The sequence below is a fragment of the Cellulosimicrobium sp. KWT-B genome, from assembly GCF_002127155.1.
GTDB lineage: Bacteria > Actinomycetota > Actinomycetes > Actinomycetales > Cellulomonadaceae > Cellulosimicrobium > Cellulosimicrobium funkei.
In genome coordinates, this window is the sequence record NZ_NEDO01000001.1 from 686103 (window position 1) to 743773 (window position 57671).

The 57671-nt window shown below is 74.3% G+C and carries 52 protein-coding genes and 1 tRNA gene (2 of these 53 cut by a window edge); 23 read left to right on the forward strand and 30 right to left on the reverse strand.

What is annotated here, in order from left to right:
* From B9L22_RS02930 to B9L22_RS02945, 4 genes are all read right to left on the reverse strand, one after another.
* Positions 1–374 carry the 5' end (the start) of a methyltransferase gene (locus B9L22_RS02930; protein ID WP_086149142.1) on the reverse strand. It extends 1315 nt beyond the left edge of the window, so only the first 374 of its 1689 coding nucleotides appear in the window; the start codon lies at positions 372–374; its stop codon lies off the left edge, out of view.
* A gap of 110 nt (positions 375–484) precedes the next feature.
* On the reverse strand, positions 485–1015 hold the full coding sequence (locus B9L22_RS02935) for a hypothetical protein (protein ID WP_137279693.1): 531 nt from the start codon (positions 1013–1015) through the stop codon (positions 485–487).
* A gap of 108 nt (positions 1016–1123) precedes the next feature.
* Positions 1124–1744 carry a hypothetical protein gene (locus B9L22_RS19895; protein WP_158097132.1) on the reverse strand — a complete coding sequence of 207 codons (621 nt, stop codon included), beginning with the start codon at positions 1742–1744 and terminating at the stop codon, positions 1124–1126.
* An 83-nt stretch (positions 1745–1827) separates the two neighbouring features.
* Entirely contained in the window at positions 1828–2538 is a 711-nt protein-coding gene (locus B9L22_RS02945; protein WP_021482095.1) for a DUF981 family protein, read from the reverse strand.
* A gap of 95 nt (positions 2539–2633) precedes the next feature.
* Between B9L22_RS02945 and B9L22_RS02950 the strand changes: the two genes are divergently transcribed.
* Entirely contained in the window at positions 2634–3269 is a 636-nt protein-coding gene (locus B9L22_RS02950; RefSeq protein WP_086149145.1) for a TetR/AcrR family transcriptional regulator, read from the forward strand.
* A 121-nt stretch (positions 3270–3390) separates the two neighbouring features.
* Positions 3391–5688 carry a glycoside hydrolase family 3 N-terminal domain-containing protein gene (locus B9L22_RS02955; protein ID WP_233139646.1) on the forward strand — a complete coding sequence of 766 codons (2298 nt, stop codon included), beginning with the start codon at positions 3391–3393 and terminating at the stop codon, positions 5686–5688.
* A gap of 66 nt (positions 5689–5754) precedes the next feature.
* On the opposite strand, the gene B9L22_RS02960 is transcribed toward B9L22_RS02955, so the two are convergent.
* Positions 5755–8070: a sodium-translocating pyrophosphatase gene (locus tag B9L22_RS02960; RefSeq protein WP_086149146.1), complete on the reverse strand. Its 2316-nt coding sequence runs from the start codon at positions 8068–8070 to the stop codon at positions 5755–5757.
* Positions 8071–8212: 142 nt separating this feature from the next.
* Positions 8213–8992 carry an alpha/beta fold hydrolase gene (locus tag B9L22_RS02965; RefSeq protein WP_086149147.1) on the reverse strand — a complete coding sequence of 260 codons (780 nt, stop codon included), beginning with the start codon at positions 8990–8992 and terminating at the stop codon, positions 8213–8215.
* 67 nt (positions 8993–9059) lie between these two features.
* Between B9L22_RS02965 and B9L22_RS02970 the strand changes: the two genes are divergently transcribed.
* A complete protein-coding gene (locus B9L22_RS02970) occupies positions 9060–10451 on the forward strand; it encodes a M18 family aminopeptidase (protein ID WP_369824784.1) in 1392 nt (463 codons plus the stop codon).
* 86 nt (positions 10452–10537) lie between these two features.
* Here B9L22_RS02970 and B9L22_RS02975 read toward each other — a convergent pair whose 3' ends face one another.
* Positions 10538–11185, reverse strand: coding sequence for a hypothetical protein (locus B9L22_RS02975; protein WP_086149149.1), 648 nt, complete (start codon positions 11183–11185; stop codon positions 10538–10540).
* Between the two features lie 100 nt (positions 11186–11285).
* Here B9L22_RS02975 and B9L22_RS02980 point away from each other — a divergent pair, with 100 nt between their 5' ends.
* Entirely contained in the window at positions 11286–13853 is a 2568-nt protein-coding gene (locus tag B9L22_RS02980) for a DEAD/DEAH box helicase (protein ID WP_233139654.1), read from the forward strand.
* A 134-nt stretch (positions 13854–13987) separates the two neighbouring features.
* Here B9L22_RS02980 and B9L22_RS02985 read toward each other — a convergent pair whose 3' ends face one another.
* From B9L22_RS02985 to ssd, 8 genes are all read right to left on the reverse strand, one after another.
* Complete coding sequence (locus tag B9L22_RS02985) at positions 13988–14401, reverse strand: Rv3654c family TadE-like protein (RefSeq protein ID WP_086149638.1); 414 nt, start codon at positions 14399–14401, stop codon at positions 13988–13990.
* Positions 14402–14541: 140 nt separating this feature from the next.
* Positions 14542–14931 carry a TadE family type IV pilus minor pilin gene (locus B9L22_RS02990; RefSeq protein ID WP_086149151.1) on the reverse strand — a complete coding sequence of 130 codons (390 nt, stop codon included), beginning with the start codon at positions 14929–14931 and terminating at the stop codon, positions 14542–14544.
* 4 nt (positions 14932–14935) lie between these two features.
* Positions 14936–15142 (reverse strand): DUF4244 domain-containing protein, encoded by a 207-nt coding sequence (locus B9L22_RS02995; RefSeq protein WP_043655695.1) that lies wholly within the window; start codon positions 15140–15142, stop codon positions 14936–14938.
* 384 nt (positions 15143–15526) lie between these two features.
* Positions 15527–16330 (reverse strand): aminoglycoside 3'-phosphotransferase, encoded by an 804-nt coding sequence (locus B9L22_RS03000; protein WP_086149152.1) that lies wholly within the window; start codon positions 16328–16330, stop codon positions 15527–15529.
* 131 nt (positions 16331–16461) lie between these two features.
* Positions 16462–17061, reverse strand: a complete 600-nt coding sequence (locus B9L22_RS03005; protein ID WP_086149153.1) for a type II secretion system F family protein — start codon at positions 17059–17061, stop codon at positions 16462–16464.
* Positions 17062–17104: 43 nt separating this feature from the next.
* Positions 17105–17755, reverse strand: coding sequence for a hypothetical protein (locus B9L22_RS03010; RefSeq protein ID WP_086149154.1), 651 nt, complete (start codon positions 17753–17755; stop codon positions 17105–17107).
* Positions 17756–17822: 67 nt separating this feature from the next.
* On the reverse strand, positions 17823–19118 hold the full coding sequence (locus B9L22_RS03015; RefSeq protein WP_369824785.1) for a TadA family conjugal transfer-associated ATPase: 1296 nt from the start codon (positions 19116–19118) through the stop codon (positions 17823–17825).
* Between the two features lie 59 nt (positions 19119–19177).
* A complete protein-coding gene (gene ssd / locus B9L22_RS03020; RefSeq protein ID WP_086149155.1) occupies positions 19178–19894 on the reverse strand; it encodes a septum site-determining protein Ssd in 717 nt (238 codons plus the stop codon).
* Positions 19895–20035: 141 nt separating this feature from the next.
* Here ssd and B9L22_RS03025 point away from each other — a divergent pair, with 141 nt between their 5' ends.
* From B9L22_RS03025 to B9L22_RS03035, 3 genes are all read left to right on the forward strand, one after another.
* Entirely contained in the window at positions 20036–20857 is an 822-nt protein-coding gene (locus B9L22_RS03025; protein WP_061266569.1) for an HAD family phosphatase, read from the forward strand.
* A 414-nt stretch (positions 20858–21271) separates the two neighbouring features.
* Positions 21272–22744: an NAD-dependent malic enzyme gene (locus B9L22_RS03030; RefSeq protein ID WP_086149640.1), complete on the forward strand. Its 1473-nt coding sequence runs from the start codon at positions 21272–21274 to the stop codon at positions 22742–22744.
* 2 nt (positions 22745–22746) lie between these two features.
* Positions 22747–23568 carry an RNA methyltransferase gene (locus B9L22_RS03035; RefSeq protein ID WP_369824786.1) on the forward strand — a complete coding sequence of 274 codons (822 nt, stop codon included), beginning with the start codon at positions 22747–22749 and terminating at the stop codon, positions 23566–23568.
* Positions 23569–23650: 82 nt separating this feature from the next.
* Here the strand turns inward: B9L22_RS03035 and B9L22_RS03040 are convergent, their stop codons facing one another.
* From B9L22_RS03040 to B9L22_RS03050, 3 genes are all read right to left on the reverse strand, one after another.
* A complete protein-coding gene (locus B9L22_RS03040; protein ID WP_086149156.1) occupies positions 23651–24367 on the reverse strand; it encodes a hypothetical protein in 717 nt (238 codons plus the stop codon).
* Between the two features lie 67 nt (positions 24368–24434).
* Positions 24435–24908, reverse strand: coding sequence for a hypothetical protein (locus B9L22_RS03045; RefSeq protein ID WP_086149157.1), 474 nt, complete (start codon positions 24906–24908; stop codon positions 24435–24437).
* Positions 24909–25033: 125 nt separating this feature from the next.
* Entirely contained in the window at positions 25034–25708 is a 675-nt protein-coding gene (locus B9L22_RS03050) for a response regulator transcription factor (RefSeq protein ID WP_086149158.1), read from the reverse strand.
* A 343-nt stretch (positions 25709–26051) separates the two neighbouring features.
* Here B9L22_RS03050 and acs point away from each other — a divergent pair, with 343 nt between their 5' ends.
* Positions 26052–28082 (forward strand): acetate--CoA ligase, encoded by a 2031-nt coding sequence (acs, locus tag B9L22_RS03055; RefSeq protein WP_086149159.1) that lies wholly within the window; start codon positions 26052–26054, stop codon positions 28080–28082.
* A gap of 142 nt (positions 28083–28224) precedes the next feature.
* Complete coding sequence (locus tag B9L22_RS03060) at positions 28225–29196, forward strand: pentapeptide repeat-containing protein (RefSeq protein ID WP_086149160.1); 972 nt, start codon at positions 28225–28227, stop codon at positions 29194–29196.
* 42 nt (positions 29197–29238) lie between these two features.
* Here B9L22_RS03060 and B9L22_RS03065 read toward each other — a convergent pair whose 3' ends face one another.
* The 3 genes from B9L22_RS03065 to B9L22_RS03075 all read right to left on the reverse strand — a co-directional run bounded on the left by B9L22_RS03065 (position 29239) and on the right by B9L22_RS03075 (position 33383).
* The gene (locus tag B9L22_RS03065) at positions 29239–30678 is read right to left on the reverse strand and encodes an MFS transporter (RefSeq protein WP_198947186.1); all 1440 of its coding nucleotides are present in this window, start codon (positions 30676–30678) and stop codon (positions 29239–29241) included.
* A 40-nt stretch (positions 30679–30718) separates the two neighbouring features.
* Positions 30719–31870 carry an FAD-dependent oxidoreductase gene (locus tag B9L22_RS03070; RefSeq protein ID WP_233139799.1) on the reverse strand — a complete coding sequence of 384 codons (1152 nt, stop codon included), beginning with the start codon at positions 31868–31870 and terminating at the stop codon, positions 30719–30721.
* Positions 31871–32087: 217 nt separating this feature from the next.
* Positions 32088–33383, reverse strand: coding sequence for an MFS transporter (locus B9L22_RS03075; RefSeq protein WP_086149162.1), 1296 nt, complete (start codon positions 33381–33383; stop codon positions 32088–32090).
* 220 nt (positions 33384–33603) lie between these two features.
* Between B9L22_RS03075 and mshD the strand changes: the two genes are divergently transcribed.
* The 3 genes from mshD (at position 33604) to B9L22_RS03090 (ending at position 38025) form a co-directional block, all read left to right on the forward strand.
* Positions 33604–34653, forward strand: coding sequence for a mycothiol synthase (gene mshD / locus B9L22_RS03080; protein ID WP_233139660.1), 1050 nt, complete (start codon positions 33604–33606; stop codon positions 34651–34653).
* A gap of 66 nt (positions 34654–34719) precedes the next feature.
* Positions 34720–36984: an RNA degradosome polyphosphate kinase gene (locus B9L22_RS03085; RefSeq protein WP_086149164.1), complete on the forward strand. Its 2265-nt coding sequence runs from the start codon at positions 34720–34722 to the stop codon at positions 36982–36984.
* Between the two features lie 3 nt (positions 36985–36987).
* The gene (locus B9L22_RS03090; protein ID WP_081600034.1) at positions 36988–38025 is read left to right on the forward strand and encodes an NUDIX domain-containing protein; all 1038 of its coding nucleotides are present in this window, start codon (positions 36988–36990) and stop codon (positions 38023–38025) included.
* Between the two features lie 124 nt (positions 38026–38149).
* Here B9L22_RS03090 and B9L22_RS03095 read toward each other — a convergent pair whose 3' ends face one another.
* The 3 genes from B9L22_RS03095 to B9L22_RS03105 form a co-directional block, all read right to left on the reverse strand.
* Positions 38150–39151: an inorganic phosphate transporter gene (locus tag B9L22_RS03095; protein ID WP_021482998.1), complete on the reverse strand. Its 1002-nt coding sequence runs from the start codon at positions 39149–39151 to the stop codon at positions 38150–38152.
* Between the two features lie 5 nt (positions 39152–39156).
* Positions 39157–39777, reverse strand: a complete 621-nt coding sequence (locus B9L22_RS03100) for a DUF47 domain-containing protein (protein ID WP_021482999.1) — start codon at positions 39775–39777, stop codon at positions 39157–39159.
* 631 nt (positions 39778–40408) lie between these two features.
* Positions 40409–41008 (reverse strand): hypothetical protein, encoded by a 600-nt coding sequence (locus B9L22_RS03105; RefSeq protein ID WP_043655142.1) that lies wholly within the window; start codon positions 41006–41008, stop codon positions 40409–40411.
* A gap of 239 nt (positions 41009–41247) precedes the next feature.
* Between B9L22_RS03105 and B9L22_RS03110 the strand changes: the two genes are divergently transcribed.
* From B9L22_RS03110 to B9L22_RS03130, 5 genes are all read left to right on the forward strand, one after another.
* The gene (locus B9L22_RS03110; RefSeq protein ID WP_021482816.1) at positions 41248–42702 is read left to right on the forward strand and encodes a sugar porter family MFS transporter; all 1455 of its coding nucleotides are present in this window, start codon (positions 41248–41250) and stop codon (positions 42700–42702) included.
* Positions 42703–42886: 184 nt separating this feature from the next.
* A complete protein-coding gene (locus B9L22_RS03115) occupies positions 42887–43387 on the forward strand; it encodes a MarR family winged helix-turn-helix transcriptional regulator (protein WP_233139662.1) in 501 nt (166 codons plus the stop codon).
* Positions 43388–43528: 141 nt separating this feature from the next.
* Complete coding sequence (locus B9L22_RS03120; protein WP_086149165.1) at positions 43529–45244, forward strand: MDR family MFS transporter; 1716 nt, start codon at positions 43529–43531, stop codon at positions 45242–45244.
* A gap of 170 nt (positions 45245–45414) precedes the next feature.
* Positions 45415–45912: a MarR family winged helix-turn-helix transcriptional regulator gene (locus B9L22_RS03125; RefSeq protein ID WP_034652516.1), complete on the forward strand. Its 498-nt coding sequence runs from the start codon at positions 45415–45417 to the stop codon at positions 45910–45912.
* Between the two features lie 19 nt (positions 45913–45931).
* On the forward strand, positions 45932–46393 hold the full coding sequence (locus B9L22_RS03130) for a DUF2809 domain-containing protein (RefSeq protein WP_086149166.1): 462 nt from the start codon (positions 45932–45934) through the stop codon (positions 46391–46393).
* Here B9L22_RS03130 and msrB read toward each other — a convergent pair.
* The gene (gene msrB / locus B9L22_RS03135; RefSeq protein ID WP_034652513.1) at positions 46362–46790 is read right to left on the reverse strand and encodes a peptide-methionine (R)-S-oxide reductase MsrB; all 429 of its coding nucleotides are present in this window, start codon (positions 46788–46790) and stop codon (positions 46362–46364) included. The genes B9L22_RS03130 and msrB overlap by 32 nt on opposite strands.
* A 75-nt stretch (positions 46791–46865) precedes the next feature.
* Positions 46866–48389: a DEAD/DEAH box helicase gene (locus tag B9L22_RS03140; protein ID WP_086149167.1), complete on the reverse strand. Its 1524-nt coding sequence runs from the start codon at positions 48387–48389 to the stop codon at positions 46866–46868.
* A 295-nt stretch (positions 48390–48684) separates the two neighbouring features.
* Between B9L22_RS03140 and B9L22_RS03145 the strand changes: the two genes are divergently transcribed.
* Positions 48685–49401 (forward strand): M50 family metallopeptidase, encoded by a 717-nt coding sequence (locus B9L22_RS03145; protein ID WP_233139805.1) that lies wholly within the window; start codon positions 48685–48687, stop codon positions 49399–49401.
* Positions 49402–49567: 166 nt separating this feature from the next.
* Here the strand turns inward: B9L22_RS03145 and B9L22_RS03150 are convergent, their stop codons facing one another.
* Positions 49568–49849: an iron-sulfur cluster assembly accessory protein gene (locus B9L22_RS03150; protein ID WP_021479822.1), complete on the reverse strand. Its 282-nt coding sequence runs from the start codon at positions 49847–49849 to the stop codon at positions 49568–49570.
* Positions 49850–50291: 442 nt separating this feature from the next.
* Between B9L22_RS03150 and B9L22_RS03155 the strand changes: the two genes are divergently transcribed.
* A tRNA-Lys gene (locus B9L22_RS03155) sits at positions 50292–50364 on the forward strand.
* Positions 50365–50857: 493 nt separating this feature from the next.
* Here B9L22_RS03155 and xerC read toward each other — a convergent pair.
* Positions 50858–52051, reverse strand: a complete 1194-nt coding sequence (gene xerC / locus B9L22_RS03160; RefSeq protein WP_158097133.1) for a tyrosine recombinase XerC — start codon at positions 52049–52051, stop codon at positions 50858–50860.
* A gap of 144 nt (positions 52052–52195) precedes the next feature.
* Here xerC and B9L22_RS19540 point away from each other — a divergent pair, with 144 nt between their 5' ends.
* Both B9L22_RS19540 and B9L22_RS03165 read left to right on the forward strand, forming a co-directional pair.
* The gene (locus B9L22_RS19540; RefSeq protein ID WP_158097134.1) at positions 52196–53782 is read left to right on the forward strand and encodes an LA2681 family HEPN domain-containing protein; all 1587 of its coding nucleotides are present in this window, start codon (positions 52196–52198) and stop codon (positions 53780–53782) included.
* A gap of 74 nt (positions 53783–53856) precedes the next feature.
* Complete coding sequence (locus B9L22_RS03165) at positions 53857–54207, forward strand: DUF732 domain-containing protein (protein WP_086149170.1); 351 nt, start codon at positions 53857–53859, stop codon at positions 54205–54207.
* Positions 54208–54614: 407 nt separating this feature from the next.
* Here B9L22_RS03165 and B9L22_RS03170 read toward each other — a convergent pair whose 3' ends face one another.
* Together B9L22_RS03170 and B9L22_RS20725 are read right to left on the reverse strand one after the other, a co-directional pair.
* Positions 54615–55223: a hypothetical protein gene (locus B9L22_RS03170; RefSeq protein WP_143317034.1), complete on the reverse strand. Its 609-nt coding sequence runs from the start codon at positions 55221–55223 to the stop codon at positions 54615–54617.
* Between the two features lie 53 nt (positions 55224–55276).
* Positions 55277–55606 carry a DUF6221 family protein gene (locus B9L22_RS20725; protein WP_086149172.1) on the reverse strand — a complete coding sequence of 110 codons (330 nt, stop codon included), beginning with the start codon at positions 55604–55606 and terminating at the stop codon, positions 55277–55279.
* A gap of 469 nt (positions 55607–56075) precedes the next feature.
* On the opposite strand from B9L22_RS20725, the gene B9L22_RS03180 reads away from it, so the two are divergent.
* Positions 56076–56336 carry a hypothetical protein gene (locus B9L22_RS03180; RefSeq protein ID WP_086149173.1) on the forward strand — a complete coding sequence of 87 codons (261 nt, stop codon included), beginning with the start codon at positions 56076–56078 and terminating at the stop codon, positions 56334–56336.
* 142 nt (positions 56337–56478) lie between these two features.
* Positions 56479–57671 carry the beginning of a hypothetical protein gene (locus B9L22_RS03185; protein ID WP_086149174.1) on the forward strand. 3643 nt of this gene lie beyond the right edge of the window, so only the first 1193 of its 4836 coding nucleotides appear in the window; it begins with the start codon at positions 56479–56481; its stop codon lies off the right edge, out of view.

Consider the following 57671-nt stretch of genomic DNA (forward strand, 5'->3'; position numbering starts at 1 on the left):
ACGAGGCCCAGCCGCCGTGCGCCGTCGACCCCCGTGCGCCCGAGCGCCGCGTCGAGGGCGCGCCGGGGCACGTCGTCGCCGAGGAGGAAGAGGGCGGCGAGAGCGGCCGTGGGGTCGGCCCCCTCCCGACCGCGGTCGCGCAGCGCGCGCCGCGCCGGGACGGCCTGCTCGCGGTGCAGCGCGGCGGACGCGACGGGACCGAGCACGCGCTCGACGCCGTCGACCGTGAAGCCCGCCGCCGCGAGGTCCTCGCGCAGCGTCGCCGCGGCGGCGGCGAGGTCGGCGGGGGCGAGGCCGGCGCCGGGCGGGACGGGGCCGGGCCCGTCCGCGGCGGTGCGCGACGGCGGGCTCGGGGTGCTGGAGGCGGGAGGCATGGCTCCATCCTCACCGATCCGCGCGCGGCGGCCGAGGGCCCGCGCCGCCCCGGACGCGACGGACCCCCGGCGCGCCGAGGCGTGCCGGGGGTCCGTGGGGGACGACGTCGTCAGCAGTTCTGCGTGCCGTAGACCGCGACGTTCTGCGCCGAGGTCTGGAAGGTCTCGTCCGTCATGAGCGACGTGATCGAGGAGATGTCGGCGTTGGCCGGGTCGTCGACCGCGGTCTCGAGCGTGTCGGTGAGCTGGCGGAAGACGCCCGTGACGTTGTCCCAGTCGGTGCTGATCTCGGCCGGGGCCTCGGCGGCCTCGAGCGACGCCGTGAACGTCTCGAACTGCGTCACGGCGGCGGCCGGGTCGCTCGTGTCGATCGAGCTCAGGGTCGTCTGGGCGTCGAGCAGGGCGTCGTAGGCGGTGCAGAAGTCGCCCGACGCCTCGGTGTCGCCGGACTCCTCCTCGGCGGGCTCCTCGGACGGGGTGGTCTCCTCCTCGGCCGACGTGCTGGTCTCCTCCGCCGGCGTGGTCTCGGAGTCGGTGCTCGCGTCGTCGCCGGAGCCACCGCAGGCGGCCAGGCCGAGCACGAGGAGGGCGCTCGTCGCGAGGGCGGTCGTGGTCTTGGTGATCGTCAGTCGGGTGCGCATGACGACCATGGTTTCCCACGGACGCGCGTCGCGCGCCCTCAAAGCCTCGAAGTGGGGACCGCTCCCCATGTGGCCATCGCCACGGGGTGAAGTTCCGGCGGGTGCCGGTCAGCGCGCGCAGCCGGCCCGGAAGTACTCGGTGACGGCCCGGGACGACGACGTGAGCGCCGCCGTGTCGATCCGGCGCCCCACGCGGTCGATCGCCCGCGACAGCTCGCCCGTGTCCCGCGTGCCGGTGGCCTCGACCTCGTCCGCGATCATCGTGAGGTAGGTCGTGACGACGGCCCAGTCGCGCGCGACCGCCGCGGGCGGGGTGGCCCCGGCGAGCGTGTCGCGGGCGGTGGTGAACCCCTCGACGAGGGCCTCGGGGTGGTCGACCGTGAGGTTGACCTGCGCCTTGGCCGCCGCGCCCCACGCGACCTCCGCCTCCCGGCACGCCGGGTCGACGGCGCCCGCCCCCGGGTCCGTGCCGTCGTCGGGCGCGGTGGTCGCGGCGAGGTCCGTCTCGGCAGGGTCCGTGCCGCCGGCGGGTGCCGCGCCGTCGTCCGCGTCGTCCCCGGCACCCGGGGACGACGCCGCGGGTGCGGCGGGCGGGGGCGGTGCGGCGGCGGGTGCTGCGCCCGGGAGTGACACGACGTCGAACGCCCCGCTCGCGACGACGGCGAGGCACAGCCCGGCGACGACGGCGAGGACCGCGGCGTGGGCCACGGCGCGCACCGGTGATTGCATGGCCCCTATGATGACGCCTCCCGCGAGCGCGAAGAACCCCGCGGGCCTGGTCGGCCGGCGGGGTCCTCGGGGTCGCCGCGGCGTCAGCCCATCGTGTTGACGATGAGGCCGATGTGGGTGAAGAAGTTCATCGCGCCGAACAGCAGGAACGCGACGCCGGACAGGCCCCAGGCCCACCCGATGACGACCCGCACGACGCGGCGCCCGGAGCGGACCGCGAACGGGAAGAGGATCGCGCCGACGCCCACGAGCGCGATGAGCCCGGACATGAAGATCGCCTCGACGAGCGGGTAGGCGGCGAACGCGCCCGAGATCGGCTCCTCCGGCGGCGCGGCGAAGAGCTGGTACGTCACGCCGGCGATCGCGATGGCGACGAGGCCGAGGCCCATGCCGAGCACGAACACCGACACGGGGCGCGCGACGGCCTGCAGGTGCTCGGTGGCGTCGGCCCGCTCGAGCGCGGCGCGGCCGCGCGTCCAGAGGTAGAACGCGGCGGCGAGGAGCAGCACGCCGAACGCGAGGCTCGTCTCGCCGAAGATGATGTTGTCGAACGGGAAGCCGCCCGCGGCGAGCGGCCACGTGAGCGTCATGTGCAGCCCGGTCGCCGTGAGGATCGTGCCCAGCACGCCGAACGCGAGCGACCAGCCCTCCACGACGATCTTCCCGGGCGCCCGCAGCAGCTCGCGGCCGAGCATGACCAGCAGGATCAGCCCGGCGCCGACGGCGACGGACATCACGGTGTTGTAGGTGGGCATCTGCGCCCAGTCGATGACGAGCCCCTCGGCGGCGACCATCCTTCTCCACTCCTCGTTCGTTCCACGGGCCGCGCTCGCGGTCCGAGGGCGATAACCATACGCGCGTATAGGTTATTCCTCACTACGATGGCCGCGTGGACGACGCTGCGGGTGCCCGGGACCGGTCGGCGGCGAGCGGCGCGCGGGGCGCACGCACCACGGTCCAGGGGCGCAGCGCGGAGCGGCAGCGCGCGATGGTCGACGCCGCCGCGCACCTGCTCATCGACCAGGGCTTCGCCGCCGTGACCCACCGGCAGGTCGCGCGCGCCGCGGGCGTGCCGCAGGGGTCGGCCTCGTACTACTTCCCGACGAGCGCCTCGCTCGTCGCCGCCGCCGTCGAGGCGGCGGAGGACGTGCGCGCGACGGCCGCGCAGGAGCACGCCGACGCCCTCGCCCGCCGGCGCCGCTCGAGCACCGCGACGGCGCGCGAGCTCATCGAGACGCTGTACGCCCCGCACGTGGACGACTCGGTGGTCGACGTGCGCCTCGACCCCATGCTCACGGCCATGCGGGACCCGGCGCTGCGGCCGATCATGCGCGCGTCGCGCCCGCGCCTGCTGGCCGCCGCGCGGACGGTGCTCGACGCGTCGGGCCACGGGCACGTGACGGACACCGACCTCGTCGCGCACGTCGTGGACGCGGCGCTGCTCTCGGGTGCCGCCGCGGAGGACGGTCACGTGCTCGACCACGCGACGCGGACCGTCGCCCGCTTCCTCGACCACTGGCGCTGAGTCCAAACTTACTGACCAGTTACTTGGTTTCCGGTAGAGTGACGGCGCCCGGTCCGCCGACGCCGTGCCCGCACCCGCGGCACCGCCGGGCGCCGTCGCCGCCGCCGTGGAAGGACCGTCCGTGAGCACCCTGCCCTACCTCGACCCCGCCGTGCCCGTGGCCGACCGCGTCGAGGACCTCCTCGCCCGCATGACGCTGCCCGAGAAGGTCGGCCAGATGCTCCAGCTCGACGCGCGCGACGGCGTCGGCCCCGCGGTGCTCGAGAAGCACGCGGGCTCGCTGCTGCACACCTCGCCGGAGAACGTCCTCGCCGCGCACGAGCTCACCGGGCGGACGCGGCTGCGCATCCCCCTGCTGCTCGCCGAGGACTGCATCCACGGCCACTCGTTCTGGGTCGGCGCGACGATCTTCCCCACGCAGCTCGGCATGGCCGCGACGTGGGACCCCGCGCTCGTGGAGCAGGTCGCGCGCGCGACCGCGGTCGAGGTCGCCGCGACCGGCGTCCACTGGACCTTCTCCCCCGTGCTCTGCATCGCGCGCGACCTGCGCTGGGGCCGCGTCGACGAGACGTTCGGCGAGGACCCGTTCCTCATCGGCGAGCTCGCGTCCGCGATGGTCCGCGGCTACCAGGGCGACGGGCTGTCCGACCCGACGGGCGTCCTCGCCACGGCGAAGCACTTCGCGGGCTACTCCGAGACGCAGGGCGGGCGCGACGCGAGCGAGGCCGACATCTCGCAGCGCAAGCTCCGGTCCTGGTTCCTGCCCCCGTTCGAGCGGGTCGCGCGCGAGGGCTGCGCCACGTTCATGCTCGGCTACCAGTCCATGGACGGCGTGCCCGTCACCGTGAACGGCTGGCTGCTCGACGACGTCCTGCGCGGCGAGTGGGGGTACACCGGCACGCTCGTCACCGACTGGGACAACGTGGGCCGCATGGTCTGGGAGCAGCACATCCAGCCCGACTACGTGCACGCGTCCGCCGCGGCCGTGCGCGCCGGCAACGACATGGTCATGACGACGCCGCGCTTCTTCGAGGGCGCGCTCGAGGCGGTGGACCGCGGCCTCGTCGACGAGGCGGCGATCGACGCCGCCGTCCGGCGCATCCTCACGCTCAAGTTCCGCCTCGGCCTGTTCGAGGACCCGCGGCGGCCGGACGTCGCGCGCCAGCAGGCGGTCATCGCGTCGGCCGAGCACTCCGCGGTGAACCTCGAGGTCGCGCGCCGCTCCCTCGTGCTCCTCACCAACGACGGCACCCTCCCGTTCGCGGGCGGGCTCGCCCGCGCCGCCGGCACGCCCGACGGCCGGGCCCTCGCCCCGGCCGGGGCGCCCGCCCGGACGATCGCCGTCGTCGGCCCGAACGCGGACGACGACCACACGCAGCTCGGCGACTGGGCGGGCGCGTCGGGGCAGGCCGACTGGCTGCCCGACGGCCACCCGCGCGAGATGACGACGACCGTGCTCGACGGCTTCCGCGCGCTCGCCCCGGAGGGCTGGGCCGTGACCCACGCGCGCGGCGCCGACATCCTCACGCTCGCGCCCGACCCGGAGGGCGAGCTGTTCCCCGACGGTCAGCCGCGGCCCCAGGTCGTCGTCCCGGCCGCGCCCGACGACGCGCTGATCGCCGAGGCCGTCGCCGCCGCGCGCGACGCCGACCTCGCCGTCGCCGTGGTGGGCGACCGCATCGAGCTCGTGGGCGAGGGCCGCTCGACCGCGACGCTCGAGCTCGTCGGCGGCCAGGTCGCGCTGCTCGACGCCCTCGTCGCTACCGGCACCCCCGTGGTCGTGGTCGTCGTCGCGTCGAAGCCGCTCGTCCTGCCGCCGTCGGCGCACGCGGCAGCGGCGGTCGTCTGGGCGGCCAACCCCGGGATGCGCGGCGGCCAGGCCGTCGCCGAGCTCGTGCTCGGGCTGATCGAGCCCGAGGGCCGGCTCCCGATCTCGTTCGCGCGCCACGCGGGCCAGCAGCCGACGTACTACAACGTGGTCCGCGGCCAGCACGGCGTCCGCTACGCCGACCTCACGCAGAGCCCCGCGTTCGCGTTCGGCGAGGGCCTGAGCTACACGACCGTCGAGTACGCCGACCTGCGGGTGCTCGGCACGGAGCACGGGCCCGACGACGTCGTGCGCGCCGAGGTCACGCTGACGAACACCGGGTCGCGCCCGGTGCGCGAGACCGTCCAGGTCTACGTGAGCGACACCGTCACGTCGGTGACGTGGGCCGAGAAGGAGCTCAAGGCCTACCGCAAGGTGGACCTCGCGCCGGGCGAGTCGGCGACCGTCGGCCTCGAGGTACCCGTGGCGGACTGCACGCTCGTCGACGCGCGCGGGCGCCGCGTCGTCGAGCCGGGCGAGTTCGAGCTGCGGGTCGGGCCGTCGTCGCGCGAGGACGCGCTCCTGCGCGCGTCGTTCACCGTCGCGGGCTAGTCCCGCGCACGACGGAGGGCGCCCGGGTCGACCCGGGCGCCCTCCGTCGTCTGCGGTGGCCCGGCGTCAGGCGCCCGTCGCGACGCGCTCCCGCTCGACGGCGGACTCCTCGCGGTCGACGCGCGCCGCACGCAGCCGCGACACGATCACCGCGCCGAACGCGATGGCCGCCGCGACGACCGCGATCGCGATGCGCAGGGCGTGGTTCGCGTCCTCGGGCACGCTCATGAGCACGACCGCGGGAGCGATGAGCACCGACACGAGGTTCATCACCTTGATGAGCGGGTTGATCGCCGGGCCGGCGGTGTCCTTGAACGGGTCGCCGACCGTGTCGCCGATGACGGTCGCGGCGTGCGCCTCCGAGCCCTTGCCCCCGTACGCGCCGTCCTCGACGATCTTCTTCGCGTTGTCCCACGCGCCGCCCGAGTTGGCGAGGAACACGGCCATGAGCACGCCCGCGCCGATCGCGCCCGCGAGGAAGCCGGCCAGCGGCCCGACGCCCAGGCCGAAGCCGACGGCGATGGGCGCGAACGCGGCGAGGAGGCCGGGGGTCGCGAGCTCGCGCAGCGAGTCGCGCGTGCAGATGTCGACGACCCGGCCGTACTCGGGGCGCTCCTGGAACGTCATGATCCCGGGGTGCTCGCGGAACTGGCGACGCACCTCGAACACGATCGCCCCCGCCGCGCGCGTCACCGCGTCGATCGCGAGGCCCGAGAAGAGGAACACGGTCGCGGCGCCGAGGATCACGCCCACGAGCGTGATCGGCGAGATGATCTGGTAGTCGAGCATCGCCGTGACGAGACCGCTGCCGACGCCCTGCACGTCCGCGAGCGCGTGGCTCACGGCGTCGGCGTACGACCCGAACAGGGCGGTCGCCGCGAGGACGGCCGTCGTGATCGCGATGCCCTTGGTGATCGCCTTCGTCGTGTTGCCCACCGCGTCGAGGTCCGTGAGGATCTGCGCGGCCTCCGCGTCGCCGTCGCCGGACTCGCCGACCGACATCTCGTAGATGCCCTGGGCGTTGTCCGAGACGGGACCGAACGTGTCCATCGCGACGATGACGCCGACCGTCGTCAGCAGGCCGCACCCGGCGAGGGCGACGAGGAACAGCGCGAGCCACACCGACCCGCCCGCGAGGAGGAACAGCCCGCAGATCGCCGCGGCGATCACGCCCGCCGTGTACACGGCCGACTCGAACCCGACGCCGATGCCGGACAGCACGACCGTCGCCGCGCCCGTGCGCGAGGTGGCCGCGACGTGCAGGGTGGGCTTCGACGTCGTGCCGGTGAAGTAGCCCGTGATCCACAGGATGATGCCCGCGAGGACGATCCCGATGACGACGGCGAGGCTCGCGACGACGCGCGGGTCGGCCGCGATCCCGGACAGGTCGCCGAGGTCGGCCGTGCCGTCGAGCGCGGCGAAAGACGACGGCAGGTAGACGAACGCGGCGACGGCGGCGAGCACCGCGCCGATGAGCGCCGAGAGGTAGAACCCGCGGTAGATGGCCTTGAGACCGTTCTCCTGGCCGCGCACGCGCGTGATGAACACGCCGAGCACCGCGACGAGCGCGCCCAGGGCCGTCACGACGAGCGGGAACACGAGGCCCTCCTCGCCCATCGCCGCCTTGCCGAGGATGAGCGCCGCGACGAGCGTCACCGCGTACGACTCGAACAGGTCGGCCGCCATGCCCGCGCAGTCGCCGACGTTGTCGCCCACGTTGTCCGCGATGGTCGCGGCGTTGCGCGGGTCGTCCTCGGGGATGCCCTGCTCGACCTTGCCGACGAGGTCCGCGCCGACGTCCGCCGCCTTGGTGAAGATGCCGCCGCCGACGCGCATGAACATCGCGAGCAGCGCCGCGCCGAACCCGAAGCCCTCGAGCACCGCCGGGGCGTCGCCCTTGTAGACGAGCACGACGCCCGCGGCGCCGAGCAGGCCGAGGCCGACGACCGACATGCCGACGACGCCGCCCGTCCGGAACGCGATGCGCGCGCCCTCCGAGCGCCCGCCCGGCCGGGTCGCGGCCGACGCGACGCGCACGTTCGCGCGCACCGCGAGCCACATCCCGAGGTAGCCGATCGCCGCCGAGAACCCGGCGCCCACGAGGAACGCGACCGAGCGCCCCACGCGGATGCCGCCGTCGCCCGGCAGCAGGAACAGGAGGCCGAAGACGATCGCCGCGAACAGCGCGAGCGTGCGGAACTGGCGGCTCAGGTACGCGCCGGCGCCCTCCTGCACGGCCTGGGCGATGTCCTGCATCTTCGCCGTGCCCTCGTCCGCGGCGAGGACCTGTCTGCGCAGCACGACCGCGAAGGCGAGGGCCACGAGGGCGATCGCCGCGATGACCGCGACGATGGTGAGACTTTCCGTACCGAGCGTGAGCATCCGTCCTCCTTGACGAACCGCGCGACCGTCGCGCCGGTCCCCTGCCGGAGCGATGGGGGTGAGTCTACGCACGTGTGTCGTACGTCACGACCACTCGTGCACGACGTCACGAGCGCGCCCGGTGACGGCGCCCCGGGGCCCGTCAGCCCGGCGGTCGCGCGGCCCCTCCGCCGGTGTCCGGGGCGGGACCCGTGGCGAGGCGCGCGACGGCGTCGGGCCGGGTGAGCGGGTAGAGGTGGCCCTCGCCCGCGAGCCCGACGCACGGGACCCCGAGCCGGTCCGACAGCTCGCGCTGCGCGCGCAGGAACCGGGCGCTCGCCCGCAGGCCGGTGACGAGCAGCGGCTCGGCGCCCGCGGGCAGACGGCGGCCGTCGTCGAGCAGGTCGCGCACCCGCGGCGCCTGCTCCCAGCTCGCGAACCACTGGTGGGCGAGCAGCGTCCACGCCTCGCGCGAGCCGTAGCGGGCGCGCGCGACGTCGTGCGGGAGGCGGTCCGGGGCGCGCGTGACGACCCGGACGCCCACGCGGCGCAGGGTCGCTCCCGTCACGGCGAGGCCGCTCGCGAGCACGCCCGCCGCCGCGGTGCCGGCCCGGGCCGTGACCCGCCCCGTGTGCAGGGCCGGGAGATGGGCCTCCCACGGGCTCGTCGGGTCGAGGAGCACGAGCCGGCGGACCTCCTCCGGGTGCCGCAGCGCCCACTCGATCGCGGTGAGCCCGCCGACGGAGTGCCCGACGAGGTCCACGGGCCGCGACCCGTCGACGCCGAGACCCTTCCGCACCACGTCGACCGGTCCCGTCACGGGCACGCGCCACGCGTCGAGGACGCGGACGTCGTCGGTGCCGGTCGCGGTGCCGAGGGCGCGTGCGAGCGGGGCGAAGTCCTCGGGCGTGAGCGCCAGGCCCGGCAGGACGACCCAGGTCATGCGGACTCCCTCTCTCGCGGTGCGACCACCCTACGGAGCGCTCCTGGGCGTGCGTAGGGTGGAGCCTGTGTCGACGCCCAGCACCCCCGTGACCGACCCGACCCTCCACGACCGCGCCCTCGCCCACGCGCACGACCTCGCGACGTTCGTCGAGGCGTCCCCGTCGTCGTACCACGCGGCGCAAGAGGTCGCGCGCCGGCTCGAGGCCGTCGGCTTCGAGCGCCTGGAAGAGACCGCGGCGTGGCCGTCGGTGACCGAGGGCGACGGGCCCGCGGGCGGGCGGTACGTCGTCGTGCGCGACGGCGCGGTGATCGCCTGGGCCGTGCCCGCGGGCGCGACGGCGACCACGCCGTTCGCGATCCTCGGCGCCCACACCGACTCGCCCGGCTTCAAGCTCAAGCCGCGCCCGAGCGTCGGCCGCGAGGGCTGGTGGCAGGCGGGCGTGGAGATCTACGGCGGCCCGCTGCTCAACTCGTGGCTCGACCGCGAGCTCGAGCTCGCCGGTCGCCTCGTCACGGCCGACGGCGAGGAGCATCTCGTGCGCACGGGCCCCCTGCTGCGCATCCCGCAGCTCGCGATCCACCTCGACCGCGCCGCGAACGACGGGCTCACGCTCGACAAGCAGCAGCACACGCAGCCCGTGTGGGGGCTCGCGTCGGCGTCCGGTCCGGCCGGGTCCGACGTCGCGGGCGCGCCGCACGGGACGAGCGGCGGGGACGTGCTCGCCGAGCTCGCGCACCACGCGGGCGTGCGGGCGAGCGAGGTCGCCGGGTACGACGTCGTGGTCGCCGACACCCAGTCGCCCCGCGTGTTCGGCGCGCACGGCGCGTTCCTCGCGTCCGGGCGGCTCGACAACCTGCTGTCGGTGCACGCCGGCCTCGTCGCGCTGCTCGAGGTCGCGGGCACGCCCGACCGGCCCGTCGAGGGCGCCACGATCCCCGTGCTCGCCGCGTTCGACCACGAGGAGATCGGGTCGGAGTCGCGCTCCGGCGCGTCGGGCCCGTTCCTCGCGGACGTGCTCGACCGGGTCGCGGCCGGCCTCGGCGCGACGGACGAGGAGCGGCACCGCCAGCTCGCGGGGTCGCTGTGCGTGTCGAGCGACGTCGGCCACTCGGTGCACCCGAACTACCCGGAGCGGCACGACCCCGCGAACCGGCCCCTCGCGGGCGGCGGTCCGATCCTCAAGATCAACGCGAACCAGCGCTACACGACCGACGCGCACGGCGCCGCGGCGTGGGCGCGCGCCTGCGCCCGGGCCGGGGTGCCGAGCCAGGAGTTCGTCTCGAAGAACACCGTGCCGTGCGGCTCGACCATCGGACCGCTCACCGCGACCCGCCTCGGCATCCGCACGGTCGACGTCGGGGTCCCCATCCTCTCGATGCACTCCGCGCGCGAGCTCACCGCCGTCGTGGACCCGTGGTACCTCTCGCGTGCCGCGGTCGAGATCTTCCGCGGCTGAGTCTCCCCCTCTCCCCCCGCGGCCGAGCATGTGGTTGCGGACCGTGCCGAGCGCCGGACGGGCGACGACCGCATGTTCGGGACCTGTCAGTGGCGCTCGGCGCGGGCGCGGACGCCCCGCAGCATCTTCTGCGTCATGAGGAAGCTCACCGGCTGCACCGCCTCGACGACCGCGCGGCCCGCGGCGCCCAGCGGCACGTACCGCTCGCGGACGAGCAGGCGCGACCGCGGGGTGCCGTCCGACCCCGGCGGCAGCGGACGCACGACGAACGCCCACGAGAACCGGAACGGCATCGTGTCCGGCTGCCCGGGGCCCGGCGCGCCGAGCAGCACGAGGTGCGAGCCCGGCTCGAGCGCGGCCACCCGCAGGACGGCCTCGTCGGCCAGGTGGACGTCGTCGCCCACCGCGAGGCCCTGCCAGCGCTCCTCGATCGCGTCCGCGCTACGGATGCCCAGGCCGACGAGGTTCTCGAGCGCGTCGTAGGAGTAGAAGCCGCCGCGGCCCTGGCCGAGCTGGACGAGCCACGGCCAGACGTCGGCCGGCGGCGCGTCGACCGTCACGGCCCGCGTCGCGACGACGGCGCGCGCGTCGGGGACGAGGTCGTCGCCGGGAAGCACGCACTCGTGCTCGCCCTCCCACGTGCCCCACGTCTGGGTCATGCGCCGGGTGAGCAGGAGCGCCCCGGCGGCGAGCGCCGTCGTCGTCAGGACCCGGACCCCACGCCACGCTGCCATGCGTCGATCGTCGGCCGTGCGGCCCTCCCCGCGCGAGGGCCGGAGGTCCCGAGCACGGCCCTCGGCCGAACCGTGGGCCCGAGGTGGGACACTCGGAGACGTGCTGCACGCCCCCACCACCTCCCCGCGACCGACGAGCGCGACGCTGCTCGACGTGCTGCGCGCGGGCGGTCGGCGCGACGAGCGGCTGCGGCACGTGCGCGAGCTGCCCGCGCGCCCCGGCACCCAGGGCGAGTGGCCCGCGTGGGCCGACGCGTCGCTCGTCGCCGGGTACCGCGCGCTCGGCGTGGAGCGCCCCTGGGAGCACCAGGTCGAGGCCGCCGACGCCGCGTGGTCGGGCCGGCACGTCGCGCTCGCGACCTCCACCGGCTCCGGCAAGTCGCTCGCGTTCTGGCTCCCGGCGCTCACGGCCGTGCGCGCCGACGCCGCGGCGCGCGTGCTCGACCCCGGCCGCATCGAGTCGGTCGCACGGCGCGGCGCCGTGCTCTACCTCTCGCCCACGAAGGCGCTCGCGGCCGACCAGCTCTCCGGTCTCCAGCGCCTCCTCGACGCTGCCGGGACGCGCGACGTGCGGGTCGCGACGTGCGACGGCGACACCGGGCAGGACGAGCGCCGGTGGGTGCGCGAGCACGCCGACGTCGTGCTCACCAACCCGGACTTCCTGCACTTCGCGCTCCTGCCGCACCACCGCGGCTGGACGCGTCTGCTGCGGGACCTGCGGTACGTCGTCGTGGACGAGGGGCACGCCTACCGGGGGGTGTTCGGCGCGCACGTCTCCCTCGTCCTGCGGCGCCTGCGCCGGCTCGCGGCGCACTACGCGCGCGAGGGCGACCCGCCTCCGACGTTCGTCGTCGCGTCGGCGACGACCGCCGACCCGGCGACGAGCGCGGCGCGGCTCGTCGGGGTCGAGCCCGACGACGTCGTGACCGTCGCGCGCGACACCTCCCCCGCGGGGCGCAAGACGTTCGCCCTGTGGGAGCCGCCCGTCGTGGTGGGCTTCGAGGCGTCCGCGGATGACGGGCCCGCGGAGGGCCACGACGACGACCCGGCGGTCGCGACGCCCGCCGAGGGGCCGGAGCACCCCCGCCGCAGCGCCACCGCCGAGACGGCCGACCTGCTCGCCGACCTCGTCATCGCGGGCGCCCGCACGCTCGCGTTCACGCGCTCGCGCCGCGGCGCGGAGTCGGTCGCGGTCCAGACGCAGGACAGCGTGCGCGTCGTCGACCCCCGGCTCGTGCGCCGCGTCGCCGCCTACCGCGGCGGCTACCTGCCCGAGGAGCGGCGCGAGCTCGAGGACGCGGTGCGCACCGGCGACGTGCTCGGCCTCGCGACGACCAACGCGCTCGAGCTGGGCGTCGACATCTCGGGGCTCGACGCCGTCCTCATCGCGGGCTGGCCCGGTACCCGCATGTCGGTGTGGCAGCAGGCGGGCCGCGCCGGGAGGGCGGGCGCCGACGGCCTCGTCGCGTTCGTCGCCCGGGAGGACCCGCTCGACACGTTCCTCGTGCACCACCCCGAGGCGGTGTTCGACGCACCGCTCGAGGCGACCGTGTTCGACCCCGCGAACCCCTACGTCCTCGCGCCGCACCTGTGCGCCGCGGCGGCGGAGGTGCCGCTGCGGTCCGAGGACCTCGCCGCGTTCGGCACGCCCGACGTCGTGCGCGGCCTGCTCGACGTGCTCGTCGCGCGCGGCGCCCTGCGGCGCCGGGCCTCCGGCTGGTACTGGACGCACGCGCAGCCCGCGTCGGGCATGACCGACCTGCGCGGCTCCGGCGGCGCGCCCGTCCGGGTCGCCGAGGCGCGCACCGGCCGGCTGCTCGGGACCGTCGACGCCGCCTCCGCGGACGGCTCCGTGCACGACGGCGCGGTGTACGTCCACCAGGGCCGCACCTACGTGGTCGAGCACCTCGACCTCGCGGACCACGTCGCGCTCGTGCGTCGGCAGGACGTCGACCACGGCACGTGGTCCCGGTCGACCACGTCCATCACGATCGTCGACGAGCCCACCGATGGGGACGTCGCGACGGGCCGCGAGGTCGTCGAGCGCAGCTGGGGTCCGGTCGGCTGGGGCTACGGCCCGGTCGACGTGTGCTCCCAGGTGGTGAGCTTCCAGCGCCGCCGTCTCCTCGACATGCAGGTCCTCGGCACGGAGACCCTCGATCTTCCCGAGCGCACGCTGCCGACGATGGCCGTCTGGTGGACCGCCCCCGCCTCCGTGATCGAGGAGGCGGGCGTCGACGCCGACGAGCTGCCCGGTGCGCTGCACGCCGCCGAGCACGCGTCGATCGGTCTGCTCCCCCTCCTCGCGACGTGCGACCGCTGGGACCTCGGCGGGGTGTCGACCGCGCTGCACGCCGACACCGGCGAGGCCACCGTGTTCGTCCACGACGCCTACCCCGGCGGGGCCGGCTTCGCCGAGCGCGGGTTCGAGCTCGGCGCGACCTGGCTGCGCGCGACGCGCGACGCCATCGCCCGCTGCCCGTGCCACGACGGCTGCCCGGCGTGCGTGCAGTCGCCCAAGTGCGGGTCGTACAACGCCCCGCTCGAGAAGGCCGCCGCCGTCCGGCTGCTCGACGCCGTGCTGGCGCACGCCCCGGCCGCCGCGACCGAGACCGACGCCGAAGCCGAAGCCGATGCCGCGGGGCGGACCGCAGGTCTCCCGCGATAGGGCACGGCACGTCCGCAGGGTCGAGGACGAGTACCGTCCGGTCGCTGACCGCACCCGTCCCACGAAGGACCGCGCCCGCCGGTCACAACGCTCGCGCCGTCCGACGGACCTCTGCCCCTGCCGGTGGCGGCCGCTCATCGCGCGCTCGCCGGGCCGGCGCGGGCGGCGGCGGTCGCGCGGCCGAGCGTGACGCCGAGGAACGTCACGCCGGCGCTCGACTCGACGTCCACCCGGACGACCCCGGCGCCCTGCTCCGTGCACGCGACGACCACGGCCCGGTTGCGCGCCGCGGCCTCGCGCGCCCGGCCGCAAGGTTCCCACCCGTCGCGGACCGCCGTCGCCGCCGCGAGCGCCGCGAGGTCGGCTCCGGTCTGCGCGGTGCCACGCGCCGCCTGCGCCTGCGCGAGCCCGGCGAGCGCGAGCGCCAGCACGAGGACCGCCGCGACGACCCCGAGCACCAGCACCGTGCCTGCTCCGTGCTCGGGGTCTGGGCGGACGGCCCCCGTGAGCCTCGCACCCGCTCGTCCGTCGGTGCCAGCCCCGGCCATGGTCTCGGTCCCGCGTCCAGCCTGCGTCTCGGTACGGGTCCTGGTGCTGGACCCGGTCTCGGTCTCGGTCTCGGTCTCGGTCTCGGCCTCGGCCTCGGTCTCGGTCTCGGTGCACCGCCCCCGCGGAGGCCGCCCCGCGGTCACGGCTCGGCCCACGCGACTGCCGCGCCGCTCGCTCGCAACGGCGACCCGGCGAGCCACCCGCCCACGACGGGCGTCGTGACGCGCACCTCGACCCACGGGTCGCCGCGCAGCACGCCGACCGTCGCGCCGGCTCCGGCGACCCGGAGCGCGGTCGCGCGCACCGTCGCGTCGTCCTCACCGATGGCCACCGCCCGGGCGGCGGCCCTCGCCGCGTCGGCGGAGCGCATCTGGGCGCCCGCCGCCGCGGCGAGGGTGAGGACCACGACGAGCACCAGGACGACCGCCGGCAGGGCGACCGCGAGCTCGGCCGTGACCGCACCGCGCTCGCTGCCCTCACGGACCCGACCCCTCGGCCGGCGGCTCTCCGCCCCGGCGTCCCGTCGCACGGGTTCAGCCCAGCGAGAGCGCGCTGCGCACGATGCCGAGCAGCATCTCGCGCACCTCGCCGCTCTTCAGCACGACGATGAGCAGCCCGGCGAAGCCCGCCGCCGCGACCGTCGCGATGGCGTACTCCGCCGTCGCGAGACCCGCCTCGCCGTCCTGCCCCGTGCTCGTCCCCGTCAGGCGCGCGAACGCGCGTCGCGGCTGTCGTGTCATCTCCGGCTCCCCTCGTGTGGCCCGCGTCGTGCGGGCGGTCGGGGAGACCCTGCCGGGACCTGCACCCCTGCCGCACCCCACCGCGGGGCGTCGGTGGACGGGCCCTCAAGACGACGACCTGTGCACGGCAGCGCGCGCTCCGCCCGCGTCGACGGGTCGAACCACCAGCACTCCGTCGCACGATCAGCACCCCGTCGACAAGGACGCGCAACCAACAGCCTCCAGGGCCCACCGCGTCGCGCGATCAGCACCCCGTCGACAGGACGCGCAACCAACAGCCTCCAGGGCCCACCCCGTCGCGCGGTCAGCACCCCGTCGGCGCGTTGCGTCACCAGCACCCCGTCGACGGGTCGGGCGAGCAGCCCCGGTCACCAGGGCACGCGGTCAGCCCCAGGTGAGCGGGTCGAGCTCGAGGTGGAAGCGGAGCCTGCCCGGGTCGACCGGGGACCCGTAGCGCGGCGCGAGCGACTCCTCCAGGGCACGCGCGTGCTCCGGCCAGGTGTCCTGGGCGTTCGCCAGGAGGAGGGAGAGGTCGGCGTGCCGGTCGGCGACCCCGAGCCGCCCGACGTCGATGAACCCGCGGAGCTCCAGCGTCTCGGGGTCGAGCAGGACGTTGGGCAGGCACAGGTCGCCGTGGCAGACCACGAGGTCCGTCGCCTGCTGCTCCCGCCGCCACGGCAGCTCGGCGATGAGCTCCGCGAGGAGGTCCGCGGGGTCACGGGACTCCTGCTCCGGCCGCAGGAACTCCGGGTGCACGCGGCCGGCGTCGACCACGTCGCGGGCGAGGGCGACCATGGCGTCGAGGCTCCGGTCGAACGGGCAGTCGGCCACGGAGAGGTCGTGGAGGGTCCGCGCCGCCGCGAGGACGCTCGTCCAGGCGTGGTCGACCTGGTCGGGGCGGACCGTGTCGGCGGGCACGCCCGGCACCGTGCGCGTCACGAGGACGGCCTGCTCCCCCGTGTCCTCCCACGCCAGCACCTCGGGGACGACGATCCCGCGCTCAGCCGCCCAGAGCGCGCGGTCCCGCTCCTCCGCCAGGTCGGCCGCCTGGTCCGGGCCCACGACCTTGGCGTGCCGTGCGCCGTCCGCGCTGACGAGCACGCGGGCCGAGGACTCGCCGCTCCCGACGCCCCGCCAGGCGTCGTCCCGGAGCGCAGCAGGCACATCGGAGACAGGGGACCGGTCCATGCGGCCACCGTAGCGACCCGACCCGACCCGACCCGGCCCCGGCCCCAGCCCCGGCCCCGGCCCCGGCCCCGGCCCCGGCCCCGGCCCGATATTCACACCGACGCCCGCCTCTGCCTCCGGACCTCCGACGCCTATCCGGAGAGCAGACCCGCCCCGAGGGAGACGAGGACCGGCAGCAGCCCGACGAGCACGAACGCGGGCAGGAAGCACGCGCCGAGCGGGAGCACGAGGTGCACGGCGAGCCGTGCCGCGGCAGCCTTGGCCGCTCCGGTCCGGTCCTGGCGCGACGCCCCGGCCGCTGCCCGCAGCGACGACGCCGGAGCAGCGCCGTGCAGCCACGCGGGCCGCAACGCGCGCTGGACGACCCCGAGCCGCGGCGGCGCACCCGCCCAGGCCCCGTCCCACGACGCCCCGAGGAGGAGCGCCGCGCCGGCGGATCGCAGCCCCGCACCGTCGCGGCCCCCGACGCACGACCCGACGACGTCGAGCGCTCGCGGGATCGCCGCCCCCGACCCGACGGCGGCCGCGAGGAGCTCGAGGAGCACCCCGGTCTCGATGCCGGGTTCGCGGCCGTCGCCCCGGCGCCGTCGGCCGCCCGGGCCGTCGGCGGGATCGTCGGGCCCGGGCGCTGCCCGCCCGACGGCGACGGCGCGCCGTCCGGCCTCGGTGCGTGCGGACCACCACGGCGCCGCGCCCACCAGGACGCAGAGCGCCACGAGGACGAGGGTCACCGGTGCTCTCCTTCCCGGGCGGGCCGCTCCGCGCGCCGCGTGGTCACCGGTCGTCCCCCGCGGTGCGCGCCCGCTCGACGAGCCGCGCGGACCACGTGCGGCCCGCGACGAGCAGCAGGACCCCGAGGAGCACGCCCGCCGTCCCGAGGCCGCCGTCGGTCGCCGTGCCGAGCGGGTCGGCGCCCAGCACGTAGCCGAGCAGGACCCCGACGACCGGGAGCCAGAGCAGCACGCGGGCGGTCGCGCGCGGTCCGGCGAGCGCCGCCTCCCGCTCGGCCCGCGCCTCGGCGTCCGCGGCCACGGACACGGCGACCTCGTCGAGCACGGTCGCCAGCGGCGCACCGAGCTCCGCGGCCAGCCGGCACGCCGCGACGAGGGCACGCGCCGTCGCCGGGCCGCCGACGTGCGGCGCGAGGTCCGCGACCCGCGGGACACCCCCGCCGTCGACCCGGACCCCGACCGCACGACCCCACGCGACACCCGGTGCGGCTCCGGACCGCAGGAGCGCCCCCACCTGCGTCACGACGACGCGCACGAGCTCGGGCACCGCCTGGGGTCGGGCCGGACGGCGCAGGACCGACCACCGCACGGCCCGCGACGCCGACCGACCGACGACCTGGCGCGCCGACCGACCGCCCCGGGCCGTGGCGCACCAGACCGCGCCACCGACGAGGAGACCCACGAGGACCGTCATGCGCGTACTCCCCCGCCGCGCACCGTCCGGGCCGCACCGGCGCCGAGGCCCCGGGCGCGTCGTCGCGTCATGCGGACCACCGCCCCACGAGCTCGTCCCACGCCGGTCCCGCGACCGGCCCCGCCACGCCCGTCGACCCGCCGCCTGGCGACCCGCTTACCGTCGACCCGCCGCAGGGCGACCCACCGCCCGGCGGCACGACGGTCCCGTCCCACGACCCCGCGACGTCCACGCGCAGGGCGCCGCGCTCGTCCTGCCGCACGACGCCGAGCTGCGCGAGGACGCGCCGGGTCGTGCCCGCGCTGCGGACGCGGCGCAGGTGCAGCACGACGTCGAGCCCGCCCGCGGCCTGCGCGGCGACGGCGGCCCGGTCCATCCCCGCGAGCGCCGCGAGCGCCTCCAGCCGGGCGGGGACCACCTCGACGTCGTTGGCGTGGATCGTCGCGAGGCCGCCGTCGTGGCCCGTGTTGAGCGCCATGAGCACCTCGCGGACCTCCGGCCCGCGGCACTCGCCCAGCACGATGCGGTCGGGCCGCATGCGCAGCGCGGCGCGCACGAGGTCGGCGAGGTCCACGCCGCCCGCGCCCTCGACGTTGGGCCGCCTCGCGGTGAGCGGGACGACGTGGGGGTGGTCCGGGTCGAGCTCGCGCGCCTCCTCGACGCAGACGACCCGCTCGTCGGGCGGGACGAGCGCGAGGAGGGCAGCGAGGAGCGTCGTCTTGCCGGTGCCGGTGCCGCCGGAGACGAGGACGTTCGCGCGCCGCGCGACGAGGCCGCGCAGCACCGGCTCCCACGCGTGCGGGACGGTGCCGCCCGCGACGAGGTCGTCGAGCCGGAACGTCCGGGTCCGCAGGACGCGCAGCGAGACGACGGCCCCCGTCGCGCACACGGGCGCGACGACGGCGTGCAGGCGCGTCCCGTCCGGGAGGCGGGCGTCGACGACGGGTGACGCGTCGTCGAGCCGCTGCCCGCCCGCCGCGGCGAGGCGCACCGCGAGCGCCCGCACCGCCTCGGGGCCGCCGAGCGCGACCTCGACCCGTTCGAGCCCGGCCCCGCGGTCGACCCACACGTCGTCGGGCCCGTTGACGAGCACGTCCGTCACGCCGGGCTCATCGAGGTACCGCTGGAGCGGCCCGGCCCCGAAGATCTCCGCGTGGGCCGTCCGGGTCAGCTCGCGCAGCGCGGTCGTGCCGAGCACCCGGCCCGACGCCCGCAGCGCGTCCGCGACGGCCGCGTCGCCGAGCGCCTCGGTGGCGCCGCCCGGCTCGTCGCCCGACCGCACGAGGCGGTCCCGGACCCCGTCGAGCAGGGCGACCCGGCCGCGCTCGGCACGCGGCGGCGCCTCCCCGCGGCGCTGCGCCACGTCCGCGACACCCCCGTCACGACCACGCCCACCGCGCGGCGCACGCGCCTCCCGCCCGCTCACCGGGCGGGCCCGAGGTAGCGCGCGGCGAGCTCGCGACCGGCCCGGACGACCGGCCCGCGCCCGACGCACGGCCCGTGCCCCCGCTCGACCGCGCCGGCGAGCGCGCGGTCCCACCCGGCGGTGGCGGCGACGTCCAGCCCGACGGCGGCGGCCACCTCGGGCGGCGAGAGCCGACCGGGCGCGGGGCCGCGCACGACGAGGGCGGCCCGGCCCGGCAGACGGTCGCGCACCGCGGCGGCGCCCGCGACCCCGGCGACGTCGAGCGGGGTCACGAGGAGCACCTCGTCGCAGGCCTCGAGCAGCGACGCCCCGGCCGCGCCCGCCCCGAGGGCCGCGCGGTCGGCGTCGAGCACGAGCACCCCGGACCTCGCCGCCGTGGCCTCGGCGAGCGCGGCGACGACGTCGGCGAGCGCCGCCTGCTCCGGGCCCCCGCCGCGCTCGGTGCTGACGACCGGCACGGTGCCCCAGCGGGGCAGGCGCGCGAGGAGGTCGTCGCCGTCGATCCGGCCCCGCGCGTCGGCGAGGTCCGGCCAGCGCACGCCCGGGTCCTGCTCGACGCCGAGCAGGACGTCGAGGCCCCCGCCCAGGAGGGAGAGGTCGACCAGGCACGTCGGCGCGCGCCGCCGCGCGACCGCCCGTGCCAACGACGCGGCGACGACGCTCGCCCCCGCCCCGCCGCGCGCACCGACCACCGCCACGACCGCTCCGTCCATCGCGCTCCCCCGCCCTCCGTCGACCGGGGACCACCGTGCCCCCTGGGCGCGGGCCGCCGTCGGCCCGTCACTCGCCCTGGGGACGGGCCGGTCGGCGAGCGCTCCTGGGGACGGCCACGTTCCGCCGCTAGGCTCGCGACCGTGACCCCGCTCCCGGACCCGACGGACCCGCCGCGCGCCGGCCGGGTCGCCGCGTTCTTCGACCTGGACAAGACGATCATCGCGACGTCGTCGGCCGCGGCGTTCTCGCGGCCGTTCTTCGCGGGCGGGCTCATCAACCGCGGGGACGTGCTGCGCAGCGCGTACGCGCACTTCCTGTTCATGGTGGGCGGGGCCGACGCGGACCAGACGGAGCGCATGCGCGCGCACCTGTCGAACCTCGTGACCGGCTGGGACGTCGCGACCGTCTCCCGCATCGTCGAGGAGACGCTCCACGAGCACATCGACCCGGTCGTGTACGCGGAGGCGGTCGAGCTCATCGAGTCGCACCACGAGCACGGGCACGACGTCGTCATCGTCTCCGCCTCGGGCAGCGAGGTGGTCGAGCCCATCGCCGCGGTGCTCGGCGCCGACCACGCCATCTCGTCCCGGATGGCCGTCGAGGGCGGGCGCTACACCGGCGCGATCGACTTCTACGCGTACGGCGAGAACAAGGCCGTCGCCCTGCGCGAGCTCGCGGAGCGCGAGGGCTACGACCTCGCGGCGAGCTACGCGTACTCGGACTCGGTGACCGACGCGCCGATGCTGAGCGCCGTCGGCCACGCGTTCGTCGTCAACCCCGACCGGACGCTGCGTCGTCTCGCCGCCGAGCACGGGTGGGGCGCGCTGACGTTCTCGCGGCCCGTCGCCCTGCGCTCGCAGCTCGCCGCGCCGACGCCGGTGCTCGCTGCCGCGGGCCTCGTCGGGCTCGGCGTCGTCGGGTGGCTCGTGTGGCGGGCCTGGCGCCGCCGCTCGCGCGGCTGACCCTCTTCAGCGTCGCCGCCCGCGCGGCTGACCCGCGCGTCCGGCGTCCGCGGACGACCGCCGAAGGGCCCGATCCGGACCTCCCGGACCAACCGCACCGGCGTGTTCGAACCCCGGTAGAACACGGTGTGGAAGAACCCTCGGAGCGCTTGCGCCCGCCGCCCCGGCGGGCTGTGATGGAGGGACAACAGCACCGCGGCGGTACCCACGCGCAGGGCAGTCCACCGAAGGACGCGCTGACCGGGGCGGACCAGGCCACGACGGCCCCCGACCCGTTGCAGCGACTTGGAGCGAGCGCGCCTGTTCACCGCCGCCGCTGGCGACCACGGCGTCCGCGAGGGCGCCGTCGTCGTGTCCGGGCTCACGCCCCCCGTTCCCGCGTCGCGGCCCGCCGGCCGGGCGATACTGGGGCCCATGACGTCAGCGCCGAGTGTCTCCTCCTCCATCACCGCCCGCCTCCAGGTCGAGGCCCGCCCCACCGCCGTGAGCGAGCTGACGACGGCGATCGAGCACACCGGGGGCATCGTCACCGCCCTGGACGTGACGGCGTCGGGCCACGAACGCATCACGGTCGACGTCACGGTCGCGACGCGCGGCGAGGAGCACGCCGGGCAGATCGTCGAGGCGCTGCGCGCGCTCCCGGGCGTCGTCGTGGACCGCGTCTCCGACCGCACGTTCCTGCTGCACCTGGGCGGCAAGCTGAAGATCGAGTCCAAGGTGCCGATCCGCAACCGCGACGACCTGTCGATGATCTACACGCCCGGCGTCGCGCGCGTGTGCGAGGCCATCGCCGCCAAGCCCGACGACGCCCGTCGCCTGACGATCAAGCGCAACACCATCGCGGTAGTCACCGACGGGTCGGCCGTGCTCGGGCTGGGCGACATCGGCCCCCTCGCGTCGCTGCCCGTCATGGAGGGCAAGGCCGCCCTGTTCAAGCGGTTCGCGGACATCGACGCGTTCCCCATCGCGCTCGACACGACCGACGTCGACGAGATCGTGCGGACGGTCAAGGCGATCGCGCCCGTGTTCGCGGGCATCAACCTCGAGGACATCTCGGCCCCCCGGTGCTTCGAGATCGAGGCGCGGCTGCGGGCCGAGCTCGACATCCCCGTGTTCCACGACGACCAGCACGGCACGGCCATCGTGGCCCTCGCCGCGCTGACCAACGCGCTCAAGGTCGTCGGCAAGGAGCTGCCCGACGTGCGCATCGTCCTCTCGGGCGCGGGCGCGGCCGGGACCGCGGTGCTCAAGCTGCTCCTCGCGGCGGGCGCGCACGACGTCGTCGTCGCGGACATCGAGGGCGTCGTGCACCCGGGCCGCCCGGGCCTGTCCCCGTCCCTCGCGTGGACCGCGGTCAACACGAACCCGCGGCGCGTCACCGGCACGCTGCGCGAGGCCGTCGTCGACGCGGACGTGTTCATCGGCGTCTCCGCGCCGGACGTCCTCACCGGCGACGACGTCGCGCGCATGGCCCCCGACGCCATCGTGTTCGCGATGGCGAACCCGCGGCCCGAGGTCGACCCGGTCGAGGCGGCGGAGCACGCGGCCATCGTCGGCACCGGGCGCTCCGACTTCGCGAACCAGATCAACAACGTGCTCGCGTTCCCGGGCGTGTTCCGCGGCCTGCTCGACGCGCGGTCGCACCGGATCACCGACGCGATGCTGCTCGCCGCCGCCCGCGCGCTCGCGTCCGCGATCCACGAGGACCAGCTCAACCCGACCTACATCATCCCGAGCGTGTTCAACCCCGAGGTGACGACGCTCGTCGCCGCGGCGGTCGAGCGCGCCGCGCGGGAGGACGGCGTCGCCGAGCCTCCCGCGCTGACCGGTGGCCTCCCGCGCGTCGCGACCACGACGTCCGCCCCGACCACCGCCCCGGAGGCCTGAGCGTGCAGCGCGTCACGACCCGCAACGCGGCGTTCCAGCAGTGGGAGGCCCTGCTCACCAACCGCACGAAGCGGCACCGGGCGGGCGAGATGGTCGTCCAGGGGGTCCGGCCCATCACGCTCGCCGTCGAGTCCGGGTGGACCGTGCGGACGTGGCTCGTCGACGCCGACCGGTCGCTGTCGTCGTGGGCCCGCACGATGCTCGACCGGGTCCGCGCGCAGCGGTTCGCCGTGTCGTCCGCGCTCCTGCGCGAGCTCGGCGGCAAGGAGGACGAGACGCCCGAGCTCCTCGCCGTCGTCGCGACGCCGCCCGACGACCTCGACCGGATCGGCGGCGGCACCGTGGGCGCCGACTTCCTCGGCGTCGTGCTGGACCGGCCCACGAGCCCGGGCAACGTGGGGACGGTCGCGCGGTCGCTCGACGCGTTCGGCGGGAGCGGGCTCGTCGTCGCCGGGCACGCGGCCGACCCGTACGACCCGCGCGCCGTGCGCGCGAGCACCGGCTCGATCTTCTCCGTCCCGACGGTCCGCGTCCCCGCGGGGCGCGACGTCCTCGACTGGGTCGCCGCGCAGCGCTCCTCCGGGGTCCCGCTGACCCTGCTCGGGACCGACGAGCACGGCGACGTCGAGCTCGCCGACCACGACCTCACAGGCCCGACGCTCGTCGTCACGGGCAACGAGACCACCGGCCTCAGCGCGGGCTGGCGCGAGGCGTGCGACGTCATGGTGAGCATCCCCATGCTCGGCTCGGCGAGCTCGCTCAACGCCGCGAGCGCGACGACGGTCGTGCTGTACGAGGCCGTGCGCCAGCGCCGGGCGCGCTGACGGCACCCACGGAGGCGGTCGGCACACGTCCGACGGCGGGTGCGGCGTCCCAGGGGGCGCCGCACCCGCCGTCGTCCCCGCGTCAGGACGAGCGCGGCGCCGTGCTGCCCGGAGCCCGGGTGATGTGGTGCACCGCCTGCGTGCGCAGGCCGGCCCCGTTGAACTCCTGGTAGATCTCCTTCGCCTCCTGCAGCGCCTGCTTGACCTGGTTCTTGTCGAGGTGAGCCGCGGTCAGCTGGTTCTGGTAGAGGTACAGGAACGTGTTGAAGTCGATCTTCGTCAGGTCCACCGTGGACTTGACCGCGACGAACGCGCTGATGCGCTCCATCTTCTCGTAGATGCCGCGGGCCGAGACGTTGAGGTACCACGCCTTGAGGTCCACCCGGACGATGGACAGGCCCTCGGTCACGACGTAGTACTCCTCCATCGTGCCCGTCGACGCCGACGCGCCGCCGAGGAACACGGTGAGAGCCTCGGAGATGAGGCCGCCCACCCCGTCGATGATGCTGTCCGCCGTCCCCGAGACGAACGACCTGAGCGACGACTTCACGGTGTCGGCGAGGTGCTCCGCCGACGTGGACGTGAAGGCGTGCACCTCCTTCTTGGACGCGAGGATGGACGTGATGGGCACGGTCGAGTTCGTGCCTCCCGCCCCGCGGAGCGACTCCTGGATCTTCGCCTCGAACAGCTCGGCCTTGGTCTCCCCGAGCCGGGCGAGCGACTCCACGACCTCGCGCTGCGTCTGCGCGAGCTCGTCGCTGTTGTCGAACTGCTTGACGATGTCTCTCACGAGCGACATGACTTCCTCCGATGACGTGTGGTGCGGTGTCGGAGCGCGGCGACCGCCCCGCCCCCGTGGCGCGAGGTCAGAAGACGACCTGCGTGCCCTGCAGGTCGACCTGCCTGCTCAGCGCGTCCGGCCGCGGGTAGCGGGCGTCCGCCGGGACGGGCCGGTTGTAGCCGTAGACCCAGACGCCCTCGAGCGCCCGCTCCTCCTCGAGCGCGAGGGCGAGCCCCGCCGAGAAGTTGGAGACGTTCTCGGCGCACGCGTGCACGAGCACCGGGCCGACCGGCCCGGGCACCCGGGCGAGGAGCCGTGCGACCTGCCGCCGGTTCCACCCCCAGTCGTCGGCGCCGTTCCCCTCGTCGCCGATCTCCTCGTCGTTGCCGTGCGCGGACAGGCAGACCGGGCCCCGCGCCGTCGCGAGCGTCGCGACGAGCGCCCGTTCCGCCGCGGCCCGTGAGCCCTTCGGAAGCAGGACGACCTCGCCCCACGCGTCCGCCCCGGAACCGTGCCTCTCGACGGCCTCGCGGATGTCGTCGTCCTGTGTGCAGACCACCAGCATGTCGTGCCCCCTCTCGTGCGTCGGCGGGGCTGCGTCGCCCCGCCGTCGGCCCGGTGCCTTCGTCCGGGTCCGTCGCCAGGATCCGCCGGGCGCCGACCGCCCCACATCGTCAGTTCTGACTATCTGCGGACGGGACGGCCGCCCCGCGCCCGCGCCAGGGCGGCGGAGGCCGCGAGCTGCGACGAGACGCCGAGCTTGCCGAGGATCGAGCGGACGTGGGCGCGCACGGTCGCGACCGACAGCACGAGCGCAGCAGCGATCTCGGCCACCGACCGACCGCCCGCGAGGTGCTCCAGCACCTCGGTCTCCCGGCCCGTGAGCGACGCCACCGCCCGGCGGTCGCGCACGACCCCGACGAGCTGGTCCACCAGCAGCGCGTCGCCCGCGCGCACGTCCCCCGCGAGCATGCGGGCGACCGTCCGCACCTGGTCGCCGAACGGCCGCTCCGCGGCGACGACCAGGGCGCCTGCCCGCGCGGCGACGAGCAGCCGGTCCGCCGCCACCGCGCCGCCCACGACCACGACCGGGCCCGGGCGCCGCAGGACCGCGAGCAGCGGCGGGCCGGGGAGGGAGCCCGCGTCGTCGGCCACGAGCACGAGCCCGCGGCGGCCGCCGGACCCCGGCCGGAGGGCGTCCTCGGGGACCGTCCGCGCCCCGCAGCGGCCGACGGCGCGCAGCCCGGCGGCCACGGCGACGGCGAGCACGCGGTCCCGGGACGCGACGTCGACGCCGCCGTCCCGGCGTGCGGGCGCGGCAGGGCGCGACCGCGCGCCCCGCACCGCCGCGTACGCCAACCCGCCCCCTGTGCCTCGCCGTGAGGCCGTACGCTCCGCGAGGAACGTGAGCCCATGGTGGGGCACCACCCTCCGCGCGGCAACAGCGCGCCGGGGCGCCCGGCGGGCCGTCCGACGGCGTGATCCCCCGCCGTCCCGGGCGCTCACCCGCTCCTTTGCGAGCACTCTCGCCGAATCCCGGACGGATGTGACCGCGCTCACCGCGGGAGGTCTACACTCGCCAGGTCGGGGCCCCGGTCGTGCGGCCGTCCGCCCCGTCGTACCGTCGTACCGTCACGCCGCCCCCGGGCGGCCGCCGCGGTCGGCGGGACCGCACCAGAGTCGATGCGCACCGGAGGTCAGCGTGCCAGAGAACGAGCCCGAGGCCGCAGCAGCGGCCACCACGTCCAGCCTGGAGAACCTCCTCCACGAGACCCGGAGCTTCCCCCCGAGCCCCGAGTTCGCCGCGCAGGCGAACGCGCAGCCCGAGCTGTACGAGGAGGCGCGGGCCGACCGGCTCGCGTTCTGGGCGCGGCAGGCGAACGACCTCGTCACGTGGCAGACCCCGTTCACCGAGACCCTCGACTGGTCGCAGGCGCCCGTCGCGCGCTGGTTCGCCGACGGCACGCTCAACGCCGCGTACAACGCGGTGGACCGCCACGTCGAGGCGGGTCTGGGCGACCGGGTCGCGATCCACTTCGAGGGCGAGCCGGGCGACACCCGGACGGTCACGTACGCCGAGCTGCAGCGCGACGTCTCGCGCGCGGCCAACGCGCTCGCGGCCCTCGGCGTTGAGACGGGCGACCGCGTCGTCATCTACCTGCCGATGGTCGTCGAGGCCGTCGTGGCGATGCTCGCGTGCGCGCGCATCGGCGCCCCGCACTCGGTCGTGTTCGGCGGGTTCTCCGCCGACGCGCTGCGCAGCCGCATCGCCGACGCCGAGGCGAAGCTCGTCATCACGGCCGACGGCGGCTACCGCCGCGGCGCGGCCTCCGCGCTCAAGCCGGCGGTCGACGAGGCGCTCGCGCCGAAGGACGGCGCGGAGCCGACGACGGTCGAGCACGTCCTCGTCGTGCGCCGCACCGGCCAGGACACCGCGTGGACCGAGGGCCGCGACGTGTGGTGGCACGACGCGCTCGAGGCCGCCGACACGATGCACACCCCGGTGTGGGTCGAGGCGGAGCACCCGCTGTTCATCCTCTACACGTCGGGCACCACGGGGAAGCCCAAGGGCATCCTCCACACCACGGGCGGCTACCTCACGCAGGCGGCGTACACGCACCGCAACGTGTTCGACCTCAAGGCCGACACCGACGTCTACTGGTGCACCGCCGACATCGGCTGGGTCACGGGCCACTCGTACGTCGTCTACGGCCCGCTCCTCAACGGCGCGACGCAGGTGATCTACGAGGGCACCCCGGACTCCCCGCACCAGGGCCGCTGGTGGGAGATCGTCGAGAAGTACCGGGTCTCGATCCTCTACACCGCGCCGACGGCGATCCGCGCGTGCATGAAGTGGGGCGAGGAGATCCCCGCCAAGTTCGACCTGTCGTCGCTGCGCGTGCTCGGGTCGGTGGGCGAGCCCATCAACCCCGAGGCCTGGATGTGGTACCGCCGCGTCATCGGCGGCGACCGCACGCCCATCGTCGACACGTGGTGGCAGACGGAGACGGGCGCGATCATGATCTCGCCGCTGCCGGGCGTCACGGCGGCCAAGCCGGGCTCCGCCCAGGTGCCGCTGCCGGGCATCGTGGCGGACGTCGTCGACGACGAGGCGCGCTCCGTGCCGAACGGCGGCGGCGGGTACCTCGTGCTGTCCGAGCCGTGGCCGTCGATGCTGCGCGGCATCTGGGGCGACCTCGAGCGCTTCAAGGACACGTACTGGTCGCGCTTCCCGGGCATCTACTTCGCGGGCGACGGCGCCAAGAAGGACGAGGACGGCGACATCTGGCTGCTCGGCCGGGTCGACGACGTCATGAACGTCTCGGGGCACCGCCTGTCCACCACGGAGATCGAGTCGGCGCTGGTCTCCCACGAGATCGTCGCGGAGGCCGCGGTCGTCGGCGCGAGCGACGACCTCACGGGCCAGGCCGTCGTCGCGTTCGTCATCCTGCGCGGCGAGCACGCCGGCCGGGCGTCCGACGCCGACGGCGCGGCCGCCGTGCAGACGGAGCTGCGCAACCACGTCGCGAAGGAGATCGGCCCGATCGCCAAGCCGAAGCGCATCCTCGTCGTGCCCGAGCTCCCGAAGACGCGGTCCGGCAAGATCATGCGCCGCCTCCTGCGCGACGTCGCGGAGAACCGGACGGTGGGCGACGCCACGACCCTCGCGGACTCGTCGGTGATGGAGCTCATCTCGGCAGGTCTGCAGAAGCCGTCGTCCTCGGACGACTGACGCGCCGCTCGTCGACCACGGGGTCGGTGCCGTCGTCCGCGCGACGACGGCACCGGCCCCGTTCTCGTGCGCCGACCGCCCGGCCGGTGCGCACGGCGATATGCCCGTGCCCGGCGTCCCCGCGACGGCGTAGCGTCGAGGCGTGCCCCGCGTCCCCGCGGCCGACGGCCGCGCCCTCCTCGTCGAGCAGCTCGACCTGCGCAGCGACTGCTCCCGCTGCACGGGCCTGTGCTGCGTGGGCCTGCACCTCGTGCGGTCCGCCGACTTCGCGATCGACAAGCCCGCGGGCACGCCCTGCCCGAACCTGCGCACCGACTTCGGCTGCGGCATCCACGCCCGGCTGCCCGAGTCCGGCTTCCCCGGCTGCGTCGCCTACGACTGCCTGGGCGCGGGCCAGCGCGTGACGGCCGCCGTCCGGGCGGCGCACGACGGCGCGACCTGGCGCGACGACCCCGCCGCCGCGCGCGAGGCGTTCGCCGCCCTGCCCGTGGTCACGCAGCTCCAGGAGCTGCTCTGGTATCTCACGGAGGTACTCGTGCTCCCCGCGGCCGCCGCCGTGCACGACGACGCCCGGCAGGCGCTCGACCGCACCGCACCGCTCGCCGACCTCGCCGCGGCGGACCTGCTCGCGCTCGACGTCGGCGCCGTCCGTCGCGCCGTCGGCCCGCTGGTCGACCGGGCGAGCGCGCTCGTGCGCGACGCGGCGCGCGGCGCGACGCGCGACAGCTCGCAGGCGCGCGACCGCCGGCACCGGGACGGCCGCCGCGGCGCCGCGTCGCCGCACGGCACCGCCCGCGCAGCGGCCCCGCCCGACGCCCCGCCGACGCTCCGGGCTCCCGGCGCGGGGGTGCGACGTCGGCTGCGGCCGGGGGCGGACCTCGTCGGCGCGGACCTCCGCGGGCTGGACCTCACGGCGTCGGACCTGCGGGGCGCGCTGCTCCTCGGTGCCGACCTGCGCGGGGCGCGGCTCGACGCCGTGGACCTGCTCGGCGCCGACCTGCGAGGCGCCGACGCCCGCGGCACCGACCTCTCCCGGGCGCTGTTCCTCACCCCGGCGCAGGTCGGCGCCGTCCGCCGAGACGAGCGCACGGCGCTCCCGGCCGTGCTCGCCTGACCCTGGCTGCAGCCGCCCACCCCGCGAGATCGGCGGCCGTCGTCAGCGGAGCGCGGCCCGCCGCGCGAGCGGAGCCGCCACGACCGCCGACACGACGACGAGCACCGCTGCACCCCAGGCGAGCGCGCCGTACGACGAGAACCCGATGATCGCGCCCGCGAGGATGCCGCCGACGGCGCCGCCCGTGTTCATCGCGAGGTCCGACAGGCCCTGCACCGCGGTGCGCGACGGGCCGGGCGTCGCGTCGACGAGCAGCGCCGACCCGGCGACGAGCCCGCACGACCACCCGAGCCCCAGCAGCACGAGGCCGACCGTGAGGCGCGCGGAGTCCTCGCCCGGCGCGCCCGCCACGACGACCGCCGCGGCGAGGAGCAGCACTCCCCCGGCGTACAGCACGCGCGCGTGCCCGAGCCGGTCCGCGAGCCACCCGACGACGGGGCTCAGCGCGTACATGCCCGCGATGTGGGCGCTGATCACGAGCCCTACGACCTGGAGCGTCGCGCCGCCGTGGTTCATGTGGACCGGGGTCATGGACATGAGGCCGACCATGACGAGGTGGCTCAGCACGATCGCGCCGAGCGCGAGGCGCGCCGTCGGGCTGGCCGCGACGACGGCCCAGCCGGCGCGCAGGCCGTCGCGCCACGACGCCGGGCCCGGCGCGCCGCCCGCGCCCGGCGCACCCCCGTCGCCACCCGACGCGCCGGAGGCCAACGCACCCGAAACCGTCGCGCCGGAACCCTCCGCGACGGACCCCGCCGCACCCGCCACCGACGGCGCGCGCGACGCGAGCAGCGGGTCCGGGCGCAGCCACACCGCGACGACGGTCGCCGCGAGGGCGAACGCGAGCGTCGCGAGCACGAACGGGGCCGCGCTCGGCGCGGTGCTCCCGTGCTGGGCGTGCGCGTCCCCGAGGCGCAGGGCGGGCCCGGCGACCCGGTCGGCGACGCCCGCGAGCGTCGGCCCGACGACGGACCCGACGGTCGTCGCCCAGACCACCACGGACAGGTCGCGGGCCCGGCGCTGCGGCGTCGCGAGGTCCGTCGCGGCGAAGCGGGAGGCGAGACCGGCGGCCGTGCCGGAGCCGAAGAGCAGCATCGCCACGACGAGCAGCGGCCACGAGCCCAGCAGGACGGCGACCGTCGCGAGCACCGCGCCGCCCGTCGCGAGGCCGAAGCCGAGCAGGAGCGACGGCCGCCGGCCGCGTCGGCCCGCGACCTGGGCGAGCGGCAGCGCGACGAGCGCCGCGCCGACGACGCCCGAGGTCGAGGTGAGCCCCGCGATGGCGTCGGACCCGGACAGCGCCGACGCCACGAGCGGTGCGACGGCGATGCCGCTCGCGACCCCGACGCCGGACAGCACCTGGGTCGCGGCGAGGGTCGTCAGGGTGCGGCGCTGCGTGGGGAGGGCGGGCGCGTCGACCACGGTCGGGGCGGGCTCGCGCGCGGGGTGCGGGTCGGGGGCCTGGGAGGACTCGGTGCTCACGGGTGCACGCTAGGGCTCCGCGGCGGGCGCTGACGAGCCCTCACACCGCCACCGGCCGCCGAGATCCTGCCGCAGGGCTGCTGCCGGGCTGTCGGCCGAGCGCCCGCAGCACGCCGCGCGCCGCCTCGCGTCCCGCCCGGTTGGCCCCGATCGTCGAGGCGCTCGGCCCGTAGCCGACGAGCTGGACGCGCGGGTCGCTCGCCGCGGTCGTGCCGTCGAGCACGATCCCGCCGCCGGGCGCGCGCAGGCCGAGGGGCGCGAGGTGGTCGAGCGCGGCCCGGAACCCGGTGGCCCAGAGGATCACGTCGGCGGGCTGGTGCAGGAGCCCGTCGTCGTTCGCGCCGGGGGCCCACTCGACGCCGGTCGCCGTGACGCGCGCGAACATCGGCCGACGCCGCAGCACCCCGCTCGCGATCCCCGCGCGGTAGCGGGGCGTGAGCGGCAGGCCCGTGACCGAGACGACGCTCCCGGGCGGCAGCCCCGCGGCCGTCCTCTCCGCGACGCGCGCGACGGCGGCCCGGCCGAGCTCGGGCGAGAACTCCTCCTCGACCCACACGGGCTCTCGGCGCGTCACCCACGTCGTGCCCGACGCGTGCGGCGCGATCTGGAGCAGGAGCTGCGTCGCCGACGCCCCGCCGCCGACGACCACCACGTGCTGCCCCGCGAAGTCCTCGGCGGAGCGGAAGTCGTGCGTGTGGAGCTGCCGCCCGCGGAACGTCTCCATCCCGGGGTAGCGCGGCCAGAACGGGCGGGTCCACGTGCCGGTCGCGTTGACGAGCGTGCGCGTGCGGACGACGACGTCGCGCGCGTCCGGCCCGGCGCCGACCGTGGCGCGGACCAGCAGGAGCGCGGGGTCGTCGTGGTCGTCGCGCACGTCGTGCACCGTGACGGGTCGCACCACGCGCAGGTCGTTCTCGCGCTCGTACGCGGCGTAGTAGCGCGGGACGGCGACGTTGGCGCGCTCGCCGGGGTCGCCTGCCGGGAGCGGGACGCCCGGGAGGTCGTGCACCGCGTGCGTCTCGGCCATGGTCAGCGAGTCCCAGCGGTCCTGCCACGCGCCGCCCGGGCCGCGACCGCCGTCGAGCACGAGCGGGTCGAGCCCGGCGCGCCGCAGGTGGTACGCCGACGACAGCCCGGCCTGGCCCGCACCGACGACCACGACGTCGTGCACGGCCCCGCCCGGGCCGAGCAGGTCCGCGCCCGCCGTGCCCGGTGCCGCTGTCTCTCGCCCCTGGGTCCGCTCGCTCACGCCGACCACAACGACCCGCCCCGACAGAACCTTCCCCACCCCGAGGTGAGGCGCCGAGCACGGGGTTGCCGTCGTCATCGCGCTCTGAACGACCGCAACCCCATGGTCGACGGCGAACAACCCCGTGCTCGGCGACGCGCCGCCGCGCGTGCGGCCGCGCTCAGGGGAGGTCCGGGACCCGCCCGAGCGTGCGGATCGGCCGGACGGCGAGGAGCGCCACGACCGTGAGCGTCCCCACGACCGCGCCCACCAGGAGCACCCGGTCCGTCCCGAACGCGGCGACGGCGGGACCGGCGAGCGCGGCCCCGATCGGGTACATCCCGACCGACCCCGCGACCTCGTAGGCGTGGACCCGGTTGAGCACGTCGCCGGGCACCTGCGTCTGGACGCTCGTCGCCCACATGACGCCCCACACCCCGACCCCGACGCCCACGAGCACCTGCGCGACGGCGAGCGCCCAGACCGGCCAGCCCAGCACGAGGCCGAGCGGGTAGAGCGGGTAGGCCACGAGCGCCACGGCGCCCGCGGCGAGCGGCCGCCGCGGCCGGTAGCGGATCGCGAGCAGCCCGCCGACCACGGTCCCGACCCCGAGCGCGCTGTTAAGCACGCCGAACGCGGTCGCCCCGTGCGTCGGCACGACGACGCTCGCCGCCAGGGGGAGCTGCGGCCCCCAGGCGAGCACCGCGTAGACCATCCAGATGACGACGACGCCCCACAGCCACGTGCGGGAGCGGAACTCGTGCCACCCGACGGCCAGGCTGCGCCACAGGCCCGCGCCCGCCGGGGGCGCCGGCACGACGCCGAGCCGGAGCGCGAGCAGGCACAGCGCGCTCGTCGCGTAGGCGACGGCGGAGAGGATCATCACCCCGCCGGTCGACCCGAACCCGACGAGGACGCCCGCGAGCGCCGGGCCGCCGAGCCCGGTGATCGCCTCGGAGGTCCGCAGGACGCCGTTGGCCCCCTGGACGTCGCGCGCGACGAGCGGCACGGTCGACGCGGCGCCGGGCTGGAACAGCGCGTTGGCCGTGCCGGCGACGGCGAGGAGGGCGTAGAGGTGCCAGAGGTGGTCGATCCCCCGCACGAACAGGACCGCGAGGAGCACGTGCGCGGCGAGGTTCGCGAGGTCGGCGACGATCATCATCCGGCGCGCGGTGAACCGGTCGGCGAGCACGCCGCCGAAGAGCACGAGCCCCGCGAACGGGGCGACGAGGAACGCCATCGCGTACCCCGCGACCGCGAGCCCGTAGCCCGAGGCGAGCAGCCCGGCCGAGACCGCGACCGGGAGCATCGCCCAGCTGAGCAGCCCCGCGCTGCGCGCGGTGAAGTAGAACCGGAAGTCCCGCGACCAGACGGCCGGTCCCGTCGGTTCCCCGACCGGTCGGGCCGGAACCGTCACCGGGACCGGGACCCGCCCTGCTGCGACCTCCGCCGCCTCCTCGACCGCGCACGCGCCCATGCCGCCCTGCCTCTCAGCCCCTCGCCGTCGTCCGACCGGTCGGACGACGGCGGGGCGGGCAGGCCGACGCGGCCCCCCGGGTCCCGCGCCTCACGGCCGCTCGCTCACGGACGTGACAACCGTCACCCCGGCCCGAACCTTCCCGCCGCGAGGACGGCGTCCCGCGGGCGCGGGCGGCGCGCGTTCGGTCGTGCGCGGGCGCCGGGGGCAAGATGGACCGGTGGAGACCGCGATCCTCTGGCACACCGGGCCGCTCATCGACGACGTCGAGATCGCGCAGGTCCACGACCTCGCCGCGGCGGCGGAGCGGGAGGACGGCGTGGCTCCCCTCTCCGAGCAGCCGCTGCTCAACCTGCGCGAGGCGACCGACGACGTCGTGCACCTCCTCACGTGGCGCGGGGGCGAGCTCGCGGGCTACGCCCAGGTGGACAAGCGCGGGGACGCACCGAGCGCGGAGCTCGTCGTGCGCCCGGCGCACCGCGGCCACGGCCTCGGGTTCCACCTCCTCGGGAGCGCCGCGGACCGCGCCGTCGAGCCGCGCCCGTCCGAGCGCACCACGGACGAGCGCGCCACGGACGAGCGCGCTGCGGACGAGCGCGCCACGGACGGGGCCGCGACGGACGGCGCGCCCTCCCCCGGCAGGGACGTCCCGCCGCTGCGCGTGTGGGCCCACGGCGACCTGCCCGCGGCGCAGGCCCTCGCCGCGCGGGCGGGGTACGGCGTCGTGCGGGAGCTGCTCGTGCTCGAGCGCCCGCTGGGCGGCCCGGCGGAGCACCCGCGCCCCGCCGTCCCGGCGGGTCTGCGGCTGCGCGCGTTCGTGCCCGGGGACGACGACGCGGCCTGGGTCCGGGCCAACGCGCTCGCGTTCGCGCACCACCCGGAGCAGGGGCGGCTCACGGTCGACGACCTGCGTGCGCGGATGCGCGAGGACTGGTTCGACGCCGCCGGTCTCCTGCTCCTCGAGCGCGACCCGGCACCCGGCGACGGCGCGCCCGAGCTCGTCGGGTTCGTGTGGACGAAGATCCCGACGGGCCAGCCGGACGGCGCACGCGAGGGCGAGATCTACGTCGTCGGGGTGGTCCCGTCCGCCCAGGGCGAGGGGCTCGGGCGGCTGCTGACCGCCGTCGGGCTCGCGCACCTCGCGGAGCGTGGGGCACGCACGGCGGTGCTGTACGTGGACGGCGACAACGTCCCGGCGGTGCGGACCTACGAGCGGGCGGGGTTCGTGCGGCGCGCCGTGCACGTGCAGTACGCGCGGCCCGCCCGCTGACCCCCGCGCCGACCGCGCGGTGACCCGCGTCACGCACCGTTCATCAACTGGTGCCACCATGAACCCATGACCGACACGTCCACGCAGCGCACCCTCGACCCGGACCTCGCCGCGCACATCGCGGAGCACATCGCCGAGGAGCCCGAGATCGAACCGGTCGGTGCGGAGCTCGACCTCGGTCCGCTGCCCGACGACCGGTTCGCCGACCGCGAGCTGAGCTGGCTCGCGTTCAACCAGCGCGTGCTCGAGCTCGCGGAGGACCCGAGCCAGCCGCTCCTGGAGCGCGTGCGGTTCCTCGCGATCTTCGCGTCGAACCTGGACGAGTTCTTCATGGTTCGGGTCGCCGGCCTCAAGCGCCGCATGGCGACGGGCATCGCGGTCACGGCCGCCTCGGGGCTGTCGCCGCGCCAGGTGCTCGACGCGATCAGCGAGCGCGCGCACGAGCTCATGGACCGCCACGCGCGGGTCTTCGCCGACGACGTCCAGCCGGCGCTCGCCGCCGAGGGCATCACGCTCGTCCACTGGGACGAGCTGGAGACGCGCGAGCAGGAGCGCCTGCACAAGTTCTTCCGCAAGCAGATCTTCCCCGTGCTCACGCCGCTCGCCGTCGACCCGGCGCACCCGTTCCCGTACATCTCGGGGCTCTCGCTCAACCTCGCGGTCGTGGTGGCGAACCCGACGACGGGCAAGGAGCACTTCGCGCGCGTCAAGGTGCCACCGCTGCTGCCGCGGTTCATCGCCGTGGACGCGCGGGGACGCCCGAGCGCGCCGACGTCGCAGACGGCGTCGCCCGACCGCGGGCCGACGTCGTTCGTGCCGATCGAGGAGGTCATCGCCCAGCACCTCGACCACCTCTTCCCCGGCATGGAGGTGCGCGAGCACCACCTGTTCCGCGTCACGCGCAACGAGGACGTCGAGGTCGAGGAGGACGACGCGGAGAACCTGCTCCAGGCGATGGAGAAGGAGCTGCTGCGCCGCCGGTTCGGCCCGCCCGTGCGCCTCGAACTCACGCCGGGCATCAGCGCGCGCATCCGCGCGCTGCTCGTGCGCGAGCTCGGCGTCGTCGAGGAGGAGGTGTACGAGATCCCGCTGCCGCTCGACCTCACGGGCCTCAACCTCATCGCCGACCTCGACCGTGCCGACCTGCACTTCCCGCCGTTCGTCCCGACGACGCACCGCCTCCTCGCCGAGGTGGAGAGCTCGTCACCGACGGACGTGTTCGCCGCGATCCGCGAGCGCGACGTCCTGCTGCACCACCCGTACGACTCGTTCTCGACGTCGGTGCAGACGTTCCTCGAGCAGGCGGCGGCCGACCCGGCGGTGCTCGCGATCAAGCAGACGCTGTACCGGACGTCGGGCGACTCGCCGATCGTCGACGCGCTCATCGACGCGGCCGAGGCGGGCAAGCAGGTGCTCGCGCTCGTCGAGATCAAGGCCCGGTTCGACGAGCAGGCCAACATCTCGTGGGCGCGCAAGCTCGAGCAGGCGGGCGTGCACGTCGTGTACGGGATCGTCGGGCTCAAGACGCACTGCAAGCTCTCGCTCGTCGTGCGCCAGGAGTCGGACGGCCTGCGCCGCTACTGCCACGTCGGCACGGGGAACTACCACCCGAAGACGGCGCGCCTGTACACCGACCACGGCCTGCTCACGTGCGACCCCGACGTCGGGCAGGACCTCACGCGCCTGTTCAACCAGCTCTCCGGGTACGCGCCGCAGTCGCGGTTCCACCGCCTGCTCGTCGCGCCCCGCACCGTCCGCTCCGGCCTCGTCGAGCGGATCGACCGCGAGGCGGTCGCCGCGCGCGAGGGCCACGAGGCGTGGGTCAAGATCAAGGTCAACTCCGTCGTCGACGAGACGACGCTCGACGCGCTCTACCGGGCGTCGCAGGCGGGCGTGAAGGTCGACCTCGTGGTGCGCGGCATCTGCGCCGTCCGCCCGGGCGTGCCCGGGCTGAGCGAGAACATCCGCGTGCGCTCGATCCTCGGGCGCTTCCTCGAGCACTCGCGCATCTACGCGTTCGCCAACTCCGCCGGCCCCGCCATCGGCGAGGGCCCGGAGAGCGGCCCGGAGGTGTTCATCGGGTCGGCCGACCTCATGCACCGCAACCTCGACCGCCGCGTCGAGGCGCTCGTGCGCATCACCGACCCCGACCAGGTGATGGAGCTGCTCGACCTGCTCGACGCGTCGATGTCCGAGCGCACCGCGTCGTGGCACCTCGATGCCGACGGCACGTGGCACCGCCCCGACACCGCGCCCGACGGCTCGCCGCTCGTCGACCTCCAGGCCAGCCTCGTCCAGCGACAGCGCCGCCGGCTCGTCGGGAGGCGGTAGCGGATGGGAGTGCCGTCCTCCGCGCTCCGCGGCGGCGTGCCGCTCGTGGACACGCTCGGCCCGACGCACGTGTCGCACGCGCCCGTCATCGAGTCGGCCGGTGCCCTCGTGTGGCGCGTGCGCGACGACGAGCTGCAGGTGCGCCTCGTCCACCGGCCGCGCTACGACGACTGGTCGTGGCCCAAGGGCAAGCTCGACCCGGGTGAGACGTTCCAGGCGGCCGCGGCGCGCGAGGTCGCCGAGGAGACGGGCAAGCCGGTCGTGCTGGGCGTCCCGCTCCCGGGGCTGCAGTACCTCACGCCCGAGGGCCGCGTGAAGCGCGTGCACTACTGGGCCGCGCGCCGGGCGTCTGGCCGGTCCGACGCCGGCGCGCTCGCCGCGCGCGCCCCCGTCCCGCCGGTGTCGCCCCAGGAGATCGACCGCGCCGCGTGGCTCTCCGCGGACGACGCCGCGCGGCGCCTCACGCGGCAGGCCGACCGGGCGCCGCTCGAGGCGCTCGTGCGCGAGCGCGACGAGGGCCGGCTCGCGACGCACGTCGTCGTCATCGCGCGCCACGGCAAGGCCGTGGCACGGTCGGCGTGGCACGGCGACGAGCAGGACCGTCCGCTCACGCCCGCGGGCCACGCCCAGGGGGTCGCGCTCGTGCCGGTGCTCGCGGCCTACGGCGTCGAGACGATCGTCACGAGCCGCTGGGACCGCTGCGCCCAGACGATCGCGCCGTACGCGACCGCCTCGGGGCTCGCCCCGGTCAGCATCGACCACCTCACCGAGGCGCAGCACGAGCGCTCCCCCGCGCGCGTCGCGCGGACGGTCCGGGAGCTGCTCGAGGCAGAGCGGTCGTCGGTGCTGTGCACGCACCGGCCGGTGCTGCCCACGGTGCTCGACGTCCTCGGCCAGCACTCGCGCCGGCCGGTCGCGAACGCCCTGCCCGCGCACGACCCGTTCCTCGAGCCCGGCGAGATGATCGTGGCCCACGTGGCGCGCACGCCCAAGGGCCCGCGCGTCGTCGCCGCGGAGAAGGTCGCCCCGCCGCTGCACTGAGACCCCGCGACAGCGCTCCCGAGCGCGACGTCCGGACGCACGACGACGCCCCGCCGGCGGCCGCGAGGCCTCCGACGGGGCGCCGTCGTCGTGCGAGGGGACCGGCGTCGCCGGTGCCCTGGGGTCAGAGCAGGATGGGGCTGAGGATCCAGTAGACGACGGCCGCGACGAGCGCGGCGGCAGGGATCGTCAGGACCCAGGCGGCGCCGATGTTCTTGGCGACGCCCCAGCGCACCGCGGACAGGCGCTTGGTCGCGCCGACGCCCATGATCGCCGAGGTGATGGTGTGCGTCGTCGAGACGGGCGCGTGGAAGATGAACGCGTTGGCGTAGAGCACGACGGCGGACACCGACTCGGCGACGAAGCCGCGCGCCGGGTCGAGCTCGATGATCTTGCGGCCGAGCGTGCGCATGATGCGCCAGCCGCCCGCGTAGGTGCCGAGCGAGATCGCCGTCGCGGCCGACAGCTTGACCCACAGCGGGATCGTGTTGTCGTCCTGGAACCCGCCCGCCACGAGGGCGAGCACGATGACGCCCATCGTCTTCTGCGCGTCCTGCAGACCGTGGCCGAGCGCCATCGCGGCGGCGGAGGCCGTCTGCGCGATCCGGAACCGGCGGAACGCCCGGGCGGGCGCCGCGTTCCGGAACACCCACAGCAGCAGGACCATGAGCGCGAACGCGAGGCCGAAGCCGATCAGCGGCGAGAAGATCATGGGGAGCACGACCTTGTCGAGGATCGCGTCCCAGTGCACCGTGATCCCGGACGCGAGGCCGACGCCCGCGAGGCCGCCGATGATCGCGTGCGTCGACGACGACGGCAGTCCCAGCCACCACGTGATGAGGTTCCACGTGATGGCACCGACCAGCCCGCACAGGACGATGACGAGTCCCTGGTGGGGTGGCACGTCGCCGACGGCGACGATGTCCTCCGCGATGGTCTGCGCCACGGCCGTGCCGAGCAGCGCGCCGATGAGGTTGAACACCGCCGCCATGAGGAGCGCCGCGCGCGGTGTGAGGGCCCGGGTCGACACCGAGGTCGCGATGGCGTTCGCGGCGTCGTGGAACCCGTTCGTGTAGTCGAACGCCAGGGCGAAGGCCACGACGACGACGACGAGCACTGCCTCCACGGGGCTCAGGACTCCTTGAGGGCGATGGTCTCGACCGTGTTGGCGACCTTCTCGAAGGCGTCGGCCGCCTGCTCGAGGACCTCCACGATCTCCTTGAGCTTCATGAGGAGGACCGGGTCGGACACGTCGTCGAAGAGCTCGGCGAGCAGCTTGCGGTGGACCTTGTCCGCCTGGTTCTCCAGGCGGTTGACCTCGACCCAGTACTCGGGGAGGTCGTCCATCGAGCGCAGCCGCGGCATGGCCTCGGCCGTGAGCTCCGACGCCCGCTGGAGCACCTGGACCTGCTCGGACACGCGGGCCGGGAGCTCGTCGACCTTGTAGAGGACGATGAGGTCGGCCGCCTCCTCCATGTAGTCCATGCAGTCGTCGAGCGCCGACGCGAGGGCGTAGATGTCGTCCCGGTCGAACGGCGTGACGAACGTCTGGTTGAGGCGTCGCATGATCGAGTGCGTCGCGTCGTCCGCGAGGTGCTCGGTCTCGCTCAGCTGCTTCGCGAGCTGCTTGCGCGTGGGGCGGTCCGCCCCCAGCAGCTCCGCGAGGAGCGTGGACCCTGTGACCAGGTGCTGCGCCGAGGCGGCGAGGAGGTCGAAGAACGAGGTGTCGCGCGGTGTCAGGCGCAGGCGCACGGGGGGCTCCGGAAGGGACGCGGGGTAGGGGTCTGAGCTGGCGTCGGCCGCGGGGGCCGCTCGACCGCCGGGGGAACCGGACGGCCGGGGTGGTCACGATCTCTGGTCGGATGATCTCTCGGTGAACGCACGTCGAACTCTCGTCAAATGTAGCCGACGCGCGGAGCGATGCTGGAATCGTCGGGCCCAAGGTCCCGGATGCTCAGGACACCCACAGCCTGCGCCCGGCCTCGTCGCCGGTGCGGCCACCGCGCCCGCGCACCGCACGAGAGGCGGCGCGCGGTGGGCGCGCGGGGGAAGTAGTGACGCCGGACCGGGAGCGCCTCTCGGCGCGTGGCCGCTCGTAGCGGCTGAGTGTGGAGCCCGGGGCTACCGCGGCCCGGCGTCGAGATCCATCGTACGTGCCGCACCCCGGTCGGGGTACCCGTGTTCGCGCTCCGCGAGACCGCCCCCGCCCGCCGTGCGGGCGCGCCGCCCATCCCGCACCCTCGCGCCCGCGGGGTCCCGACGGGCCCGACCAGGAGGTTCCGGTCGGTCGAGCAGGCGGTCTGGGCGCGTCAGGTGGCACGGACACGCCAGGTTCGCCTGCTCGGCGACGACCGGGGCCTCCGCAGCGGGGAGGAGCGCGCGCTCAGTCGAGGCGGTCGGCGCGCCAGAGCTCGGCGGCGTGCTCGAGCTCCTGGGCCGTCCGCAGCAGCGAGCCCGCGCCGCGGGTCGTGCGCAGGGCGCCGTCGGGGTCGGCGACCTCGCGGGCGTCGGCGTCGAACGCGGCGCCGGTGGCGAGGATGCGGCAGAACGACCCCGCGCGCTCGAGCGCGACCGCGAGGTCGCCCGTGAAGACGCCGGACAGCACCGCGTCGGCGAGGTCGCGCACGTCCTGCGGCCCCGGCGGCCGGGGCACGCCCGCGATCGCCTCGTGGACGGGCGCCGCGTCGACGCCGAGCCGATAGCGGAGGGTGACGGTCTGCGGGTCGCGACGCACCCACTCGCGCAGCACGTAGAGCCGCCACAGCGCCCCCGGCAGGGAGTTGGGCGCGGCGTCGGACCACAGGCCGGCCACGACGTCGAGGCCCTCGGTCTCGACGAGGTGGACGAGCCGCTCGACGACCTCCGGGTCCTCGGTGTCGCGGGCGCGGTGCACGATCGCGTGCGCGGTGGTGTGCGCGACCCGGTCGCGGAGCGCGGGGTCGAGCTCGCCGGGCAGCTCGTCGGCGTCGCGCGGGTCGAGCATGGCGGGGCGCCGGGGGCGCTGCGTGCGGTCGGACCGACCGGGGTCGGGCCGGGCTCCGGGGGTGGGGACGTCGTCTGGCACCCGCCCAGTCTCCACCCGGGCCCGCGCCGCGCGCAGCCTCCCAGGGGGCGCTCGGGGCTGGACCTCGTTCACCGCGCCACGGTCCGCACCCCGCCCTACAGTGACGACAGAGGGACGACAGGAGCTGCCACCGGCTCCGGGACGGAGCGGAGGGCGAGATGTCGAGCAGCGGCGCAGCAGGTCAGAGGACCGTGAGCGAGCGGAGCGCCCACCGGAAGGCGATCGGTCTCGCCGTCGCCGCCGCCGTCGGCGGCTTCCTCTTCGGGTTCGACAGCTCGGTCATCAACGGCGCCGTCGCGGCGATCGAGGGCCAGTTCGACCTCGACTCCGCGGTGACGGGCCTCGTCGTCGCGATCGCTCTCCTCGGCTGTGCGCTCGGCGCGTGGTCGGGCGGCCGCCTCGCCGACCGGTGGGGCCGCACGCGCGTCATGGTGTTCGGCGCCGTCCTGTTCTTCGTCTCCTCGATCCTCTCGGCGATCGCGTGGTCGGCCTTCGACCTGGCCATCTGGCGGTTCATGGCGGGCGTCGGCATCGGTATCGCCTCGGTCATCGCGCCCGCGTACATCGCGGAGATCGCGCCGGCCCGCCTCCGCGGCCGCATGGGCTCGCTCCAGCAGCTCGCCATCACGATCGGCATCTTCGCCGCGCTGCTCTCCGACCAGCTCCTCGCGGAGACCGCTGGCGGCGCGTCCAACGAGCTGTGGCTCGGGTGGGAGGCGTGGCGCTGGATGTTCCTCGTCTGCGTCGTCCCCGCTGCGGTCTACGGCATCCTCGCCCTGCGCATCCCCGAGTCGCCCCGGTACCTGGTGGCGAAGGGCCGGGACGACGAGGCGCGCGCCGTGCTCGAGTCGGTGCTCGGGCCGGACGAGGACGTCGACGACCGCATCGCGCAGATCCACCGCTCGATCGCCGTCGACGAGAAGAACGCGCAGGAGGGCACGCTCAAGGGCTCGGCGCTGGGCCTCAAGCCGATCGTGTGGGTCGGCATCCTGCTCTCGGTGTTCCAGCAGTTCGTCGGGATCAACGTGATCTTCTACTACTCGACGACGCTGTGGCAGGCCGTCGGCTTCGACGAGAGCCAGTCGTTCCTCGTCTCGACGATCACGTCCGTGACGAACGTCGCGGTGACGTTCATCGCGATCGCGCTCGTCGACAAGGTGGGGCGGCGCCCGATCCTGCTCATCGGTTCGGCCGGCATGACCCTCTCGCTCGGGATCATGGCGCTCGCCTTCACGCAGGCCAGCGGGAGCGGGGACAACATCAGCCTGCCGGACCCGTGGGGCCCGATCGCCCTCGTGGCCGCGAACGCGTTCGTCGTGTTCTTCGGGGCGTCGTGGGGCCCGCTCGTCTGGGTCCTCCTGGGCGAGATGTTCCCGAACCGGATCCGGGCCGCCGCCCTGGGCGTGGCGGCCATGGCGCAGTGGCTGGCGAACTTCGCCATCACCCTGACGTTCCCGCCGATGCTCGCCGCCTTCGGCGCCTCGATCCCCTACCTGATGTACGCGATCTTCGCGGCGCTCTCGTTCGTCTTCGTCCTGAGCAAGGTGCCGGAGACGAAGGGTGTCGAGCTGGAGGACATGGGCGACCAGGCCAAGAGCCGCTCCGGGCGCTGACCTCTCCTCCCGGTCCCCGCCGAGCCCGGGTCCTCCCACGCCGCTGCGACGACGGGGACGGGCCCGGGCTCCGTCGTTCGCACCACCGCCTCTCACGCCGGGAATTCCTTGCCCCACACAATGGTTGCTGAAAGCAACTTCGCGGAGTATGCTTGCCTGCAGCAACCAAGGAGTGCCTGTGCCTGTGACCGCCCTTCCCGCGACCGACGTCGCGGACCCCGTACTCACCCCGGACCCGTCCCCCGCGGCGGGACTCGTCCGCGCGCTCGACGACCTGGCGCGCGCCCAGCGGGAGTCCGCCGTCCGGATCGCCCGCGACCTCGACATGCCGCGGGCGTCGTTCGGCCTGCTCCGGATGCTCCAGCACTGCGGCCCCGTCCAGCTCGGGGACGTCGCGGCGAAGCTCCGGGTCGACCTCTCCGTCGCGAGCCGCCAGGTGAGCCACCTGGTCGACGCGGGCCTCGTGCGCCGCACGGTGGACGACGACGACCGGCGGGCCCGGACCGTCGAGCTCACCGAGGCGGGCCGCGCGCTCCTGGTGCGGGCGTACGAGCACATCGACGTCCTCGCCGCGACGACATTCGCGGACTGGGGCGACGAGGAGATCGTCGAGGCCACGCGCCACATCGAGCGCGTCGCCGCGGCGGTCGTCGCGGTCCACGACTCGCCCCGCACCACCGGGTGACCGACGGCGCCCGGCGGCCCCGCGCCGTCGGGCACGCGCCCCGACCACCGGCCGCACCGCGGACCGGCCCCCGACCACCTGACACCGCCCCCCGACACGTGCGCCCCGTCCCGGCCTCGTGAGCAAGGAACCCAGCGCCTGATGACCAGCACCCCCGCAGAACGCACCGCACCGCCCGGCAGCGCCGGCGCCCCCGCACCGATGACCCGCCGCGAGGTCATGGAGTCCCTCTCCGGGATCCTCCTCGGCATGTTCGTCGCGATCCTCGCGAGCTCGATCGTCTCGAGCTCCCTCCCGAAGATCGTCAGCGACCTCGACGGCTCGCAGTCGTCGTACACGTGGGTCGTCACCTCGACCCTCCTCGCCATGACGATCTCGACCCCCATCTGGGGCAAGCTCGCCGACCTCACCAACCGCAAGGTCCTCATCCAGATCGCGCTCGTCGTCGCGGTCGTGTCCTCCGCGCTCGCGGGGCTCTCGCAGAACGTCGGCACCCTCATCGCGCTGCGCGCCTTCCAGGGCATCGGCGCCGGTGGCCTCATGGCGCTCGCCACGGTGCTCATCACCGACATCATCTCGCCGCGCGAGCGCGGCAAGTTCATGGGCCTCATGGGCGGCATCATGGCCGTCAGCCAGATCGGCGGGCCGCTCCTCGGCGGCGTCCTCACCGACGCCGTGAGCTGGCGCCTCAACTTCTTCGTCGGCCTGCCGTTCGCCATCGCCGCGATCGTCGTCCTCCAGCGCACGCTGCACCTGCCGAAGGTCGCGCGCCGCGTCGTCCGGATCGACTACTGGGGCGCGATCCTCATCAGCGCCGGCGTGTCCTCGCTCCTGCTGTGGGTCACGTTCGCCGGGCAGAACTTCGAGTGGCTCTCGTGGCAGACCTTCGCGATGGTCGGCGGCGCGGTCGTCGCGCTCGTGGGTGCCGTGCTCGTCGAGCGCGTGACGCCCGAGCCGCTCATCCCGCTGCACCTGTTCAAGAACCGCACGTTCGTCCTCGCGGTCGTCGCGTCCGTCGCGGTCGGCGTCGCGATGTTCGGGACCGCCGTGTTCCTCAGCCAGTACATGCAGGTCGCGCGGGGCAAGACGCCGACCGAGTCCGGCCTCCTCACGATCCCGATGATCGTCGGCACGTTCGTCGCGTCGACCCTCTTCGGCCAGCTCATCACGCGCTACGGCCGCTACAAGGCCTTCATGGTCACCGGTGGCGCGGTCCTCGTCGCCTCGCTCTTCGCGCTGTCGACGATCGACTACCACACGAGCTTCACGCTCATCAGCGTCTACCTGTTCTTCCTCGGCGTGAGCATGGGCATGCTCATGCAGAACCTCGTGCTCGCCGTGCAGAACACGCTCGCCGTGGAGGAGATGGGCGCCGGGACCTCGACCGTCGCGTTCTTCCGCAGCCTCGGCGGCGCGATCGGCGTGTCCGTGCTCGGCGCGGTGCTCGCGAACAAGGTCACGACGTCGATCCAGGACGGCCTCGCGCAGCTCGGCGTCCCGGCAGGCTCGATGGGCGGCGGCAACGCCGTGCCCGACGTCTCGACCCTGCCCGCGCCGATCAAGGACCTCGTGGAGAAGTCCTACGGCGACGGGATCGCCGAGATCTTCCTCGTCGCGGTGCCGCTCGCGCTCGTCGCGCTCATCGCCGTGTCGTTCCTCAAGGAGGTGCCGCTCGGCACCAAGACCGGCCTCCAGGAGCGCCTCGAGAAGGAGGCGGCCCTGCTCGGCACGGACGCCCCCGTCGACGCGACCCCCGGTCGCGTGACCCTCGCGGAGGAGACGGAGTCCACGCTGCTCGGTGCCTACGAGCCCGCGGGCGTGGTCGACGACGAGGCGACCGCACGCCGGTCGCGCTGAGGTCGGCGTCCCCGCCGCACGGGGGCACCGCCGACACACCCCGAGGGGGTGGTCCCGGACCGTCCGGGGCCACCCCCTCGGTCGTGCGCCGGGAACTCCCGTCGCCCCGCGCGGGTGAGGTTCCGGGGAGGAAGGTGACCGGGCCGTGCCCTTCGCGCCATGATGGCCCTGTGCCCCCCGAGACCGCTCCGGCCCGCCCCGCTCCCGACACCGCGCACGTCGACGACGACGCGTACGTCGACCTCGAACGCGAGCTGCGGATCCTGCTGCGCCGCGCGGGCGCGGTCGCCACGGGGATGGCCCGCCGCATCCACCCCGACCTCGAGGCGAGCGCCTACCCGCTGCTCGCCCACATCGCCGACCACCCCGGGGTCCGCGGCTCGGAGCTCGCGGCGCAGTTCGGCGTGGGGCGCGCGACGATCTCCCGCCAGCTCAGCCGCCTGCACGACCTCGGCCTCGTCGCGCGCGAGGTCGACCCCGACGACTCGCGCGGCCAGCTCATCACCCTGACGCCCGACGGCGAGGCCCGCCTCCACGCGGCGCACAGCGGGCGGGTCACGTCGATCACCGAGGCGCTGGAGGGCTGGGACCAGCGCGACGTCGCGACGCTCGCGACGCTCCTGCACCGGTACTCCGAGGACGTCGTGCGCTGGGCCGCCAACCGGTGACCCTGGCCCCCGGCGCGGCATGACCGTGCCCGACGGCGCCCGCCCGCCCCACGCCGCCCCGCGCGGTCGCGGGGCGGCCCGGGTCCGACGGCGGCCCGTCGTCGCGCTCGTCCTCGCGCTCGTCGTGGTGGCGGGACTCGTCGTCGCGACGCGCGTCCCCGACCCGTGGGGCGACGTCGGCGGCGACGTGCTCTACGCCGTCGCGACCTTCGTCCTCGTGGTCCTCGTGGCGCCGCGCGTGCGCCCGCTCGTGGCGGGCGCCGTCGCGCTGGGGTGGTGCTGGGCGGTCGAGGCGCTCCAGGCGACGGGCGTCGCCGCCGCCGTGAACGACGCGGTCCCGCCCGCGGCGTGGCTGCTGGGCAGCACGTTCGCGGTGCGGGACCTGGTCTGCTATCTGGTGGGCGTGGCGCTCGCGTGCGCTGTCGACGCGGGCGTCGGCGCCCGGTCGGCTACTCCGCGCCGGCCTCGAACGTCAGGCTGACCGAGTTCATGCAGAACCGGTCGCCCGTCGGGGTCTGGGGCGCGTCGTCGAACACGTGGCCCAGGTGCGAGCCGCAGCGCGCACAGCGCACCTCGGTGCGCACCATGCCGTGGCTGCGGTCGGTGAGCAGCTCGACGCGGTCGCCCGCGAGCGGGCTGAAGAAGCTCGGCCACCCGCAGTGCGAGTCGAACTTCGTGTCGGAGCGGAACAGCTCGTTCCCGCACGCCCGACACGCATAGACGCCGACGCGCTTCTCGTCGAGCAGCTCGCCCGTCCACGCGCGCTCGGTCCCGGCCTGCCGCAGCACGGCGTACTCCTGCGGGGACAGCTCGGCGCGCCACTCGTCGTCGGTCTTCACGACCTCGTAGGGCTGGTTCTCGTGGGTCTGGCTGGTCATGGTCCACCTCCGACCGTCCCAACCACGCCGACCGCTCCCGTGTTCCCGCCCCGCCCCACCCGCTGCGTGCAGGCGTCAGCGCGGGCTGGAGGTCGAGTAGACGGTGCTCGACCCGCCGGCGGGGCGCTGCGCGCGGCCGCGGCCACCGCGACGGCGGCCGCCGCCCTGGCCCGCTGCGCCGTTCCCGGTGCCCGACGTGCCGCGGCCGTCCCGGGCGCCGCCCTCGGGGCGACCCGCACCCGCCGGGCGCTGCGCCGGGCGCTGACCGCCCTGGCCGCGCGCCGCCGTCGTGCCCTGGCCCGCGGGCTGCGCGGCCGGACGTGCGCCGCCCTGGCCGCCACGACCACGGCGCGACGCGCGCGACCCGCCGTTGGACGAGCCCGTGCCGCGCTTCGCCTGCGTCTGCGGCGGCGTGATGTCGGACGGGCGCACGTACTCCGCGACCTCACCGACGAGCCCCTTGATCGTCGCGTCGCCCGGGGCGACCGGCTGCGGCTGGGCCGTGATCTTCGCCTTGCGCGTGAGGTCGCGCACGTCGCCGCGCTGCTCCGGGAGCATGACGGTGACGACGACGCCCTCCGACCCGGCGCGGGCGGTGCGGCCCGAGCGGTGCAGGTACGCCTTGTGCTCCGCCGGCGGGTCGACGTGCACGACGAGCTCCACGTCGTCGACGTGGATGCCGCGCGCCGCGATGTCCGTGGCGACGAGCACCTTGACCGCGCCCGACGAGAACGCCTCGAGGTTGCGCTCGCGCGCGCCCTGGCCGAGGTTGCCGTGCAGGTCGACGGCGGGCACGCCCGCCGCGGTGAGCTGCTTCGCGAGCTTCTTCGCCTGGTGCTTGGTGCGCATGAACAGCACGCGGCGGCCCGTGCCCGAGGCGAGCTCGTGCACGATCTGCTTCTTCGCGTCCGCGTCGCGCACCGCGAGGATGTGGTGCGTCATCTGCGGGGGCGCGGCCGCGGCGTCGTCCACCGAGTGGCGCACCGGGTTGCTGAGGTAGCGCTTGACCAGCTGGTCCACGCCGTTGTCCAGCGTCGCGGAGAACAGCATGCGCTGCCCCTGCTTCGGCGTCTTGTCCATGATGCGCTTCACGCCCGGCAGGAACCCGAGGTCGGCCATGTGGTCGGCCTCGTCGAGCACGGTGATCTCGATGCCGTCGAGCGTGAGCAGGCGCTGGTTGAGGAGGTCCTCCAGGCGGCCCGGGCACGCGATGACGATGTCGGCGCCCTTGTCGAGCGCGGCGACCTGGCGCGACTGCGCGACGCCGCCGAAGATCGTCGTCGTCACGAGCCCGAGCGCCTTGGCGACCGGCTCCATCGTGGCGTTGATCTGGTTGGCGAGCTCGCGCGTCGGGCACAGCACGAGCGCACGGGGCCGGCGCGGGTGGCGCGACGACTTCGCCCACGACAGGCGGGCGACGGTGGGCAGCGAGAACGCGAGCGTCTTGCCGGAGCCGGTGCGGCCGCGGCCGAGGACGTCACGGCCCTTCAGCGAGTCGGGCAGCGTGGCGGTCTGGATGGGGAACGGGGAGTCGATGCCCTGGCGCGAGAGCTCGCGCACGACAGGGGTGGGCAGGCCGAAGTCGGCAAAGGAAGTCACAGGTGATGGGCCTCTCGGGGCTCAAGGTCGGGGTCCGCCGCACGCAATCCGGGGGGATCTCCACGACGCCGGGCGCGCGGGATCGCGCTGCCCTCGAACGTCCAGTGTCTCATGCCCGACGACGGGCGGCCGGGTGAGGTGCGTCTCGGCACCCTCGGGCACAGGGCCCTGTGGTGGAATGTCGCGCGTGCACGCCCTGGCGAACGCCCTCACCGTCCTGCCCGCCCTCCCCCGAGGCGAGGTCGCGGGAGCGCCCGACGACGCCTCCACGACGGGCGGTGACGTCGCCGCGTCCGTGGGGGACGTCGTCGGGCAGGTGTGGGACGCGGCGACGACGCCCGTCCCTCCCCCGGCGGCCGCCGTGGTCGTCGCGATGGGCGTCCTCGCGCTCGTCGTCGTGCTCGTCACGCCCGTGTGGCGCGTGGCCCGGCACGTCGTGACCATCGCGCACGAGGCGTCGCACGCGCTCGCGGCCCTGCTCACGGGGCGTCGGCTCGCGGGCATCCGCCTGCACTCCGACACGTCGGGGCTCACCGTCTCGTCCGGGCGCCCCCGCGGGTTCGGCATGGTCCTCACCGCGTTCATGGGGTACGTCGGCCCCGGCCTCATCGGCCTGGGCGCCGCCGCGCTGCTCCGCCAGGGGTACGCCGTCGGGCTGCTGTGGCTGCTCGTCATGCTGCTCGCCCTCATGCTGCTGCAGATCCGCAACTGGTTCGGGCTCTGGTCCGTGCTCGTCACCGGCGCCGCGCTCGTCGGGGTGTCCTGGTGGGCGACGCCGCCCGTGCAGAGCGCCGTCGCCTACGCCGTGACGTGGTTCCTGCTGCTGGGCGCCGTGCGGCCGGTGCTGGAGCTGCAGTCCGAGCGGTCGCGCGGCCGGGCGAGCACCTCCGACGCCGACATCCTCGCGCGCCTCACCCGCCTGCCCGGCCTGTTCTGGGTCGGGGTGTTCCTCGTCGTGACGGTCGGCGCCGCCGTGCTCGGCGGGTCGTGGATCGTCGGGCCCGCCGCCTGACCCTCGCGTACCGGTCGCACCCCGGTAGCGCGACCCTCGCAGGCCGGTCGAGACACGACGACGGGCCGCCCGCCGGAGCGAGCGGCCCGTCGTGGGACCGAGGACGCGCCTGGAGGAGGAGGACGCGTCGTCGATGGGGTCCGGCGCGAGCGCCGGGAGCGTCCCGTCAGCCCTGCGGCGTCAGGACGAACGCCGGTCCCTGCGCGTTCGGGTCCGTGTCGAGCGTGAGGTTCGCGAGGGTCGGGGCCGTGGCGGACTCCACGAACACCTTCGCCTCGCCGTTCTCCACGACCGTGTCGTCGGGCTGCGGGGCGGGGACGAGCGCGAGCTCGAAGCTGCCCGCCTGGTCCGCCGACTCGGCGATCCGCAGACCGCCTCCCTCGGGGACGCCGGCCTGGGTCTGCAGGTCGTGGACAGCGGTACGGGCGTTGTCGGTCAGGGTAAGCACGAGAGCTCCTCTCGTCGCCGGGCGGAACCTGCGGGACACGTCCGTGCGGCCCACGCCTGGCCGGCGTGACCTGCCGTCGGTGCACCCTCCCGCGGGCTCCTCGGTCTTCTCCACCGAAACAAGAACCCGCGACCGTCGCAAGCGAAACGCCCGGTTCTCACCAAATTTCTCACGGAGCAAGACCGCGGGTGACACGTCGCAGAGCACCGCATAGGGTGCGCGCCCGCGGGGGTCGGCGTCTGAGTTCGGCACATACTGCCGGGGTCGGCACGTACTGCCGGGGTCGGCACGTTCTGCCGGGGTCGGCACGTACTGCCGGGGTCGGCACGTACTGCCGCGTTCGGCAGTCGCACGTGCCGATCTGGGTCGGGGCTGCCGAACTCGGTCGGGACTGCCGACGGCGGGGCGCGGGTAGCCTGTGCGTGGACGCCACCGACGTCCAGGGCCTCTAGCTCAATCGGCAGAGCTGCGGACTTTTAATCCGTAGGTTGTGGGTTCGAACCCCACGGGGCCCACTAGAAGCCCTGTAATTGCAACGTTTCTGGCCTCTCCGGCGGAGAGTAGGCCACTAAATCCCCTGGAAACCCCCCGGTAACGCGGTTCCTGGCGGGCGCGCACGGGCGTCATCCCTCACGCGACGTCGGCGCCACACTCAGGGCACCGTCGCACCGCAACGCGCGCATAGCTGTCGGGCACGGCGCACCGATGGACGCACAAGATGCTGACGCGGTGCGGCACGGCGGTCCCAGGTATCGCACCCCAGCTGATGATGTGCTGAACTCTCGCCCGCGCGCTTGAACCACAGCCCGGACAGTCAACATTGACCCACTTCTCGATGACGCTCATGCACAGCCTCTGCTCTCGTCGCTCCCGCTGTGCTCGCCCGCGCCGCCACGGAGAGCACCCCGAATCGCGGTCTTCTTCACGACCCGGTGTAGCCCCCGCAGCACCATGGCGCCGCAGTACCCACCGTGCAGCATCCGCTACCCGCTCGCGAGATAGAACGACCTAGAGCACTTCCGCCGCGCGCGTCGTGGCGGGCCGACGGTCCATGTACACGTCCGTCGTGATCGACGGGGACGCGTGCCCGAGCTGGCCGGCAATCTCCCGCGCGGTCAGGCCCCGCTGATCCATGAGTGTGGCCGCCGTGCGTCGGAACGTGTGCGACGTCGCCCAATCGAATCCGGCCCGGTCCAGCATGCGACGGATCGTCTTCGTCGTGTTCGACGGGTCGCGGAGCTTCCCGCCCGGGGACGGGAACACCACGTCATCCGGCAGCGTGTGTTCCATCGTGTCTCGGCGGACGCGTAGCCGGTCCGCCAACCACTCAGGCAACTGCACGACACGGCGACTGGAGTCGGACGCGTGACGCTTCGTCTTCGTGCCCTCCTGGATAGAGACGCCCTCCCCCGGGACGCGTACAAGGGTGGCGTCGATGCGCGCTGTGGCCCGCCCATTGTCGAGGAAGACCCGCGACCACCTCAGGGCGCACGCCTCGCCCAGACGCGCACCCGTGCCCGCCAGGAACGCCATCAGGTCGCCCAAGTCGTGGGCCAACGCGTGCTCGTCGGTGTCCATGAACGTCAGCACCGCCGCACGCTCCTCCTCCGTGAACGCGCGCGTGGTGTCGCGGGCAGTTCCCTTCCGCTTCGGGGCACCCTTGCGCTTGATCCGGTCGACTTCACGAACCGGGTTGGCGGGGATGGCTCCGTTGCGGACGGCGAGCCCGAGGATGCCGGACAGGACGGTGCGGGCGGTCTTGGCGACCGCCGGCCCGCCCTCCTTGTTGATGTCCTGGAGTGCCCGATTGATCGCGGCCACGTTCAGCTCGCGCACGGTCCAGCCCGCGAGCGGGCCCCGAGACTTCGGGTCGGTGGGGCTGCCCGTGATGTACCGGCGCAAGATCGACGAGTACACGGCCTTCGTGTTGGGTGACCGTGACTCGTCGCCCTGGAGCTCTTCCTCCCACTCCGCGGCCAGTTCCGAGAACGTGGTCGCCGGGGTGATGGCGCCCTTCATCACTGGGGTGACGCGCTCACGCAGCGCCTCTTCAAGCAGGCGCCGCGCTTCGACCTTCGTGGCGCCGTAGCGCTCGACGTCACGAACGATGCCATCCATGTCGCGCACCTTGGCGCGGGCGCGCCAGCGGTCCGCCTTCCGCGTCCCGGCGGGCGCGGCACGGTACTTGCCGTCGTCGGCCAAGAGCTGGGGCGTGGTGGCAACGTTGCCCCACTCTCCGAGTTTCATTCGTGGTCGAGCCACGCCAGGCCTCCCATGCCGAATCCGGGGGGTAGTTATACGCCAAGTCTACACTCTGCACTTACCGAGCCTGCGGAAGGACTTCCAATGATCGATGACCGCCAAGCGTCCCGTGTCCAGCAGGCGGCCCATCGCGAGCTCGAACGGGCAGCCAGACATGCCGAGAGCATGCCCGCAGTCACGCTCGCGGGCGTCCTTCAAGCCGTCGATAAGTTCAAGAACCTGGCGATCCCCGACCCGGTGCGAGGCGATCTGTACTTTCGAGCCTCTTCGCTACAAATCAATGCGTCGAATCGCCTAGGCAAGCCAGAAGGCCTGAGGCTTGGCCTCTCATGGGCGGAAGAGGCAGCGGACGCTTGGGCCCAGTCGAGGCATCTCCAAGCACAGGCACACTACAACGTCGCGAACGCTCGGGCCGCGCTGGCCGCAATCGGCACTCGAAACGATGCCGGAAAGCGCCAGGTGGCCCTTTGGGCCGAGCGCAGGCAATTTCTCGAAGCGAGAAGGCTGTTTAGCACCGTCGGCCACGATGGATTGGTCGATGGGCGAACCCGAGCGATGGCTCTGTGCAATCTCGCCAACGCACTCGACGATGCGGGCCGTTGGGTTGAGGCCTACGACACGTACGATGAAGCAATCCGACTTGACCCCACCAACGGAAACGCGTTGGGGAATGCCGCAGAGCTGTTGCGTCGCAGAATCTACTCGGGCCGGGGACACAGCGGCCATCTCGCGGCCGTTTACAATGAGCTGGTCAAAGCGGCACAGTTGCGCCTTACCGAGACCGAGGCCATCGCAGGGAAAGAAACGGCCCAACGATGGGCGAGCATGAAGTTGATCCCAACGGAAGGACATCTGCTTCACTCTGGGACCGGCGGTGAATACGAGCGATGGGTGACTCGCCATCGACTCGCACTTTCGGAAGTGGTGGAAGGGCTCGGGTCTGACGATCCGCGTTGGGATTCCGCAACCGTCAACCGGGTTCATGTTCGACCGGGCGAGCCTGATCCGCCACGGATTTTTGGTGGGTTCGCCAGTATAAAGGCTGAGTTCTTAGTGGCCCGTAAACTAGCCTACGACGGTGGGCGCATGCTGCTCGAATCGCTCTATTCGCAGCACCCTAGCGACACGGGCACCTATCCCGAACTCGGCGACGGCTCGCTATTCGGCCAGACCCCAGCCATGCTTGTACTGGCTCAGCGATGCACACTTGACGTTCTCGACAAGATAGCGGTCGCGGCAAATGACCACTTCGGATGTGGAGTTCCGCCGAGTAAGGTGACATTCTCTAACTTCTGGCGAGATGGCAAGACCGGGGCGATACGGCAAGGACTGCCCGCACCGGCCGACCGAATGTCCGCGGTTCATGCACTCGCAGAACTAGCCATTGACCTCGAAGGGCTCGGCGGAGAAGCGCCCGGCATATACGCGGTCGGAAAGACCCTCCGTAACGCTGGGACTCACAGGATCGTCTATCTAACGCATGGTGTTCCGACGGGGCCAACAACCGATTCCTACAGCACGATCGACGCCGATCGGCTAATGGCTGCAGTTCATCTATCACTTTTTGTCGCGCGAGCCGCATGTTTGTACCTTATCGACCTGATCGAGGACGGAGAGGAGCTTCGCGGCAGCAGCGAGGCGCCAGCAATCCCACTACCCGGGCAGGCCTAGCGCCGGCCGGGGGGCGTTCCGTCGCCGCGTACTTCACCCTTTCCAATGACACGTCGCTCTGCCAGATTGGTTAGGTGATCACTGCTGCCCAGGGGCGCCTCCCGACGATGCTGGTGCTCGCGGCCGCGGTCCTCGGCTCGGCCGCGTGTGCGGGTTCGCCGCGGACCTCCGTGGAGTGTCCGGACTGCAACTCGGCGGAGTTGGACTACCTGGAAGCCCTCGTCGCGGGATCATGGGAGGAGGGTGACAAGCTGGACGCCGAGGGCTCAAAGTTCTTCGTCGAACTGGGGTACGCGGCCTGCGCGAATCAAGACTCCGATGCCACGTTGGAGGAGGCGACGGCGCCCCTGGTGGCGGCAGGCCTGAGCGCTGGCACAGCCGGGATGGTAGTTACTTCCGCGTCGGCTTTCCTTTGCCCGGAGTGACCCGTCTGCACGTTCGGCACCGCCGCCGGCCGTCCGACGAGTACACGATCGTGTTCTCTGCCGTGTACTCGTGCCCGTGCGGGCAGTGCGTCTTGGCCCGCTGATACTCAGACCCGTCGCGCTTCTCTGTGGACCCATGCCGATACCACCGGTTGTAGTGCATCGGGCAAAGCCCTCTGCCCTTGATGTCGGTGCGGTCGCACTCGTCGACCGAGCACTCGGTTGGGCGCGCTGCCCGCGCCTCTGCGGTCGCAGCGAAGTGCGCACGAGCACGCGTGGCAAGGTCATCGTCGATCAGCCACGGACCCGAGTCACCGGCACGGTCCACGGACTCCCGGAGCCATCGGCGCACAATGGAGGCGCTGACGCCTGCCTCGTCCGCGAGCTGCTGCGGCGTCCAGTGGGAGTTAGACACGCTGCCTCACCGGCTCACGCGTGTAGCGGCGCCCTTGCCAGGACCGGCCGCCAGCGACGAACCCTAGGAGGACGACGTCGTACTGGTTCGCTGTCGCGGGCACCGCGTCGAACGTGACCCGCGTCCCGGTTGCGTCCGCCTGGGCCAGCAGCGGCCCCACCAACGCCTCCCGTAGCCGCCTCCCGTGGCCCTGCCCGACCGGCGCGGCCATGTGGTCCTGGATGTGCCAGGCACCGTGTCGAAGCCGAACACGCACCGTCGCGGTGCCGTCTTCGCTTAGGTACACCCGTGACCGCTTGTCGCTGAGGACGTGGAACGAGTACACGAGCAGCACGACCACGAACACGGCCGCCGCGACGAGGAGCATCACGACGAGCACGGGCAGGAACAGGAGGAGTGTCACCCAGCCGGCGGAGAACCCGAGCACTACGAGCATGAACACGATCGCGAACCCGACCATCACGAACGTGATGCTCAGGAGCCCCGGCGAGCGCAGGAGCTTCCACAGCGCATGACCAGAAAGTCGAACCAGCGCGCCGACGTCGGCGGTCGTTCCAACTCGCACCCCAGGTACTGGCTGCGGCAGCGCGGTATCCCCCATGGCCGGGAGACTACTGGCCCCGTGCCGGTCGCGGGAGTGCGCGCGGCAGCGCTTCAGGGGTGAAGTCCAGGGCCGGGGCGCCCGGCCTTGCTCAGCCACGACGGGTCGAAGTCCGGGTGCGACCGGTATACCTCTCCGAGTGCTCTGAGCACGGCCTCACGAGACAGCTCGTCGGACTCGACCAGGCGCAGGAGGGTGCGCCTCATGGTGCAGTCGGCTTCCACGCGGGCGGGGTTGAACACGTACTGGAACGGGCTCGACAGGGGCGCCGGGTAGAACCCTCCCTTGGGCCTGGGCGGCGGCGTGATGCGACCGCGCTCGTCCCGCGCCAACCACTCCTCCGACGCGAACTGTTCTTGCAGGAACTCGACCAACCCACCCATGCATCTAGTCGAACACACGTTCGAACCCTGGTCCAGTGGCTGGCTGGCGCACAGGCCCGGGAGTGCCCAGATTGAGGCGAACTGTCCTGGCCGCGCGCGTCCGTTACTGAACTGTGACCTTGCAGTCGTGGGCCCACAAAGGCGCAGGTCGCTTCGCAATGCTGTATATAAGCGCACTCGAAATGCACCGGAACCACCCCCGAAAAAGGGGGTCGTGTCATAGGGGGCGGCTTAGATGGCTTAATATGCAGCGCTCACCACAGACGATCAACAATGACCCCATCCCCTCCAATCTCCTGACCGAGAAGGAGTTGGCCGCCCGCTGGCAGGTCAACCCTGGCTGGCTCGCCACACTCCGTTCGCAACGACGCGGACCCGTGTACCGCAAGATCGGCTTCAACGTCCGCTACCGCCTCTCCGACGTCGAGGCCTACGAGGACAAGCACGCGGTCAACACCAGCGGGACCGTATGAAGACGGCCCACCGGCCGCAGGCGCGGCCTTCCAAGAAGTCCAAGCCCGAGACGCTCGGCCAGGCTCGTAACTGGGAGCGGCTCAAGAACGTCTACCTCGCGCGCGGACTCTGTCACCGCTGCGCCAGCCAGGCCGCCTACGGCCACCAGCTCGGGTTCCTGTCCCTTGAACACGAGCCTTGCGCGGCCTGCCGGCCTCTGGTCGCCACCTTCCCTCGCGAACGCATGAACGGCTGGCGGGCACTCGCGAACGCGTAGGCGCCGTTTCAATGCGCGCCCCAGCACTCGGGGCACTACAGGCACCCGGAAGCGCTGAGACGCGCACAGGATCGCCGTACAGACAGCAATACGCGGGCCTTTGACGTGCCCGCACACTCCCCGACGACCCAGAGGACCAACCTTGCAGCCCAAGAAGCACGACCTCATGACCCGAATCGGCGCCGCCTTCGAGGCTGGCGCACCCCTCGGCGCATCCGTCGGAATCGCCAAGGTCACCCGCGACCAGGACCAGGCCCGTGCAGCCGGTCGACTCGCACAGCCGTCCTCCTACTTCGGTGTGCAGCAGCCGACGCTCCGGCAGTCGTTCGAGGGCGCGGGCTCGCAGGCGTCGTTCAAGCAGGAGCAGGCGAAGGTCAAGTCGAACCCGCAGCTGCGATCGGATGGCGCAGGGAACTGGCTGCTGGAGGCGATGGGTGCCCCGGTCCGCTGGGTGGGCGACTACTACGGTGCGGCGTTCCGGTACGGCAACGACCAGATGACGCAGGGTGGCCCGGTCAACGCGTTGCAGACCCTGGGGTCCGTGCTGCCTGGGTTCGCGTTCACTGACCCGGAGTTCCGGGACAACTACTGGTCGCAGGAGTTGCAGAACGAGTCGTCGGTTTCGCAGGCGGTGTGGGAGCAGGGCCGTGCCGCGTTCCAGCCTGAGGGGAAGAACGCTGGCTCGTTCGACCCGGTGACGGGGCGCACGACCCTGCCGCTTCTGGACGACCCCGAGCTGGTGGGCGCCCGTGCGGAGTATTTCGGGTCTGGTGGGCAGAAGTGGGTGACGGGTGTCGCGGATGCGGCGTTCAACATCTACGCGGACCCGCTGGTCCTGGCGACCGCGGGCGGTTCGAAGGCGTTCCAGGCTGCCCGTGCGGTGGACGCCGTGGACGTGGCGGCTGCCGCGAACGCGTCCCGCCTGAACCGCGCCGCGGCCGAGTCCGTCGAGGCGGGGTCGTTCAAGGCGAACCGCTTCCAGTCCGCCGTTGAGCGGACCACGGACCGGTACTACGACGTGCTGAACCAGCCCGGTGGTCTCGCCGCGGTGTCGAAGGACCCGCTGATCGCGCAGACCACGGACGCTGGCGCCGTGGCGTTCATGATGCGCCGCGCCCGCGAGATTGGTGTGGACGAGGCGGACGCCAAGGGCCTCATGGACCAGGTGATCTACGCGGGTGCTGGCGACCGCAAGGCGTTGAACACGCTGCGTGAGCGGTCCGACATGCTGTCCCTGGAGTTGGAGCGCATGGTGGGGCCGAACGCCGACACGGCGGCGGCCGAGATTCTGGGCAACCCTGCCATCTCGCACAAGGACTCCCTTGCCCTGCTGGA

What these genes read in the sequence shown, in the direction of transcription:
- B9L22_RS02935 (WP_137279693.1), bottom strand. Translation starts at nt 1,015, where the DNA reads ATGCGCACCCGACTGACGATCACCAAGACCACGACCGCCCTCGCGACG.
- B9L22_RS19895 (WP_158097132.1), bottom strand. Translation starts at nt 1,744, where the DNA reads ATGCAATCACCGGTGCGCGCCGTGGCCCACGCCGCGGTCCTCGCCGTC.
- B9L22_RS02945 (WP_021482095.1), bottom strand. Translation starts at nt 2,538, where the DNA reads ATGGTCGCCGCCGAGGGGCTCGTCATCGACTGGGCGCAGATGCCCACC.
- B9L22_RS02960 (WP_086149146.1), bottom strand. Translation starts at nt 8,070, where the DNA reads ATGCTCACGCTCGGTACGGAAAGTCTCACCATCGTCGCGGTCATCGCG.
- B9L22_RS02965 (WP_086149147.1), bottom strand. Translation starts at nt 8,992, where the DNA reads ATGACCTGGGTCGTCCTGCCGGGCCTGGCGCTCACGCCCGAGGACTTC.
- B9L22_RS02975 (WP_086149149.1), bottom strand. Translation starts at nt 11,185, where the DNA reads ATGGCAGCGTGGCGTGGGGTCCGGGTCCTGACGACGACGGCGCTCGCC.
- B9L22_RS02985 (WP_086149638.1), bottom strand. Translation starts at nt 14,401, where the DNA reads ATGGCCGGGGCTGGCACCGACGGACGAGCGGGTGCGAGGCTCACGGGG.
- B9L22_RS02995 (WP_043655695.1), bottom strand. Translation starts at nt 15,142, where the DNA reads ATGACACGACAGCCGCGACGCGCGTTCGCGCGCCTGACGGGGACGAGC.
- B9L22_RS03000 (WP_086149152.1), bottom strand. Translation starts at nt 16,330, where the DNA reads ATGGACCGGTCCCCTGTCTCCGATGTGCCTGCTGCGCTCCGGGACGAC.
- B9L22_RS03010 (WP_086149154.1), bottom strand. Translation starts at nt 17,755, where the DNA reads ATGACGGTCCTCGTGGGTCTCCTCGTCGGTGGCGCGGTCTGGTGCGCC.
- ssd (WP_086149155.1), bottom strand. Translation starts at nt 19,894, where the DNA reads ATGGACGGAGCGGTCGTGGCGGTGGTCGGTGCGCGCGGCGGGGCGGGG.
- B9L22_RS03030 (WP_086149640.1), top strand. Translation starts at nt 21,272, where the DNA reads ATGACGTCAGCGCCGAGTGTCTCCTCCTCCATCACCGCCCGCCTCCAG.
- B9L22_RS03040 (WP_086149156.1), bottom strand. Translation starts at nt 24,367, where the DNA reads ATGTCGCTCGTGAGAGACATCGTCAAGCAGTTCGACAACAGCGACGAG.
- B9L22_RS03075 (WP_086149162.1), bottom strand. Translation starts at nt 33,383, where the DNA reads ATGGGCGCGTGCGCGGTCGAGGAGGCGGCGGAGGTCGCAGCAGGGCGG.
- B9L22_RS03085 (WP_086149164.1), top strand. Translation starts at nt 34,720, where the DNA reads ATGACCGACACGTCCACGCAGCGCACCCTCGACCCGGACCTCGCCGCG.
- B9L22_RS03090 (WP_081600034.1), top strand. Translation starts at nt 36,988, where the DNA reads ATGGGAGTGCCGTCCTCCGCGCTCCGCGGCGGCGTGCCGCTCGTGGAC.
- B9L22_RS03105 (WP_043655142.1), bottom strand. Translation starts at nt 41,008, where the DNA reads ATGCTCGACCCGCGCGACGCCGACGAGCTGCCCGGCGAGCTCGACCCC.
- B9L22_RS03110 (WP_021482816.1), top strand. Translation starts at nt 41,248, where the DNA reads ATGTCGAGCAGCGGCGCAGCAGGTCAGAGGACCGTGAGCGAGCGGAGC.
- B9L22_RS03120 (WP_086149165.1), top strand. Translation starts at nt 43,529, where the DNA reads ATGACCAGCACCCCCGCAGAACGCACCGCACCGCCCGGCAGCGCCGGC.
- B9L22_RS03130 (WP_086149166.1), top strand. Translation starts at nt 45,932, where the DNA reads ATGACCGTGCCCGACGGCGCCCGCCCGCCCCACGCCGCCCCGCGCGGT.
- msrB (WP_034652513.1), bottom strand. Translation starts at nt 46,790, where the DNA reads ATGACCAGCCAGACCCACGAGAACCAGCCCTACGAGGTCGTGAAGACC.
- B9L22_RS19540 (WP_158097134.1), top strand. Translation starts at nt 52,196, where the DNA reads ATGATCGATGACCGCCAAGCGTCCCGTGTCCAGCAGGCGGCCCATCGC.
- B9L22_RS03170 (WP_143317034.1), bottom strand. Translation starts at nt 55,223, where the DNA reads ATGGGGGATACCGCGCTGCCGCAGCCAGTACCTGGGGTGCGAGTTGGA.
- B9L22_RS20725 (WP_086149172.1), bottom strand. Translation starts at nt 55,606, where the DNA reads ATGGGTGGGTTGGTCGAGTTCCTGCAAGAACAGTTCGCGTCGGAGGAG.
- B9L22_RS03180 (WP_086149173.1), top strand. Translation starts at nt 56,076, where the DNA reads ATGAAGACGGCCCACCGGCCGCAGGCGCGGCCTTCCAAGAAGTCCAAG.